The following is a 56,394-nucleotide window of genomic DNA, read 5'->3' as shown; positions in this document are numbered from 1 at the left end:
TCTCAGTGATTTTCACCGTCCCGATAGACTGACCCACACCCTGAGAGGTGACGAGATTCATTTCCACTTCGTCGCTGGCTGCCTGCGCTCCTGCGCAAACAACCAGCGTGACCAATGCCAGAGCAAAACGCTTCATATGACCTCCGCGGGTTATTTTTTGCCCCTTAAGTGTATACCAGAGGCAAAGATTTCACCGGAAAGTCAGATTATGGCGGTTTAAGGCACGTCGTAACCCAGCGCGGCTTTGCGGATCCGGAACCACTGCTGACGTGTCATTTCCAGCTCTTCCGCGGCCAGTGCGGAACGAACGCGTTCGATTTTTCCGGAGCCAATAATCGGCAGCGGTTTTGACGGCAGACGCAGGATCCACGCATACACCACCTGTTCAATGCTCTCCGCGTTCAGCTCACGGGCGATGGTTTCCAGTTCATTGCGCAGCGGCTGGAACGCCTCATCATTAAACAGGCGACCGCCTCCCAGGCAGGACCAGGCCATCGGGCGAATGCGCAGCTGTTGCAGTTGGTCGAGCGTACCGTCCAGCAGCAGCGGCTGATGGACAGGGGAAATTTCCACCTGGTTAGTGGCCAGGGTAAACGGCAGGCGAGACTGAAGCAGTGCAAACTGTGCCGGGGTAAAGTTTGAGACGCCGAAGTGACGCACTTTCCCACTCTGATGCAGATGCAGGAACGCTTCCGCCACCTCATCGGCGTCCATCAGCGGGTCTGGGCGGTGAATCAGCAGCAGGTCGATGCGATCCGTCGCCAGATTGACCAGCGACTGCTCAGCGCTCTTGATGATATGCGCGCTGTCGGTGATGTAATGGCCGAGGGCGTGCTCAGGTTTTGCCGTGGTGGCAATCCCACACTTCGTGACGATCTCCATGCGGTCGCGGAGTGCCGGAACAAGCTTGAGCGCCTCGCCGAATGCAGCTTCACACAGGTAGCCACCGTAAATATCCGCATGATCGACGGTCGTGACCCCTAAATCGATATGCTCTTCAATAAAGCTCGCCAGCTGGAGGGGGGACATATTCCAGTCCATCAGGCGCCAGTAGCCCATCACAAAACGGGAGAATTCTGGCCCCTGGGGGGCAAGGGTAATTCGCTGAACCATAACATTTTCCTCAAGGACGTGATGTCATGAGTATACGCAATTACCGTGTTAAAACAGTGAAGGTTGCTGAGGTTCTTCGGTCTCAGCGGCTTTGTTTGCGCGGATTTTGCGCAGAAGTCGCTGCCGGCATAGCCGGAGCACCTCCTGTTTTTGCGTGTCGCTGAAGTTTTGCCAGTTAAAGCGCTCGTCACGGGTGCGCATGCACCCGCGGCAATATCCGCGTTCATCTACCTGACAAATACCCCGGCACGGGCTCTGGATGGGGAAAAACTCCAGTTGCTCTGCCACACTGACCTCCGCATGACCACTCTCACCTACAGTGAAGACGCTAAACGCGTCAGGTGCAAGGGCTTTACCACAGTTTTGTGGCATTAAGGTTTCACTAATCTTCCCTCTCTATACTCAGCCCATCATCATAAGAACAGGTTTTTCGATCGATGCAGTTAATCAAAAAGTTACAATGTAACGATATTAAATTTACTCTGGGCTGTGCACTCTTTTTTACTCTGCTGAACGGGCTGTTTATCCAGCGCAGCTGGGCCATTATTGCCCCTTCTCATCTGCACGACATTCTCTTTGCCGCGTCCGTGCCGGTGGTGCTGTTTTGTGGCTGGGTAATTGTTTTTAGCCTGCTCAATATCCCGTACATCCGTAAGCCGCTGCTGATCGTTTTAACTGTCGGTTGCGCTGCGGCAACCTATTTTATGTATACCTACGGCGCGGTCATCGATCAGAACATGATCGTCAACGTGTTCGAAACCAACTCTCAGGAAGCCACCGCCCTGGTGACCCCGCAGATGATTCTGTGGATTGTTGTTGCTGGCCTCGTGCCCTCCGTGGTGCTGGCTCTCACCCGAATTCGTACCGGAAAATGGTGGTACGCGCTGCTGACGCGCGTAGCCGCGATGCTGGGCGCTCTGCTGGTGATCATCCTGATTGCCGCACTGTTTTATAAAGATTACGCGTCGCTGTTCCGCAATAACAAAAGCATCGTCAAAATGGTTACCCCGGCGAACTATGTCAGCGCCGTGGTGAAGTACAGCAAAATGCGCTGGTTTGCCGGCGATCAAACGCTGGTGCGCATTGGCGAAGATGCGCATAAAGGCTCGCTGATTGCGGGTCAGCAAAAGAAAACCGTTCTGGTGCTTGTCGTCGGCGAAGCCTCTCGCGCGGCAAACTACTCCCTGAACGGTTACGGGCGCGAAACCAACCCCGAGCTGAAAAAGCAAGACATGATTAACTTCCCGCAGGCCTCTTCATGTGGCACCGAAACCGCGGTTTCCGTTCCCTGCATGTTCTCCGGCATGACGCGCAGCAAATACGATGCCGACCTGGCTCGGCATCAGGAAGGGCTGCTTGACGTGCTCAGGCACGCGGGCGTCAACCTGCTGTGGCGCGATAACGACGGCGGCTGTAAAGGCGCCTGCGATCGCGTGCCTCATACCGACATGACGCAGTGGAATCTGGATCAGTTCTGCAAAGACAAATCCTGTATTGACGATGTGAACTTCTACCGTCTGGACAACGTGCTGGATGGCGTGAAGCAAGATACGGTGCTGGTTATCCACCTGATGGGCAGCCACGGTCCGGCGTACTATCGCCGTTACCCGGACAATTTCCGTAAATTCACCCCAACCTGCGACACGAACGAAATTCAGGATTGCGATCATCAGGCGCTGATGAACACCTATGACAACACCATCCTGTATACCGACAGCATGGTCAGCAAAACCATTGACGCACTGAAAGCCCGTCAGGCGAACATGAACACCGCCCTGATTTATTTGTCAGACCACGGTGAATCGCTGGGTGAAAGCGGTATTTACCTGCACGGTACGCCATACATGCTGGCACCCGAGCAACAAACGCACATCCCGTTTATGTTCTGGCTATCGCCGGATTATGCAAAAAACTTTGGCATCAACGCGCAGTGCTTACGCGACTATGCGGCAAAAAATGCGGTTTCGCAGGACAATTTATTCTCAACGGTGCTGGGTATGATGGACATTAAATCAAAGGTTTATCAACAGCAGCTGGATATTCTGAATGGTTGTCGGCAGTAAACAGGCTTGCATTAGACCGAACGGTCTATTAGAGTGAGGCCATGAGCAGAAATACTGAACACGATACCCGCGAACATCTACTGGCGACTGGCGAGCGGCTTTGCATGCATCGCGGTTTCACCGGCATGGGGTTAAGCGAGCTATTAAAAACCGCTGAGGTACCGAAGGGGTCGTTTTATCACTACTTCCGGTCCAAAGAGGTGTTTGGCGTGGCGATGCTGGAGCGGCACTATGCGGGCTACCATCAGCGTCTCGCGACCCACTTCGCCACGGGTGAAGGTAACTATCGGGATCGTGTTCTTAACTACTATCAGGAAACGCTGAATCAGTTCTGTCAGCAGGGCATTATCAGCGGATGCCTGACGGTAAAACTGTCTGCCGAAGTGTGCGATCTCTCCGAAGATATGCGCGCGGCGATGGATAAAGGTGCCAGCGGTGTTATCGCCCTGCTGGCCCAGGCGCTGGAAAAAGGCCGCAATGAAAAAACGCTGGCCTTTTCGGGTGAGCCTCTGACTCAGGCGCAGGTGTTATACGCGCTATGGTTAGGCGCTAACCTGCAGGCCAAGATTTCGCGCAGTGCCGTGCCGCTGGAAAGCGCGCTGGCACATGTGAAAAACACAATTACTGCGCCTGGCATTTAACAGGCGTTTTTATTTATCTTATTACTAGTCGACTGGTCTACTCAGGAGTCTTTATGTCAGCTGAAAAATTATTTACCCCCTTAAAAGTGGGTGCCGTTACCGCGCCAAACCGCGTGTTCATGGCTCCGCTTACCCGTCTGCGCAGCATTGAGCCGGGTGACATCCCCACCCCACTGATGGGTGAATACTATCGTCAGCGCGCCAGTTCCGGCCTGATCATCACCGAAGCTACGCAGATTTCTGCTCAGGCTAAAGGTTATGCGGGTGCGCCGGGGCTGCACAGCCCGGAACAGATCGCCGCATGGCAGAAAATTACAGCGGGCGTGCATGCTGAAGAGGGACGCATTGCCGTCCAGCTGTGGCACACCGGGCGTATCTCCCACAGCAGCATTCAGCCTGGCGGCCAGGCACCGGTTTCAGCCTCTGCCCTGAATGCTAACACCCGCACCTCGCTGCGTGATGAAAACGGTAACGCGATCCGCGTCGATACCTCAACGCCGCGCGCCCTGGAGCTGGATGAGATCCCGGGTATCGTGAACGATTTCCGTCAGGCCGTGGCCAACGCCCGTGAAGCAGGTTTTGATTTGATTGAGCTGCACTCCGCGCACGGTTACCTGCTGCACCAGTTCCTGTCACCGTCATCTAACCAGCGTACCGACCAGTATGGCGGCAGCGTCGAGAACCGCGCCCGTCTGGTGCTGGAAGTGGTTGATGCCGTATGCCAGGAGTGGAGCCCGGATCGTATCGGCATTCGCGTCTCCCCGATCGGTTCTTTCCAGAACGTCGACAACGGCCCGAACGAAGAAGCGGATGCGCTCTATCTGATTGAAGAGCTGGCAAAACGCGGTATCGCCTATCTGCACATGTCTGAGCCAGACTGGGCCGGCGGTAAACCTTATACGGAAGCCTTCCGTCAGAAAGTGCGTGAGCGCTTCCACGGGGTGATCATCGGTGCGGGTGCCTACACGCCAGAGAAAGCGGAAGACCTGATCGGCAAAGGGCTGATCGATGCCGTTGCGTTTGGCCGCGACTATATCGCCAACCCGGACCTGGTCGCCCGCCTGCAACAGAAAGCCGCTCTGAACCCGCAGCGTCCTGAAAGCTTCTACGGCGGCGGCGCTGAAGGTTACACCGACTACCCTTCTCTCTAATCTCACCATTGTTCATTGATAGCGGCGACACTTCGCCGCTATACTAAAACATCGTTTCTGTTCAAAAAAATATTCAAATCCATTGGTTAATGAGGAAATTATGCGCCTACTTCACACCATGCTGCGCGTTGGCGATCTGCAACGTTCTATTGATTTCTACACTAACGTACTGGGCATGAAACTGCTGCGCACCAGCGAAAACCCGGAATACAAATACTCGCTGGCGTTCGTGGGTTACGGCCCGGAAACGGATGAAGCGGTGATTGAGCTGACCTATAACTGGGGCGTGGACAGCTATGACCTGGGCAACGCCTACGGCCATATCGCGCTGGAAGTGGACAACGCAGCCGAAGCGTGCGAACGCATCCGCCGCAACGGCGGTAACGTCACCCGTGAAGCGGGTCCGGTTAAAGGCGGCACCACTGTGATTGCATTTGTGGAAGATCCGGACGGTTACAAAATCGAGCTGATTGAAGCCAAAGATGCCGGTCGTGGTCTGGGCAACTGATCCCTCAGGGCGCAATATGCGCCCGTAGTTTTACTGCATCACCCCGCAAAATTTGCCATAATGCGCTCTGCTTTTTCCCCTTGTAAGAGACCCTGATGTCCGATAACGCTCAATTTAGCGGTCTGTGCGACCGTTTTCGTGGTTTTTATCCCGTTGTCATTGATGTAGAAACAGCCGGATTTAACGCTAAAACCGATGCGCTGCTCGAAATTGCCGCCATCACGCTGAAGATGGATGAACAGGGCTGGCTTACACCAGACACCACGCTGCATTTCCACGTTGAACCTTTCGAAGGGGCAAACTTACAGCCGGAAGCACTGGCCTTCAACGGTATCGATCCGCATAACCCACTGCGCGGTGCGGTAAGCGAATATGATGCGCTGCACGCCATTTTTAAAATGGTGCGTAAAGGCATGAAAGAGAGTAACTGCAGCCGCGCCATCATGGTGGCGCATAACGCCACCTTCGATCACACCTTTACCATGGCCGCAGCGGAGCGCGCCTCGCTCAAACGCAACCCTTTCCACCCGTTTGTGACCTTCGACACGGCAGCACTGAGCGGTCTGGCGCTGGGGCAAACGGTGTTATCAAAAGCCTGTATTACGGCGGGTATTGAATTTGACGGCACGCAGGCGCACTCGGCTCTGTATGACACGGAGCGCACCGCAGAGCTGTTCTGTGAGATCGTCAACCGCTGGAAGCGTCTGGGCGGCTGGCCACTGCCGACAGGTGACAGCGAAGAATAAAAAAAGCGACCTTAACAGGTCGCTTTTTTATTTGCGCAGCAAACTTACTCTGCGTCCGGCTCTTCGGTTTTGTACTTCGCCGCGGTTTCTTTGATCAGCTGCTGCAGTTCACCGCGCTGATACATTTCAATCAGGATATCGCAGCCGCCTACCAGCTCACCGTCTACCCACAGCTGCGGGAAGGTTGGCCAGTTAGCGTATTTTGGCAGCTCAGCACGGATGTCCGGGTTCTGCAGGATATCAACGTAAGCAAAACGCTCACCACAGGCTGAGAGCGCCTGAACCGCTTGCGCGGAGAAGCCGCAGCTTGGCAGCTTCGGAGAACCTTTCATATACAGCAGAATCGGGTTTTCAGCGATCTGGCGCTGGATTTTTTCAATAGTGGTGCTCATGTCTTGCTTCCTTTAACTTCTGTTACGGCAATAGTCTGACATTGTAGCGGGTCAGGCTGGCATCGGAAAATAACATTTTCGTCACGTTTATACATTTTACCGCGACTCTACAAAAGTTGCATTGCAAATGGTGTTTAACCCTGCGGCAGTCAGGGTTTTGCTTAGGGAGTGAACAATTGTGCGACAGAACGATGAATTTTTTTGCACTTGCTAACGAAACAGGTTTTTAGATTGAAAAATGCTATTAACTTCTCGGGTTTTTATGGATTAGAATCGACGGGCTTTGTAAATCACTCGCGGGTATTATTGATGACCTGCATTTATCAGGGGACTGCCCAGTGGCGCGGATAACAAAAATCTCGATCACGCTCTGTGCTTTACTGTTTACATCACTCACTCTCACGCCAGTGGCAAACGCCTCTCAGCAGGCGCGGCATTCTGCTGTACAAAAAAGCCATCTGGTAAAAGCCACAGAACGTAAGAAAAAAACCACCACAAAGAACGAAAAGAAAAAGACGACCACCAAGACGACACAAACCGCTTCCAGCAAGACCAAAACAAAATCTTCCCGCACTGCCCACACCACCAAAAGTAAAACTTCGCTGACCGCTGCTAACCTCGTCACTGAAAAATGCATTACGCGTAAAGGCCACAAAGCGAAATGCACCAAAGTCACGAAAATCGCGGAAGTACATAAAGTCCGTGTACAGAAAGCGCAAAAAACCGCGATGAATAAACTGATGGGGCAAATTGGCAAACCTTATCGCTGGGGTGGCAGTTCGCCACGAACCGGCTTCGACTGTAGCGGCCTGGTCTATTACGCCTATAAAGATCTGGTTAAGTTCCGCATTCCGCGTACCGCTAATGAGATGTACCACCTGCGCGACGCCTCTCCGGTGAGCCGTGGTGAGCTGGAAAACGGCGATCTGGTCTTCTTCCGCACGCAAGGCCGCGGCACGGCTGACCATGTGGGTGTCTATGTCGGCAACGGGAAATTTATCCAGTCACCGCGCAGCGGCCAGGATATTCAGATCACCTCCCTGAGTGAAGACTACTGGGTACGTCACTACGTCGGCGCACGTCGCGTGATGACGCCGAAAACTATTCGCTAACCCCTGCCCTGCCGCATCCGTGGCAGGGTAAGTTCCTCTTTTGCATACCCTTTCAATTTGCTATCCTGTCCTTGTTGTCTGTGTGGTTATTGGCAACGCTAAATACAATAAGGAGAGAAGCAATGTCGTTCGAATTACCTGCACTACCGTATGCAAAAGACGCCCTGGCACCGCACATTTCTGCGGAAACCCTGGAATACCATTACGGCAAACATCACCAGACGTATGTCACCAACCTGAACAATCTGATCAAAGGCACCGATTTCGAAGGCAAAACGCTGGAAGAGATCGTCCGTAGCTCAGAGGGTGGCGTATTTAACAACGCGGCTCAGGTGTGGAACCACACCTTCTACTGGCACTGCCTGGCACCCAATGCCGGTGGTGAACCTGCCGGTGAACTGGCTTCCGCGATTAACGCCGCCTTTGGCAGCTTCGCCGATTTCAAAGCGAAGTTTACGGATGCCGCCATCAAGAACTTCGGCTCTGGCTGGACGTGGCTGGTAAAAGAAGCGGATGGCAAACTGGCAATCGTGTCCACCTCTAATGCAGGCACCCCGCTGACCACCAGCGCTACGCCGCTGATGACCGTGGACGTGTGGGAGCACGCTTACTACATTGATTACCGTAACGCGCGCCCGAACTACCTGGAGCACTTCTGGGCACTGGTCAACTGGGACTTCGTCGCGAAGAACTTCGCCGCGTAAGAGAGACGCAGAAGGGGTCCCCCTTCTGCGTTATTTTTATTATTCCGCCGTGCAAACGGCTTCTGGCTGTTTTCGGCCGGACATCATCACCAGCAGCAGGCCGAGAGCGGCAATAATCGCCCCCATCACCGGCACAAAGCTGTATCCCAGACCGCCAGAAATGACGGCGCCGCCCGCCGCAGCACCCAGGGCGTTCCCCAGGTTAAACGCACCGATATTCACCGAAGAAGAGAGTCCCGGCGCCTCGTGGGCGACACGCATCACGCGCATCTGCAGCGGCGGCACCACGGCGAAGGTGGCTGCGCCCCAGACAACCATCGCGATGGCCGCGCCAAACTCGTTACGCGCCAGCCACGGAATCGCGATCATGATGGCAATCAGCAAGGTTAAAAAGCCTTTCAACGTTCCGGTCACTGAACGGTCAGCAAATTTCCCGCCAAGGTAGTTACCCATTGAGAACCCTACGCCAATCAATACCAGCATCGCGGTAATAAAGATCGGGGTTGCATGGGTGATATCGTGCAGCACCGGTGAAATGTAGGTATAGAGCGTAAACATCGCCCCGGCCCCCAGCACGGTGGTCAGCAGTGCAGAAAGCACCTGCGGGCGCACCAGTACCGACAGCTCTTTGCGCACGTCCGGACGTTCACCCGCGCTGCCTTTCGGCAGGGAGAAGAACAAGGCCACCATCGCCACCACGCCCAGCCCGGCGGTTGCCAGGAATGACATACGCCAGCCGATCGCTTCACCCAGCCAGGTCGCAGCCGGTACGCCGCCAATGTTGGCAATCGTCAGCCCCATAAACATGGTCGCCACGGCGCTTGCCTGCTTATGTTTCGGCACCACGCTTGCGGCCACGACCGAGCCCAACCCAAAGAACGCGCCATGGTTCAGGCTGGTCAAAATGCGCGACAGCATCAGGGTGGTGTAGTCAGGTGAAATGGCAGAGAGCACGTTGCCCAGGGTGAAAATCGCCATCAGGAAAATCAGCGCATTACGGCGCGCGCGGTGTGAAAGCAGTAGCGTCATCAGCGGCGCCCCCACCATCACGCCGATGGCATAAGCGCTGATTAACATCCCGGCCGCAGGGATCGAGACATCCACGCCCCGGGCGATAACAGGCAGTAACCCCATCGGGGAGAATTCGGTGGTGCCAATCCCAAAAGCGCCAATCGCCAGGGCAAGCAGGGGAAAATTGATTTTCATGCGTCAACTCCGGATGCCGTGTCATGTCGTGACACAGAACAAAGAAGCGGAAAGCATGACATCAATCACAAAAAATGAGAAGTTAACAAAATGGCAAAAGATTTTTGCCTGAGAAGTAACAATCCGGTAAACCGGGAGGGAGAAGATTCTCCCTCCGCGTAAATCAGTGCAGCGCAGCCGTCAGGCCAGCCGCCACAATCAGCGCCAGCACAATGATGGTGGTGAACAGCGAAAACTTCAGATCGGAACTCATCAATTTTTCTCCTTTTAATCCCCCCACGAAAAGTGAGCTTGCTCATTTTTGCACAGTTTACGTCAAAAATCTTCCCGGATTTAAGCTGATAACCACTTTACCTCTTCCCCTTTTCATCAAGATAGGACAAAATTCCACGCTAAATTTATTAGCGTACCGGCCATTGACCCCCTCCTGACGTCCCGTGTCGTTTTCCTGGCGTACCGCAATCTAAAATTGCGTGATAAGGGTGAGAGAAGGCAAACGTTTACCTTCAAGTATTTCAGGAGTTTAGGATATGGTCTGGAGTGACATTTAATGGCAACAATTAAAGACGTAGCAAAACGCGCAAACGTTTCCACTACAACCGTATCACATGTAATTAACAAAACCCGCTTTGTGGCGGAAGAGACGCGCAACGCCGTCTGGGCAGCGATCAAAGAGCTGCACTACTCGCCAAGTGCGGTTGCGCGCAGCCTCAAGGTGAATCACACCAAATCGATTGGTCTGCTGGCGACCAGCAGCGAAGCGGCCTATTTTGCTGAGATCATTGAAGCGGTAGAGAAAAACTGCTTCCAGAAAGGCTATACCCTGATTCTGGGCAACGCGTGGAACAGCATTGAAAAACAGCGAGCCTATCTCTCCATGATGGCGCAGAAGCGCGTGGATGGCCTGCTGGTGATGTGTTCCGAGTACCCGGAATCCGTACTGTCGATGCTTGAAGAGTATCGGCATATCCCGATGGTGGTGATGGACTGGGGTGAAGCCCGTGCGGATTTCACGGATTCCGTTATCGACAACGCTTTTGAAGGCGGCTATATGGCGGGCCGTTATTTGATCGAACGCGGTCATCGTGAGATTGGCGTGATCCCGGGTCCGCTTGAGCGTAACACCGGCGCAGGTCGTCTGGCTGGCTTTATGAAAGCGATGGAAGAAGCGCTGATCACCGTGCCAGAAAACTGGATCGTACAGGGTGACTTTGAGCCGGAATCAGGCTACCGCGCGATGCAGCAGATTGTCTCCCAGCAACATCGTCCTACCGCCGTTTTCTGCGGGGGCGACATCATGGCGATGGGCGCGCTCTGTGCGGCCGATGAGCTGGGTCTGCGCGTCCCGCAGGACATTTCCGTGATCGGCTATGACAACGTGCGCAACGCGCGCTTCTTTACCCCTGCGCTGACCACCATTCACCAGCCGAAAGATTCGCTGGGTGAAACGGCCTTCAACATGCTGCTCGACAGGATCGTCAACAAACGTGAAGAGTCGCAGTCCATTGAAGTCCACCCGCGCCTCATCGAACGCCGTTCCGTTGCGGATGGTCCGTTCCGCGACTACCGTCGTTAATCGCTTTACGGAGCCAGTCACACTGGCTCCCGTAACCATTCCCGGTTAAGCGTTTCGCTGTCCCCCAGATAATCCAGCAGCCAGGCCATAGCAGGTGAAACATCATTTTGTTGCCAGGTCAGACAGCAAGCCGCATCCGGGAACGGATTCTCCAGCGTCAGTTCAACCCACTCGCCGGTGTCGATTCGCGGGCGCGCAAAATGAACGGGCACCATCGCGACGCACAGCCCTGCACTGAGGCAGGTCGCCGACGATTCCCAGTCCGGGGCGACCACGCGACGCTGGTTATCCAGCAGCCAGGTGATACGCTTGGGCAGCGAGCGGGAGGTGTCCTCCAGCACCAGCGACGGCCAGTTACGCAGGGTATCGTCGCTTAACGGCCCCTCCATGGCCGCCAGGGGATGATCGCGTGCCACTACGCATTTCCAGCTCAGCATCCCCATATCGCGAAAGGCATAGCGTCCCCCAACCGGAATCGCCTGCGTCGCCCCAATCGCCATTTCTACCCTGCCGTCCGACAGCGCGTCCCACACGCCGTTGAACACTTCCTGCGAAACACGCAACTCAACGTCAGAAAAATGACGATAGAAATCGACGATCATTTGCCGGGTGCGTTCCGGCTTCACGATATTATCGACCGCGATGGAAAGATGCCCCCGCCAGCCGTTAGCGATCTGCTGACACTGTTCGCGGGTGATCTGCATTTTTTTGATAACAGAACGCCCTTCTTTCAAAAACCACGCCCCGGCAGGCGTTAATTCCACATCACGATGTCGCCGTTCGAACAGCGGAACGGCCAGCCACTCTTCTAGCTGACGCACCGTATAGCTGATTGCCGACGGGACGCGGTGCAGTTCCTGCGCTGCTCCGCTAAAGCTGCCGTTACGCGCGACAGCATCGACCACTTCAAGAGAATAATCTGACCACATTTTCTGCCTGCAAAAAATTTGAATGCACCCGCCAAATATTAGCGTTTCACAAGCCGCTTTGCACTCCCTACACTCTGCGCCAATGTACACCTGCCTCCTCAGGAGAAGAAAATAATGCAACCCAGGAAAGGTTTTTTAGTCTGGCTCGGCGGCTTAAGCGTGCTGGGCTTTTTAGCCACCGATATGTACCTGCCGGCTTTCGCCGCCATGCAGGAAGATCTGCAAACCCCTGCCGCCGCGATCAGCGCCAGCCTGAGTTTGTTCCTCGCCGGTTTTGCCTTCGCGCAGCTGCTCTGGGGACCGCTCTCGGATCGCTTTGGCCGCAAGCCGGTACTGTTGCTGGGTCTGGCCATTTTTGCCGTGGGCTGTCTGGGGATGCTATGGGTTCGCGACGCCACCTGGCTGCTGGTACTGCGGTTTATTCAGGCAGTCGGCGTCTGCGCCGCAGCCGTCACCTGGCAGGCGCTGGTCACCGACTACTATCCGGCGAACCGTACAAACCGAATTTTCGCGACCATTATGCCGCTGGTGGGGCTTTCCCCTGCCCTCGCCCCGCTGCTGGGTAGCTGGATCCTCGCGCATTTCGACTGGCAGGCCATCTTTGCCACGCTGTTTGCCATCACGCTGGTACTGATGCTGCCGGCGTTTGCCCTTAAGCCCGCGCATAAAAAAGAGGCGCATGCCGACGCCAGCCCAATTACCTTTGCCTCCCTGCTGAGCGCCAAAGCGTATCGCGGTAATGTGCTGATTTATGCTGCCTGCTCGGCGAGCTTCTTCGCATGGCTGACCGGTTCACCCTTTATTCTGCACGATATGGGCTACAGCCCGGCGGCCATCGGTCTGAGCTATGTTCCGCAGACCATCGCGTTCCTGGTTGGCGGGTACGGCTGTCGCGCGGCGCTGCAAAAATGGGAAGGCCAGCAGATGCTGCCGTGGTTGCTGGTGCTGTATGCGTTGAGCGTTATCGGGACCTGGGCCGTCGGCTTTATTCCCGGCGTCGGTCTGGCTGAAATTTTGATTCCATTCTGCGTAATGGCCATCGCGAACGGCGCGATATACCCTATCGTTGTGGCGCAGGCGCTTCGTCCCTTCCCGCAGGCGACAGGCCGTGCGGCCGCACTTCAGAATACGCTGCAACTGGGGCTGTGCTTCCTGGCCAGTCTGGTGGTCTCGGCGCTGATTGCCACACCGCTCCTGACCACCACCAGCGTGATGCTGGTTACCGTTGCGCTGGCCGGCATGGGCTATCGTATGCAGGCAGCCGCGCAGCGTGCGCAGGATAACCGCGCGCAGGCAGAAACGTCACATGCGTAATTACTGCAAAAATTATGTAACTTTTCGGTGATTAGGTTGCTAACAATTTTCTATTGAATCACCAAATTTTGCGGCCTATACTAAATTTGGTTCGATTAAATACGATAAATATTAAGTGTTAACGGGAGCCGGAGTGCTCCCGTTTTACCATGGAAGGCATTTCGGCAAGGGTTATCTCCCTTCCTCTGTTCTACGTCGGATACTAGCCTCGCGGTATATACCGTGAGATTTCTCACAAACCAAAAAAAGCGTCTACGCTGTTTGAAGGTTCTGATCACAGTAGGGTGATGGAGAAGCTATGAGTTCATCGTGTATAGAAGAAGTCAGCGTTCCGGACGATAACTGGTCCCGGATCGTCAGTGAACTGTTAGGTCGAGCAGGCATCACGATTAATGGATCATCGCCATCCGATCCTCAGGTTAAACATCCCGACTTTTTTAAACGCGTGTTACGAGAGGGATCGTTAGGCCTGGGAGAAAGTTATATGGATGGCTGGTGGGAATGCGAACGGCTGGATATATTTTTCACCCGCGTTTTGCGTGCTGGTCTGGAAAATCAACTCCCTCGCCATCTGAAAGACACCCTGCGCGTCGCCTCAGCCCGCCTGTTTAACCTGCAAAGTAAAAAACGCGCCTGGATCGTCGGCAAAGAGCACTACGACCTTGGCAACGACCTGTTCAGCCGTATGCTGGACCCCTTCATGCAATATTCCTGCGCCTACTGGAAAGAGGCATCGACGCTTGAAGAGGCGCAACAGGCCAAGCTGCGTCTGATTAGCGAGAAACTGCAGCTTGAGCCCGGAATGCGTGTGCTGGATATCGGCTGCGGCTGGGGTGGGCTGGCGTATTTTATGGCGAAGCACTATGGCGTCAGCGTCGTCGGCGTCACGATTTCAGCAGAACAGCAAAAGCTGGCGCGAGAACGCTGCCAGGGTCTTGATGTTGACATCCGGCTGCAGGATTACCGTGACCTGAACGAACAGTTTGATCGTATTGTCTCCGTGGGTATGTTCGAACATGTTGGCCCGAAAAACTACGACACCTATTTTGACGTCGTGGATCGCAATTTGAAACCAGACGGCATTTTCCTGCTGCACACCATCGGGTCTAAGCGCACCGACAACAACGTCGACCCGTGGATCAACAAATACATCTTCCCGAATGGCTGTTTACCGTCCGTGCGCCAGATTGCCAACGCCAGCGAGTCCCATTTCGTGATGGAAGACTGGCATAACTTTGGCGCGGATTACGACACCACATTGATGGCATGGCATGCACGTTTTCAGGAAGCCTGGCCGGAGATTGCGGACAACTACTCTGAACGATTCAAGCGGATGTTTAGCTATTATCTGAATGCCTGCGCGGGGGCGTTTCGCGCGCGAGATATTCAGCTCTGGCAGGTTGTTTTCAGCCGAGGGATTGAGCACGGCTTGCGGGTCGCCCGCTAAAAAAATAACCCCGGTTACCCGGGGTTATTTTTTATTCGTCTTCTGTGCTCGTTATTATTGCCGCTTCTTTTGCCGCCAGCACGCGCTCAACCGTATCCACTACCGCCTGGGTTTGCGGATCGATTTCGATATTCACGCGATGCCCGAGTTTTTTCGAACCCAGCGTGGTGCGTTGCAGCGTTTCAGGAATTAAATGCACGCAAAAACGCGTTGCCGTCACTTCTCCAACCGTCAGGCTAATCCCATCAATGCCAATAAATCCTTTATAGAGGATGTATTTCATTAATGACGGATCCTGCATTTTGAACCAGATTTGACGGTTATTTTCCGATGTCACGATTTTCGCCACTTCAGCCGTGGTCATGATGTGCCCCGACATCAGATGGCCGCCAATCTCATCACTGAACTTCGCCGCACGCTCAACGTTGACGGTATCACCTACAGCCAGCTCGCCCAGATTAGTAATACGCAGGGTCTCTTTCATTAAATCAAAGCTGATCTTGTTGCCATTAATTTCGGTGACGGTCAGACAGCAGCCGTTATGAGCAATCGAGGCGCCGGTTTCGATGCCATCAAGCATATATTCCGGCAGCTCTACAACATGCGTACGAAAATTAGGTTTTTCATCAATGGACACCACTTTGGCAGTGCCCTGCACAATACCAGTAAACATGCTTACAACTCCTGTTTTCTCCGGACGGTGGTTACACCGTTTAATCCCACCACAATAACAGTTGGAAAAAGAGGTTGCCAGCGGAGCGCATTTTCTGGCGATTTTTTCACTAGATAAATAGCTAAAGCCCGCTACAATAGCTGGCACCCCCCGCATTTTCTTCTTGCTGCCCGTTACGGCGGCTTTTTTAGTCTCTCTTATAACTACAAAATAAAGGTGTTCACGTGCAGAAGTACATGAATGAAGCGCGGCAGTTATTGGCACTGGCGATACCAGTGATCATCGCGCAAGTGGCCCAGACCGCAATGGGATTTGTGGATACCGTCATGGCAGGTGGCTATAGCGCCACTGATATGGCGGCCGTCGCCATCGGTACATCAATCTGGCTTCCGGCCATCCTGTTCGGCCATGGTCTGCTGCTCGCGCTGACGCCGGTTATTGCTCAACTTAATGGTTCGGGACGTCGCGAACGCATTGCCCATCAGGTCCGCCAGGGGTTCTGGCTGGCCGGATTTGTCTCCGTGCTGATTATGGTCGTGCTCTGGAACGCCGGTCATATCATTCGCGCGATGGATAACATTGACCCGGCACTGGCTGACAAAGCCGTGGGCTATCTGCGTGCCCTGCTCTGGGGGGCACCGGGCTACCTCTTCTTCCAGGTGGCGCGTAACCAGTGCGAAGGCCTGGCGAAAACCAAGCCCGGGATGGTGATGGGCTTTATCGGCCTGCTGGTGAATATTCCGGTGAACTATATCTTTATTTACGGTCATTTCGGGATGCCAGAGCTGGGCGGCGTCGGCTGCGGCGTGGCAACCGCCGCGGTTTATTGGGTGATGTTCTTCTGTATGCTTACCTTTGTGAAACACGCCCGCTCTATGCGCGATATTCGTAATGAGAAAACATTCAGTACGCCGGACTGGAGCATCATGACGCGCCTGATGCAGTTAGGCTTGCCGATTGCGCTGGCCCTGTTTTTTGAAGTGACGCTCTTTGCCGTCGTCGCCCTGCTGGTCTCCCCACTGGGGATCGTTAACGTGGCCGGGCACCAGATTGCGCTCAACTTCAGCTCCCTGATGTTCGTTCTGCCGATGTCGCTGGCGGCGGCGGTGACGATTCGCGTCGGCTTCCGCCTGGGCCAGGGCTCGACGCTGGATGCGCAAACGGCCGCACGGACCGGGCTGGGCGTCGGTGTCTGCATGGCGGTCTGTACGGCGCTCTTTACCGTTGCATTACGCGAGCAAATTGCCCTGCTCTATAACGACAACCCGGAAGTGGTGGCACTGGCCTCGCACCTGATGCTGCTCGCCGCGGTGTACCAGATTTCAGACTCTATCCAGGTGATTGGCAGCGGCGTGCTTCGCGGATACAAAGATACGCGCTCCATCTTCTTTATCACCTTCATCGCCTACTGGGTACTGGGACTGCCGTGCGGCTACATCCTGGCCCTGACCGATCTGGTGGTTGACCGCATGGGACCCGCCGGGTTCTGGATGGGCTTTATCATTGGTCTGACGTCAGCCGCGATCATGATGATGATGCGCATGCGCTTCCTGCAGCGCCAGCCATCAACCGTGATTTTGCAACGCGCTGCGCGTTAAATACGCAGTAGCCGTCTGCTGGCGGCTACTTTCTCTTCACTTTGCGCGGTAATGAAGCAATCGCGTGAAATCAGAGAGAAAAATGCATTTTCCCTCTTGCCACCTTGATGCTGTGCCGCTAATATTCGTCCCCGTTGTCACCGACAACACGTTGCGTTCATAGCTCAGTTGGTTAGAGCACCACCTTGACATGGTGGGGGTCGTTGGTTCGAGTCCAATTGAACGCACCATTCTGCGTCCGTAGCTCAGTTGGTTAGAGCACCACCTTGACATGGTGGGGGTCGGTGGTTCGAGTCCACTCGGACGCACCATTTCAGTCCTGAAATGGTGCAAATCCTCTTCAGATATCCTGATTTTTCTTAATCCCTTATTTTCATCATTATTCTCCTGCTACGCTTTTCTTATGGAAAAAATACAGGAAGCGCGTTGATGAAGAGTATCGCCATTATCGGCTCCGGCCCCACAGGGATTTACACCTTTTATCATCTGCTTAAAAACAGCACCCCGCTCTCAGTTTCCGTCTTTGAACAGGCCGATGACGCTGGCGTGGGCATGCCTTATAACGACGACGATAATTCTCGCCTGATGCTGGCGAACATTGCGAGCATTGAAATCCCGCCCATTTTTATGACCTACCTCGACTGGCTGAAGGGACAGAGTGAAGCGCACCTGGCGCGTTTTAAGGTAGATAAAACCACGCTCCACGATCGGCAGTTCCTGCCCCGGATCCTGCTGGGTGAATATTTTCGCGACAGCTTTCGAACCATCGTCAAAGAAGCTAAAAAGCAGGGGTTCGAGGTTAACATCCATGAATCCGCCGCAGTTACCGACGTCATTCCCTCCTCAACCGGCGTCACGCTTTCCGTCAATGGCAACGTCTTTCCTGAACGCTTTGACCTTGCGGTTATCGCCACCGGTCACGTCTGGCCAGACGAGGACGAAGCCACGCGCACATTCTTCCCAAGCCCGTGGTCCGGTCTGATGGACGCCCGCATTCCCCCTTGCCGCGTTGGCATTATGGGAACATCGTTAAGCGGTCTGGATGCGGCGATGGCGGTGGTGATGCAGCACGGTGAGTTCCGTGACGGTAAATTCATCCTGGACGAAGGCAGTGGAGCGTTAAACATTACGCTGATGTCGCGGACAGGCATTCTGCCGGAAGCCGATTTTTACTGCCCTATCCCTTACGAACCGCTGTCCGTTTTAACCGCATCCGTGGTTGAAGGCGAGATAGCCAAAGGATCGGATGGCCTGCTTGACCGCATTTTTGCCCTGATGGTGAAAGAGCTTCAACGTGCCGACCCGGCATGGTGCGAGAAAATTTCTCTGCAACGCCACAACGCCGACAGCCTGCGTGACGCCTGGTTTGAGGATCGTCAACAGCACGGTCCGTTTAGCTGGGCGGAAGAGAACCTCAATGAAGTTGAACGGAACAAACGCGAACGGCGCACCGTCGCCTGGCGCTATACCGTCCTTCGGCTGCATGAGGTCGTTCAGGAGATTGTTCCCCATCTTAGCGATCAGGACAGAGAGCGCTTCAAAAACGGGCTGGCCCGCGTGTTTATCGACAACTATGCGGCGATCCCTCCGCAGTCTATCCGCAGACTGCTTGCGCTTCGCGAGGCTGGCATCATCAGCGTGGCGGCCCTGGGCGACGACTATACGCTGGATGTTGGCAGCGACCGCACGGTGGTGTCCACAAAAGAGACCGTTTACCGCTTTGACGTTTTCATCGATGCACGCGGGCAAAAGCCGCTCAAAACCAAAGATCTGCCTTTCCCCTCACTGCGCAGAGCGCTGGAAACGACCGGCGATGAGATACCCGATGTCGGTGAAGATTACACGCTAAATGCGCCTGAAACGGTTCGCGGGCGCATCGCGTTTGGCGCGATACCGTGGCTGATGCACGATCATCCCTTTGTTCAGGGGCTGGCGGAGTGTGCAGAGATTGCAGAGGCGATGGCCAGGGCGGCTGAAAAACCGGCCACAGGTTTACGGCGTCGATTACCGTACGTAGAGAACTGACAGGGCTTCCATGCCCTGCAACGCGATATTACTCGAAGAAGACGTCCGGGTTTTCAGACAGCGAGACAAAGGTTTTCGTCGCTTTATCCAGGGCACGAATTTCGCCGCTTTCAATGTCATAGACCCAGCCGTGCAGGCGAAGGGAGTTGTTACGCAGCCCGACCGCAACGGACGGGTGAGTCTTAATGTTGCTCAGTTGCGCAAACACGTTCTCCTGCACCATCGCATTCACTTTATCGAGCGGCTTATCCCAGGTTTTCTTCTCAACCACGGCTTTGGCCGCATCGGAATAGCGCAGCCAGTGTGAAACAGCAGGCATCGGCTCCAGGTTCGCGTTATCGGCAATCGCCTTCATCGCGCCACAGTTGGAGTGGCCGCAGATGACGATATCCGTCACGCCCAGCGCCACAACCGCGTATTCGATAGTGGCGGAGACACCGCCAGGCTCAGGCCCGAACGGCGGCACAATATTACCAGCATTACGAATGACAAAGAGTTGTCCCGGCTCTTGCTGAGTAACCAGTTCCGGGACCAGACGGCTGTCGGAGCATGAGATGAACAGCGCTTTGGGATTCTGGCTGGACGCTAAACTGCGAAAGAGCTCTTTACGTTGCGGGAAAATCTCTTTTTGAAAGCTGAGAAAACCTTCAATGATATGTTGCATAGCAATTTCTCTTTTATCTGTTTTAGTTTAGGTATGATCGCGATCACACTCGTAAAGTTTACCCATCGCGCTTCACTTCAGACAAGCAATATATTTCTGGCCCGACCGCTGTACGATAGCGTCGGCATTCGCCGGAATGTTCTGCCCTTCGAACGCGCCGTGAAGACGGGCGAAAGATTTGCCCACCAGGCGCCGGGTGACCTCCTCAACCTTGCGGGCAGGCAACGGAAGCATATTCGGGTAGCTCCACATAAACGACACCGCATCCTTCCCGGGGGTGACCTGCAGAATATCCCCCGCCAGCAAAACGCCCTCGCCTTCCTGCCAGTGCAGCACCGTGCCGCCTGCGAAATGACCGCCGAGACGCAGCAAAGTAACCGATGGCACGATCTCCAGCGCATCGCCCTCCCAGTAAACAATCGCCGGACTGGCGCGCATCACCCACTCGCGATCGCTGGCGTGCAGATAGACCGGCGCATCAAACGCCGCGGCCCACTCCTGCATGGTGGTGTAATAGTGCGGATGGGAAATCGCAATGGCGCGGAGGCCGCCGAGCGCGGTGATGATAGCGTGGGTGGCCGGGTCAAGGTTGGCGATGCAGTCCCACAAAATATTGCCGTGTGGGGTACGCAGCAGCAACGCGCGCTGGTTAATCGCAAAAGACGGTACCGTTTTGATGCTGTACAACTGCGGCTCCAGCTGCTGCCATTTATTCGCGTGCGTGGCCGTTACCGTCTCATACTCGATCCACGCCTGGCCGCTGGCCGGGACATACTGCCGTTCATCCTCGCAAATCGGGCATCTTTCCGGCTGTGCATCGTAGGAGGTACCGCAGGTTTTACAGAGTGTAATCATGAGCGCTCCTCAGTGATAAAGCACTGAGTATGGCAGGGATTATCCTTATGTGCTGCGTGGTACATTGCTGGCTTTTTTTGCCCTATACTGTGCCCGTATCAATAACTGAACATAGCAGGTGCAACATGGAAATTGATCTCGATAACCTGGTTTTTAACGGACTGGATGAAGCGGAAGAACGCAACGCGGAACGTCTGGATGACGCGGACAAAAAAGCACAGGCGATTGTCGCCGACGACGACTGCGGTGATGCCTGCAAGATCTGATAAAAAGCACCGGTCAGCCGGTGCTTTTTTTTGGCACTCAACGGAGAGCTACAGTTCAGGCGTCTTTTTAAACCCCGTCAGCATCAGTACAAGGCTTTGCGCCGAAGAAGCCGGTTCAAACTGGTAATGGTTCCCCTGGCGGTCGCCGCCGATATACCACGATATTTCGGTTTTCCCTTCCGCCAGCGCATTGCGCACGGCTTTGTCGACATCCACCATTCTGTACTCGCGCGAGTGGTTGAGATACAGCACCGCATCGGATCGATAGCTGCAGGCCGGGCGGTCAGCCCAGCTCACCGTCGCAGGATCCCAGTCGTTGCTGGCCGGATAGAAGAAGATCTGATCGGCGCCGTCAGTTTCTACCTTACCGCCGTATATGCGAACGCGATATTTAAACAGAGAAGGATCCTGTCCCGCTGGCAGCGGCGGGATCGTAAACTTCACCAGTGAGAGGGTTTCACTGTTTTGCGTTCGGCCTCCGTTCTGCCAGTTATCCTGCACCAGCAAAGCCTGCGGCTGAGGCTGGGAGAGCCCCGGCTCAAGGCTGCTTAGCCAGACGTTTGCCTGCGCTTTTGAATAGGCATATGGCACGGTCGTGCCACAGTCCAGCCCGCGATTCATACACAGCTCGGTCATAAAGCGCGCCCCCTCTTCCGTCCAGCCATTCATGAAATCAGCATGCGCGGTGTAGAGACTTCCCCAGCGTTCTTCGCGTTCGTCGCCGTGCATAATGGGGTCGAGAGAAAGCTGTGCTTTGCTGGTATCGAGAGATGAAATTGTCGGAAGCACATAAGCGATGTTCATGTTCACGGTGGGAATTTTCACCGGAAACGCGGTAGGGCATTGCCCTTTCGTATCGTATGTCGCATTAGCAACGCCGTGAGCGGGCTTGAGGTTCACGCCATCCCAGCAGTTGGGAAACTGGATACCGATATTAAACTGCACGGCGTCTCCCGCCTTGCGTAACCCGCACACTTCGCCTGTTTTTGTCGTGTAACCCTTGCCGTTTGCACACAAGAACGTGATATGCGGGTTAGGCGCAGATCCATGGTGATCCCCCGCCAGCAGTGATAGCCCCGCCGGGAAAGGCTGCAGCGGCCAGGTTTCCACATTCGAGGCCTGATAATAGGTTTTTTGATACGCGGGTTTTACGATAGTGCCATCAGGCAGCCGCAGCGAAGGTGCCCAGTATGCCGAGCTATCCGCTTTGTTATCGCAGGAGGTTTCTTCCAGCGTGCGCAGGGTTTCCCGGCTCGAGCTGGCATCGGTGTGCGTGTTGCCGAAGAAGTCATGCAGCATGGCCTCGTTGGGCCTGCCAAACATCATAATGGCATCATCGCCAAGGGTATGGGAGTAGCCGCAGACGACATGAGCCTGTGGCGCAGCATGTGCCGCATGCATGGCGAGAAGTAACGCAGGGGCTGAAAGAGCCGTGGTTAACGTGGTCCGTTTCATCATTATCTCCATTAATGAAAGGACCTATAGGTAACAAACAACGGGTTAATTAACCGAATGATTCACCGCGTACTTTTCTCCTCATTGCGGCTTTACAGACGTAACGCACAGCTCATTCCAGTACATTTCGCGCGTGCGGCGCAGTTCAGCGTGACGTTTTATCATGGAACCACTCCGGGTCTATGTTAGCAACGTCCACGCCGTACAGGCTGGCGGCAGGCAGTATTGACTCAAGAACACGTTGCGCGCTGTTCTCCGCATTCACAGGTCGGGTGGCAAAAAACCGCCGTAACGTGCTGATCCATTTTTTCATCGTCTTGCCCCTCTTGCTTCACCTGCGTTCAGTAAAACACCCATTAACAATGGAGGGGAAATAACAATAACGACTGTTGATATGCGGGATCTGAGAAACGCGCGAAACGCGGGCGCATCACCCGGCCAGCGCTTTAACCACTGTCTCCATCGCTTCGGTTGTCAATTCGCTGCGCTTGATGCGCTGGTTCGCCAGCGCCGTGCGCAGCACACCCGCAATGACAATATGCTTCGGCTCCTGCCCTAAATCACGCATCTCAAGCACCACCTTACCGACCACCCGGCACATCTCCTGGTACAGCGCTTCATCTTTGGTCACGTTACCCATCGTCATCACTCCGTTGCCTTTTAAACGTTGAGCTTAAATGATTCTCCTGCCGGATACAAAAAAGAAGCCCGGCGAGGATCTCGCCGGGCTTCATCTGTAAAATCAGCTAATTAGTTATTAACCGGAATCACAGCACCTTTGTATTTGGTGCGGATCCAGTCCTGAATCTCTTTGGAGTGCAGCACGTTCACCAGTGCGACGATGTCCTTCTTCTTCTCGTCACCGCGATGCACGGTAATGATGTTGGCGTACGGGTTATTTTCACCGCTCTCTACCGCAATCGGGTCGTGCACCGGGTCCAGACCGGCGTCAATCGCATAGTTGGCGTTAATCACGACCGCAGCGCCTTCATCGTTGTTGTACATCTGCGGCAGCAGAGAGGCTTCGACGTTAGGCGTGAACTGCAGCTTCTTCGGGTTCTCAACGATGTCGCTGATACGCGCCGTCACTTTGTCGATGCCAGGCTTCAGCTTGATCACGCCCTCTTTTTCAAAGATGGAGAGAATACGGCCTTCTTCGGAAACGGCATCACGCATAATGATCTTACCGCCTTCCGGCAGGTCCTTCAGCGACTTGTACTTTTTGGAGTAGATACCGATTGGCTCAATGTGGATAGCACCCGCACTGACAAAATCGTAATCCTTATCGCCCGCGTGATCTTTCAGCACGCTGTTCAGGTAAGGAATATGCTGGAAATAGTTGGCGTCAATGTCATGACCCGCCAGCGCGGTGTTGGGCAGAATGTAGTCCTGGAACGGTTTAATCTCCAGGTCAATCCCCTGCTTCGCCAGAATCGGCTTGGCCTGCTCCAGAATTTCGGCGTGCGGCGTGTTGGATGCGCCCACAGTCAGCGTATCCGCCCAGGAGGCGAAGCTCAGGGCGCTCAGGGTGGCTGCGGCGATCAGTGTCAGCGTTTTTTTCATGATGTGGTTCCTGTGTGTATTTATTAGCGTTTATCTAACAGAGAAGTCATAGCGTCGCCGCAGAACTGGATAATGAAAACGATGATCAGAATGGTCACCGTTGCCACCAGCGTGACGTCACCATGGTTGCGCTGGAATCCTTCCAGATAAGCCAGATTTCCCAAACCGCCGGCGCCAATCACCCCCGCCATGGCGCTGTAACTCACCAGCGCAATCAGCGTTACCGTTATCCCTGATACCAGTGCAGGTGATGATTCCGGCAGTAAAACCCGAAACACGAGCGTGCTCAGTCGTGCGCCCATAGAGCGCGTTGCTTCGATTACCCCTTTGTCCACTTCGCGCAGGGCAATCTCCACCAGGCGTGCGTAGAACGGCGCGGCCCCCACAATCAGGGCCGGCAGCGCCGCGTTGGCACCAAGAATGGTACCGACGATGGTCTTGGTGAACGGGATCAACAGGACAATCAGAATGATGAACGGTATTGAGCGAAACACGTTTACCACAATCGAAATCACGCTGTAGACCGTGCGGTTTTGAAACAGCCCGCCGCGCGCGGTTAAGAACAGCGCCAGGCCCAGCACGATCCCCAGCACAAAGGTCGCCACCCCGGAAAGCGCGGTCATGTACAGCGTCTCCTGCGTCGCCGCCCAGAGCTGATCCCATTTGAGGTGCGGGAAGAGATTCTCAGCCATGTTTAATGACCTCGCCTTCAATATCGCTGTGCTTCAGGTCGGCGAGGATATTGTTCAGTTGTTCATCAGATGCCACGACGTGGACCCAGAGCTGGCCGAAAACGCCGTGGGCGGTTTGCGTCATTTTCCCGTGCAGGATATTAAACGGCAGACCGTAGCGCAGGGTCAGCTCACCCACGACCGGCTTGTGCGTGCTGTGGCCGGTAAAGGTCAGACGGATGACCGTGCCTTCCAGATCGTTTGCCAGTTCGGTATTGAAGGTTTCTTCCTCGGCGTACTGACTTACCTGGCGGACAAACTGCTGCGTAATCGGCTGCTGCGGATGGGTGAATACACTCAGCACATCCCCCTCTTCCACTACCTTACCGTTTTCCATCACCGCCACGCGGTCGCAGATCTTGCGCACCACATGCATTTCGTGGGTGATCATCACGATGGTCAGCTTGAAACGACGGTTGATATCCAGCAGCAGATCGAGGATCTGATCGGTGGTCTGCGGGTCGAGTGCGGACGTGGCTTCATCACACAGCAAAACGTCCGGGTTATTGGCCAGCGCGCGCGCAATCCCCACGCGCTGTTTTTGTCCGCCGCTCAGCTGTGACGGGTAGGCATTCTCACGCCCTTTCAGCCCAACCAGCGCCACCAGTTCCGCCACGCGAGCCTTGATTCTGGCTTTTGGCACACCGGCGATCTGCATGGAGAACGCGATATTCTCACTTACCGTGCGCGACCACAGCAGGTTGAAGTGCTGGAACACCATACTGATTTTCAGGCGTGCCTGACGCAGGGCTTCACCTTTTGCGGCGGAGATGTCCTGCCCGTTAATCGTGACGCTGCCAGCGCTGGGTTTCTCCAGACCATTCAGCAGACGAATCAGCGTGCTTTTCCCGGCGCCGCTGTAGCCGATAATGCCGTAAACCTGTCCCTGCTCAATCGTCAAATTGACGTTATCAACGGCTGTGAGCGCCGCCTTACCGTTGTCAAAAACCTTCGAAATATTTCTGAGTACAATCATTCTAATTCATTATCCGATCCGCCAATGGCGGTTTAGAAGTATGGATGTCCAAACGATAGTAAACAGGCGTTATCAGTTTTTAAATGAACAAAAAAGCATGTGTTATAACTTTCAGTAATAAACAACGACGCTACACGGCGGGAAGTATTTAGATTGATTTCAGCAATGATTATCTGCCAGACGCATAACGCTTAACTGATATGCGAAAAAAACGGTCATTATTGCAGCATTTTATGCCGAGATAGCCATCCTCACTTCCAGACAACTTTACGTCTTGCTGTCCTGACATCCAAAAACAGCACTGATATTCCCGTCTGTTATAAAAAGCAGTGAAGTGTTCTTTATTGCGAAAATTTCACCGCCCTATCATCCCGTCATGACACCCAGAAAGGAAAACCTCATGACGATTTACCACTCCGTCACCGAACTGATTGGCCGGACACCGCTGATCCAGCTGCACAAGCTTGATACCGGTCCCTGCTCGCTGTTTCTGAAGCTGGAGAACCAAAACCCCGGCGGCTCCATTAAAGATCGCGTGGCGTTATCGATGATTAACGACGCGGAGCGTACCGGCCAGCTACGGCCGGGTGGCACGATTATTGAAGCAACGGCGGGGAATACCGGCCTCGGGCTGGCGCTGATCGCCGCCCAGAAAGGCTATACGCTTATCCTGGTGGTGCCGGACAAAATGAGCCGCGAGAAGATTTTCCACCTGCGCGCGCTGGGTGCCCAGGTGATACTGACCCGTTCCGACGTCAATAAGGGGCATCCGGCCTATTACCAGGATTACGCCCAGCGCCTGGCCGATGAACTGCCGGGCGCGTTTTATATCGACCAGTTCAATAACGACGCTAACCCGCTGGCACATCGCACTACCACGGCACCGGAACTGTATGAGCAGCTTGACGGCAGAATTGACACCATCGTGGTCGGCGTCGGCTCAGGCGGCACGCTGGGCGGCCTGCAGGCGTGGTTTGCCGAGCATTCTCCGCATACGGAGTTTGTGCTGGCCGACCCGGCCGGGTCTGTGCTCGCCGATCAGGTCGAGACCGGTCGCTACCACGATGCGGGCGCCTGGCTGGTTGAGGGCATTGGCGAGGACTTTATTCCGCCGCTGGCCCACATTGAAAGCGTAAACCGCGCCTGGCGCATTACCGACCGCGAAGCGTTTGCCACCGCGCGTGAACTGCTGAAAACGGAAGGCATTCTGGCGGGCTCTTCCAGCGGCACCCTGCTGGCGGCGGCGCTGAAATATTGCCAGGCGCAAGCCACGCCGAAACGCGTGGTGACCTTCGCCTGCGACAGCGGCAATAAATATCTCTCGAAGATGTTCAACGACGACTGGATGCGCCAGCAGGGGCTCATCACGCGCCCTCAGGCAGGCGATCTCTCTGACTACATTGCCCTGCGCCACGATGAAGGCGCTACCGTCACCGCCGCCCCGGATGACACGCTCTCCACCGTTCTGGCGCGCATGCGCCTGTACGACATCTCCCAGCTGCCGGTACTGGAAAACGGTCAGGTCGTCGGCATTATCGACGAGTGGGATCTGTTGCGGCATATCGGCGGTGAAGCTGACCGCTTCGCCCTTCCCGTGACAGAGGCCATGACGCGTCAGGTGGAATTTCTCGATAAACGCGCCCCGGAAAGCGCCCTGCACGCCATCTTCGACCGCGGTCTGGTGGCCGTCATTAATGACAACGACCGTTTTCTCGGTTTGATTACGCGCAGCGACGTGCTGACCGCGTGGCGCAACCGTCTTCAGCCATAAGGAACAGATGATGAAAAACCTGGCAACCCTGAGCGTCCACAGCGGCGCGTTCAATGATCAGCATGGCGCCGTTATGCCGCCGATTTACGCCACCTCGACGTTTGCGCAACCCTCTCCCGGGGAGCATACCGGCTATGAGTATTCCCGCAGCGGCAATCCGACGCGCCATGCGCTCGAAACCGCCATCGCCGAACTGGAAGGCGGAACGCGCGGCTACGCCTTTGCATCCGGTCTTGCCGCCATCTCCACCGTGCTTGAACTGCTGGATAAAGACAGCCATATTGTCGCCATTGATGACGTCTACGGCGGCACATATCGCCTGATTGAAAATGTCCGCAAACGCAGCACCGGTCTGCAGGTCAGCTGGGTTAAGCCGGACGATTTAGCCGGGCTTGAGGCGGCTATTCGCCCGGACACCCGCATGATCTGGGTTGAAACACCTACCAACCCTCTGCTGAAGCTGGCGGATTTAGCGGCTATCGCTGACATCGCCCGTCGTCATAACGTTATCAGCGTGGCGGATAACACCTTCGCATCGCCGGTCATTCACCGTCCGCTGGCGTCGGGTTTCGACATCGTGGTGCACTCAGCAACCAAATACCTTAACGGCCACTCTGACGTGGTGGCCGGGCTGGCGGTGGTGGGCGATAATCCGGCGCTGGCGGACAGGCTTGGCTACCTGCAGAACGCGGTCGGCGGCGTACTGGACCCGTTTAGCAGCTTCCTGACCCTGCGCGGTATTCGTACCCTTTCGCTGCGCATAGAGAGACACAGCAGCAACGCGCTGGCGATTGCGCAATGGCTGGAACAGCATCCGCTGGTTGAACGGGTCTTTTATCCCGGACTGGAGTCGCACCCGCAATATCAGGTTGCCCGCACGCAGATGGCGCTGCCCGGCGGGATGATTTCTGTCGTGGTGAAAGGTGATGCGCAACGCGCCACAGAGGTGATTCACAACCTGACGTTGTTCACCCTTGCGGAAAGCCTGGGCGGCGTGGAGAGTCTTGTGAGCCAGCCTTACAGCATGACGCACGCCTCGATTCCGCTGGCGCAACGGCTGGCAAACGGTATTGTGCCACAGCTGATTCGCCTGTCGGTGGGGATTGAAGATCCTAAAGACCTCATCGCCGACCTCAGTCAGGCGCTGCAAAAATAAGCAAAATGCGGCAGGTCAATCACCTGCCGCGATAAGTTGTCATCATGGCTTAACGCGTTGATAACAATATTATGTAAAACGGCATTGATTATTTCTGAAACACCGTTTCCATTTTCCTTTTATCTTAAAATCAGCGTATAATGCGCGCCAAATCCTTGGTGAATGGTTTCAGCGCTTGGAATACAAAAAACAACGTACAACTTCTCCTCTCCTTCGTTGGGCTGTCACTCAGGCACACTTTCTTCTGCACGCTCATTTGATGTCTCCTATCCTTAGTGCGTGTCATATACTCTTTTGCAACACAGGTTTGACTCTGCGGCGGTGCGCCCCCGGAGCGAGATTTCCATATCCTTCCCAACTTAAAGACTAAGACTGTCATGAAAAAGACGAAAATTGTTTGTACTATCGGCCCGAAAACCGAATCCGAAGAGATGCTGAGCAAAATGCTGGACGCCGGCATGAACGTGATGCGTCTGAACTTCTCTCACGGTGACTATGCAGAACACGGTCAGCGTATCCAGAACTTGCGCAACGTGATGAGCAAAACCGGTAAAAAAGCTGCTATCCTGCTCGACACCAAAGGTCCGGAAATCCGTACCATCAAACTGGAAGGCGGCAACGACGTCTCTCTGAAAGCAGGCCAGACGTTCACCTTCACCACGGACAAATCCGTTGTGGGGAACAGCGAAATCGTTGCGGTCACCTATGAAGGCTTCACCAGCGATCTGTCCGTCGGTAACACCGTCCTGGTCGACGATGGTCTGATCGGTATGGAAGTGACCGCGATTGAAGGTAACAAGGTTATCTGTAAAGTGCTGAACAACGGCGACCTGGGCGAAAACAAAGGCGTTAACCTGCCGGGCGTTTCTATCGCGCTGCCAGCACTGGCTGAAAAAGACAAGCAAGACCTGATCTTCGGCTGCGAACAAGGCGTTGACTTCGTTGCAGCGTCCTTCATCCGTAAGCGTTCTGACGTGGTCGAAATTCGCGAGCACCTGAAAGCGCACGGCGGCGAGAAGATCCAGATCATCTCCAAAATCGAAAACCAGGAAGGCCTGAACAACTTCGACGAAATCCTCGAAGCGTCTGACGGCATCATGGTTGCACGTGGCGACCTGGGCGTTGAAATCCCGGTTGAAGAAGTGATCTTCGCGCAGAAGATGATGATCGAAAAATGTGTTCGCGCGCGTAAAGTGGTTATTACCGCTACGCAGATGCTGGACTCTATGATCAAAAACCCACGCCCAACCCGCGCTGAAGCAGGCGACGTGGCTAACGCCATCCTCGACGGTACCGATGCTGTTATGCTGTCCGGCGAATCCGCAAAAGGGAAATATCCTCTGGAAGCGGTTGGCATTATGGCCACCATCTGTGAACGTACTGACCGCGTGATGACCAGCCGTCTGGACTTCAATAACGACAGCCGCAAGCTGCGCATCACCGAAGCCGTTTGCCGCGGTGCGGTAGAAACTGCTGAGAAACTGGAAGCGCCACTGATTGTGGTTGCGACCCAGGGCGGTAAATCTGCGCGTGCAGTGCGTAAATACTTCCCGGATGCCACTATCCTGGCCCTGACCACCAACGAAACCACCGCGCGTCAGCTGGTGCTGAGCAAAGGCGTCGTTGCACACCTGGTTAAAGAGATTGCCTCTACTGACGATTTCTACATTCAGGGTAAAGCCATGGCTCTGGAAAGCGGTCTGGCACAGAAAGGCGACGTTGTGGTTATGGTTTCTGGTGCGCTGGTACCAAGCGGAACGACCAATACTGCATCCGTTCACGTGCTGTAATAATTCACGAACGAATTAATTTTGATAAAAAGCGCCCAATGGGCGCTTTTTTTATTCCAGTCATTAGCCAAACTCATTCAAAAAGCAAATCGGGTTTTTCTATTTAATTGCGAATTATCTAAGATGAATCCGATGAAAAATGCCTTTTTTTACATAGCTTTTTACTCAAAAAGGGCCGATTCGATGCTTCTTTGAGCGAACGATCAAAAATAGGCGTATTCCCATCAAAAAAATATTCTCAACCCAAAAAACTTTGTGTAATACTTGTAACGCTACATGGAGATTAACTCAATCTAGAGGGTATTAATAATGAATCGTACTAAACTGGTACTGGGCGCGGTAATCCTGGGTTCTACTCTGCTGGCTGGTTGCTCCAGCAACGCTAAAATCGATCAGCTGTCTTCTGACGTTCAGACTCTGAACGCTAAAGTTGACCAGCTGAGCAACGACGTGAACGCAATGCGTTCCGACGTTCAGGCTGCTAAAGACGACGCAGCTCGCGCTAACCAGCGTCTGGACAACCAGGCTACTAAATACCGTAAGTAATAGTACCTGTTAATAAAATGGCGCACATTGTGCGCCATTTTTTTTGCCTGCGTCAAACGGCTCTACTGCGTCATCTTCTCCCCTGCCTCTTCCGCTACCGCCGCGGACACACGACTGTTCTGCACTGACAATACGCTGTTACTGGCCGACGGGCCGCTTCCCGCAGAAACCATAACCGGGATCCCCGCACGGCGCGCCAGGGCTTTATCGATCAGCGCCTTATCGCTTCCGGACTGTGAAACAAAGGTCGCAAAGTCGGCGGAGTGCGTAATGGGCGAAATCTGTGGGTTTTCACCTTCCACCTGCGCCAGCGGACGATGGACCTCAATATAGCGTTTACCATCCGGCTCGACCGCGAATTTCACTGGCTCATTGATGATTTGTACCCGGGTACCAACCCGTACCTGTTCGAAAAGGGCTTTAATATCCGGGGCGTTCATTCGCATACAGCCGGAACTGACGCGCAAGCCAACGCTGTCTGGCGCACTGGTTCCGTGGATAAGATATTCCCCATTACCAATACCCAAACGCAGGGCATAGCGTCCCAGCGGGTTATTTGGCCCTGCGGGAACCACAGGAGGCAGTTTAATTCCCTGCGCCAGCGAACGGGCTCTGATACCGGCCGTCGGCGTCCAGGTTGGGTTCGGGATTTTTTGACTGACGCGGGTCGTGCTCACCGGTGTTTCCAGCCCCAGTTGCCCGATGCCAAGTGGGAAAACTTGGACAATGTTCTCTCCCGGCGGGAAATAGTAAAGCCGCAGCTCAGCGAGGTTCACAACAATACCCTCGCGCGGCGTGTCGGGTAGCAGCATCTGCGACGGGATCGTGATAACGGTTCCCGGTGCAGGGTTTACCGGCGCAATCGTATTGTTCGTTTCGAGGATCACCTGCGCCGCGGTATTAAACCGGCGGGCGATGGTCTGCAGCTTATTATCCCCTTCCTGTATGGTGTAGGTTTGATTTTGCCCAATCAGTCGACTGCCTGCGGGCGGCAACGGATAGTCCATCGCGCGGGCCGAATTAAGTGTACCGAGCGAACTGAGGAGTAATAGAGTTATGAGAGACGCGCGCTTCATGCTGAGATTCCTTATTCACTGGCAGAATGCCAGAAAGCTGAAAAACCAGCGAGGCGGGAACCACCTCGCGAAACAGAATGAATGCTGTTCTGTAAGTCTAGCTAAGGATTGCCGCTTTGGCGCGAATGGCGCGAATCATCGCTTCCAGTCCCTGGGAACGAGACGGGGTGAGGTGTTGGGTGAGGGCCATTTTTTCAAACCACGGGCGGACATCGAAGGCGACAATATCCTGCGCTGACATCTGGTGATAAAGAATAAAGACCACCGCAATCAGCCCTTTTACTATTGCCGCATCGCTGTCACCCTGCAGGGTTATCGTGCCATCGTCAGACTGCGCCATCACAATCCACACCTGGCTTTGACAGCCCTGAATACTGTTCTCCGGGGTATGCGCCTCTTCACTAAGCGGCGGCAGACGCTGCCCCAGCTCAATGATGTAGAGGTATTTCTCTTCCCAGTTTGCGCAACGCCCAAAGTTGCGCAGCAATTTCTCTTTATCCGGCAGTTCTGCCATCGTTCGCCTCTTTGTCAGCCCAGCAACTGGTGAATGCGTTTTAGCCCCGCCACCAGCCTGTCGACCTCTTCCATTGTGTTATACATCACCAGCGATGCGCGGCACATTGCCGGAACCTGGTAAAAGGCCATGAGCGGCATGGCGCAGTGGTGCCCGGTGCGCACGGCCACGCCGTAATTGTCGAGGAAGCTGCCCACGTCATAGGCGTGGTGTTGTCCCAGATTAAAGGCAATCACACCCTGTCGGTCAGCCGGCCCGTACAAGGTCAGGTCCGGCACGCTGGCCAGCTCCTGCAGCGCGTAATGCATCAGCAGCTGTTCGTACTCGTGAATGGCATCAAGGCCAATTCCGGAAACGTAAGACACCGCCGCCCCCAGCCCGATGATCCCGCCGGTGTTGGGCGTGCCCGCCTCAAAACGCCACGGCGCACGGGCGTAGGTGGTCCCTTCCGAGAGGCTAACGGTAGCGATCATTGACCCGCCCCCCTCCCACGGCGGCATCGCCTGCAGGATGTCCTCTTTCACATACAGCACGCCGATACCGGTTGGGCCATAAAGCTTGTGTCCAGAGAACACGTAGAAGTCGCAGTCCAGCGCCTGGACATCCACCGCGTGGTGCATTACCGCCTGTGCACCGTCAATCAGCACTTTCGCCCCGGCCTGATGGGCCTTATCGACAATCTCCGCAACCGGGTTTTCAGTACCCAGAACGTTAGAGACCTGGGTGACCGCCACGAGCCGCGTTTTATCGTCCAGCAAGGCGTCAAGCTGCTCAAGCTGTAACGTTCCGTCGAGGTTCAACGGGATGACGCGTAATTGCGCGCCAACGCGCTCACACAGCATTTGCCACGGTACGATGTTGGCATGGTGCTCCATCTGGGTAATGATGATGTTATCCCCGGCATGGACCTGAGCGTTACCCCAACTGTTAGCGACGAGGTTAATCCCCTCGGTGGTGCCGCGCACAAACACCAGCTCTTCCGGCGATCGCGCATTGAGGAAGGCAGCCACCTGCGTGCGCACGTTCTCCATGCGCTGGGTGGCTTCCGCGCTCAGGGTATGGATCCCCCGATGTACTGCTGCATAACCGTGGCGGTAGAACTCGGCTTCCGCATCCACCACCTGATTCGGTTTCTGCGCGCTGGCCGCGCTGTCGAGATAAGCCAGCGGCAGACCGTTCACTTCACGGGTCAGAACCGGGAAATCTGCCCGTACTTTCTCTACGGGAAAACTCATGCTTCGCCTCCGGGCAGACGCTGACCAATACGGGCCAACACCTGCTGCTTCAGTACGCCATCATGCAGCGCTTCCGTAAGCTCCGCCGCAAAGGCATAGATAATCATTTTCTGCGCCGCCTGCTGGTCGATACCGCGGGAACGCAGGTAGAACATCTGTTCGTCGTCGATCCGCCCGACCGTGGCGCCGTGGCTGCATTTTACGTCGTCGGCGTAAATCTCCAGCTGCGGCTTAGTGTCGACCTCCGCCAGGCGTCCCAGCAGGAGATTGTTGTTGGTCATCTGCCCGTCAGTCTTGATGGCGTGTTGCGCGACGTTAATCAGACCATTAAATACCGCGCGTCCTTTATCGCTGACGATGGTTTTGTGCAGCTGGCGGCTGTTGCAGTAACCTTTGTTGTGCTCAAGCCACGTGCGCGTATCGCACACTTCTGATTTGACCGGCATCGCCAGGCTGTTGATACGCAGCGTGGTATTTTCACCGTTAAGCTGGGTACTGGTGTTATGGCGCAGCACCGCACCGCCGAGCAGGAAGCTGTGGCTGTACGCCGCGGCATCCGGTCCCAGCAGGATATCGTTATGCGCGAAGTGGTGGCTCTGGGGGTTCTCAAACGCCAGCTTAATGTGGTGGAGCTGCGCATTGGCGGCAACGCTCATCGTCAGACGTGACCCGGTAAAGTGGCGGGTGTCATTGAGACTCACGTAATGCTCAATCACCGTCGCGTCGGCCCCTTCGGCCAGTTCAAGATGGTGGCGATAGTGGGCGGTGTTGATTTCATCGCCCTCTACGCCCTGGGTGATATGCATCAGAAGCAACGGCCTGGCCGGACGCTGGTTACGCTTAACCTGGATATGCGTCACGCTGCGGGCGAGGCTCTCGGTCAAATGCAGGAAAACCTCCGGCTGAACCGGGGCGCCCAGACTCTGGCGTTCGTCGTTAATCACAATCCCGTAACCGCTCTCCCGGGTGTCATCGCTCAGTTCAGGGTGATAAACGCCGTCGACAAAGACCAGCCGTACCGCATCCACGGTCAGCGCCAGGGCATCTCGTCGCTCCGGACCGATCGCCGCCGGACGCGCCACAAACTCGCCGCTCAGCAGGCCATCGAGCGGGGTATATTTCCAGTTTTCATGTTTACGCGTCGGCAGGCCGAGGCGCAGCATCTGCTGCAGGTGCTGCTGCGCCAGCTCAGAGCGATTCCCCTGCGCCTCGAACAGCCGGTGCCACTGCTGGAGTGCATTACTGCTGTTCGGTAAGCCAGCCATAACCCTGCTCCTCCAGTTGTTTAACCAGCGTGAAATCACCGGATTTCACAATGCGTCCCTGGTAAAGCACGTGGACGTAATCCGGCTTGATGTAGTCGAGAATACGCTGGTAGTGAGTGACGATAATGAACGAACGCTTGCCGTCACGCAGGGCGTTCACCCCGTCAGCGACAATCTTCAGGGCGTCGATATCCAGACCAGAGTCGGTCTCATCCAGAATGCACAGCTGTGGCTCCAGCACCGCCATCTGCAGAATATCGTTACGCTTTTTCTCGCCACCGGAAAAACCAACGTTGACCGAACGGGTCAGCAGGTCTTCCGGCATTTTCAGCAGTTTGATCTTCTCTTCCATCAGATCCTGGAAGTCGAAGCGATCCAGGGCCTCCAGTCCGCGGTACTTGCGCACCGCATTCAGCGCCGTCTGAAGGAAGAACTGGTTGCTGACGCCCGGAATTTCGACCGGATACTGGAAGGCCATGAAGATACCTTCACCCGCGCGATCTTCCGGCGACATCTCCAGCAGATCTTTGCCGTTAAATTCGACCGAGCCGTGCGTCACTTCGTAATCTTCACGTCCCGCAAGCGTCGCTGAAAGCGTACTTTTCCCGGAGCCGTTAGGCCCCATGATGGCGTGAACTTCACCCGGCTTGACGTCAAAATTGAGGCCACGCAGGATCGCTTTATCTTCCACGCTAACCTGTAAATCTTTAATACGTAACATGTGCTTTCCCTTAACCGACGCTGTGTTCAAGACTGATGGCGAGGAGTTTTTGTGCTTCAACGGCGAATTCCAGCGGCAGTTCAGAGAACACGTCCTTACAGAAGCCGTTCACAATCATCGAAATGGCATCTTCTTCACTGATTCCGCGCTGCAGGCAGTAGAAGAGCTGATCTTCCCCAATACGCGACGTCGTCGCCTCATGTTCCAGCTGTGCTGAATTATTACGGCACTCGACGTACGGGAAGGTATGCGCTCCGCAGTCGGCCCCGATAAGCATCGAGTCACACTGGGTGAAGTTACGGGCGTTGGTCGCCGTTGGCATGATTTTCACCAGCCCGCGATAGCTGTTCTGGCTGTGCCCGGCGGAGATCCCTTTCGAGATGATGGTTGATTTGGTGTTTTTACCGATGTGGATCATCTTGGTGCCGGTATCGGCCTGCTGATGACCGCTGGTCAGCGCCACAGAATAAAACTCACCGATGGAGTTATCCCCGCGCAGAATACAGCTCGGGTACTTCCAGGTAATGGCTGAGCCGGTTTCCGACTGCGTCCAGGACATTTTGCTGTTTTCACCTTCACACAGCGCACGCTTGGTGACGAAGTTCAGGATCCCACCGGTATTGCCGTCGCCGGGGAACCAGTTCTGCACCGTTGAGTATTTGACCTCAGCGTCTTTGTGAATAATGACTTCAACGACCGCCGCGTGCAGCTGATAGCTGTCGCGCACCGGGGCGGAGCACCCTTCGATATAGCTGACGTAGCTGCCTTCATCCGCCACCAGAATAGTGCGTTCGAACTGGCCGGTTTTTTCGGCGTTAATGCGGAAATAGGTGGAGAGCTCCATCGGACAGCGCACGCCTTTCGGCACGTAGATAAAGGTCCCGTCCGACGCCACCGCCGCGTTGAGCGCGGCGAAGAAATTATCGTTACTCGGTACCACGGTGCCGATGTACTTTTTCACCAGCTCGGGATGATCATGAATCGCTTCGCCAAAGGAGCAGAAAATAATCCCCTGCTCCGCCAGCTTTTCACGATAGGTGGTCGCCACCGAAACGGAGTCAAAAATAGCGTCTACGGCGACCTCTTTCCCCTCGCGCACGGGGACGCCGAGCTGATTGAACGCCTCTTCCACCTCTTTACTGAGGAAGCTGTTCTCCGCACCGGTCTGCTGTACTGCACCGGGCTGCGAAGCACACGTATCATCGCAGCTGCCGCAGGATGGCGCAGAGTAGTAGCTGTAATCCTGATAATTCAGCTTGTCATAATGGGCTTTCAGCCAGTGCGGTTCTTCCATCTCCAGCCAGGCACGGTAAGCGCTCAGGCGGAATTCCAGCATCCACTCGGGTTCGTTGCGTTTGGCCGAGATGGCGCGCACGACATCTTCGTTGATGCCTTTCGCCAGCTCATCGGTCTGCAGCTGCGTGAAGAACCCTTCTTTATAATTAAGGTGCCCGCCGCTCCAGGTATTTACATCACTCGTTGCTTCAGTATTACGAGACATAGTACCGCCTATACCCCAAAGCTTTCGCCGCAGCCGCATTCGTTCTGGGCTTTCGGGTTATGAAATTTGAATAACTGGTTTAAACCTTCCCGTACATAATCCACTTCCGTGCCGTCGATAAACGGCATGGCCTGCAGCGCGACGTACAGCTTCGCACCGTCGGTTTCAAAGACCAGATCATCTTTTTCGGGTTCGGTGACAGTATCCAGCACGTAGCCAAAGCCCGCGCAGCCGGTCTGCTTAACGCCTAAACGTACGCCGAGGATCTCGGGCTTTTTCGCCACCAGCTCGTGGATATGCGCTGCCGCCGCAGGCGTGAGCGTCAAACCACGCCAGGCAAAATCGGCAGGATTGAAGGTTTCTGAATGCAGTTCCATAGGTCCACCTCATCTGATTAGCCATCAGGGCATAACACCATGTTAGTGATAACGATTATCACTTCAACCCTCTGTCAGCAGGGGCATTCGGCTAAACCGCCCTTTTTGTCTACTTTTATTAAGCATAGACCCTGTCTGAAGATGCGGGCGGGATGGATGTAATTGTTCAATACTTTGAAAAATAATGGCTTATTTAATCAGCGAGAAAGCGCAAAACGAGGACGTAAAATATGCATCGGAAATGCCTATTTTTAAGATAGCTTTTGCTCTGGAAAGGAGAAAAAACAAAAAAAAAGGCCGCAAGGCCTCAGATAATCAGTGGTGAAATGAAACGCTAAATCCCTGCTCACGCCAGTGATCGAGCTGTTCCTGTTGACGGGGCGTTGGCGATGTTCCCGTCCAGACGAAGATTTTTTGCCCGGGGAACAGTTCAGGACGCGGCGAATCAATGGGTTCCGCCAGCACGTCAATATGCCAGCCTTTCTGGGCTAAACGCGCGGCTTCAAGCCAAAGATGTGTACGGTCATCGCATTCCCAGCCAATCAGCAGTGCGTCTTTACCCGCTTTCTTGCGCGATTCCGCGAGGCTTGCAATCGCAAATTCAATCAGGACACCGTCAAACAGACTCGCCATATGGCGTACGGTGTTTTGATCCTGATTCATTCGCTGACGGACGGGTGAAATGATGTTATCGATCAGCGCATCCATCGCGTGATCGCGGCGGAATTCACCGATTTTGGCGCGCAGCTTTGCCGGGCTGGCGTAACGCAGAACGGTCATCATCTCTTCCTGGAAAGAAGCCCAGTTACCCTGAGTCATCACTTCCTTATTTTCCAGCAAGGATTTTACTTTTCCGACCGAAACGCCGCTTTTCATCAGGCGCTTGATCTCTTCGATACGCAGGATATCTTCGTCGTCAAACTGACGATGACCCCCTTCGCTGCGCTGCGGCTTCAACAATCCATAACGGCGCTGCCAGGCACGCAGCGTAACGGGGTTGATACCGCATCGTTCGGCCACTTCGCCGATACTGTAATAGGCCATTAACTCCCTCACGCTCAGAACTTCCATACCTAACTACACCAACCTTATCAGATTGTACAACCCATTTGTAGAATTCAGACCTCATTTTGCACGGGTGAATGGCCTGCAAGGCCATCCAGCTGTTAATACATTGTTGTACAAATCTTGCCTGCCGTACAGTCAAGTCTGCAGGTTTTTGTACAGCTTCGTCAGAAATCGTATTTTTTCTCTGGCCATGCGATAGCCGGGATACCGCCGTGTCGGGGGCTGGCAAAAAGATGCCCCTGGAACTGAGAAATGCCCGCAGACTCCAGCCACATCCACTCTTCCGCCTTCTCCACGCCCACCGCGCAAAATTGTATTTCCAGTGAGGCACAGCATTTGATTATCGCCTGAATAATGGCCTGGCGTGGGCCACTTTTATGCACGTTCGCGACCAGATCGCGATTAATCTTAATTCTGTCCGGCTGGAATTGCGCCAGGAGCTGCAACCCGGCAAAACCGGCACCGAAGTGATCGATGGTTACGCTGATACCCGCACTTTTTAGCTGTCTGACCGAATGCGTAAACTCATCGAAACGGGAAATGGCTTCACTTTCGGTAAACTCCACCACAATTTGCTCCGGCACAAAGCCATTTGCATCAATAGCGGTGAGCAGAAAGTCCACGGCATTGGGCACGTTGACCAGCGTCATAGGCAGCAGGTTGATGGATAAAGTCTGATCCTGTAACCCCAGCGCGCTGGCCATGGAGAGAGCCACCTGTTTGCTTTGCAAATCAGAAGCATGCACTTCTTCACGCGTGCGATTGGCGAAATACGCTCCCGGTGAGTCACCGGATGGAGTGCGCAGAAGCGCTTCCCAGGAGACAACCTGCTGCATGAAAGGATCGACGATAGGCTGAAACGCAAAGCTACAGTCCGCCCCTTTTGCCACGACTTCAGGCTGCGCAGATAAGCGCGTTTCTTCCGGGACGAAATCCCAGGAATCCGCAGGCGGCAGCTCAAAATAGTTGGCTTTCTCTGTGGCCTCGACAAAGGTGCGGAAAAACTGCAGCGCACGGTCGTTGTAGGTCAGCTGGTAGCGGGTTGTGCCTTTATCAAGCACCTGCTGGAGCACCTCTTCCCTGTCGTACTGGCGCAAATCAAAGAGTTCCATACCCGCTTTACCGAAACGCCGTGAAGGCCCGTGATCGCGCATCAGCTCGACCACATTATGGTGGCGCGTGTCAGAGCAGATCTGTTCGTAGATGGACGTTACGTTTTCCGCAGGCCCTTCAAGCAATTGAAAAAAATGTGTGCCGTTGAACAGCAAGATCCCCGTGACGCTGGATTGCCGGTTTTTACTATTTGCAGCAGCGACCATATTTTCCAGCGCTTTCACTGGCACGTCCTCGCAGATGTGACTGCGGTAAATGATGGTTGTAAGCATGCGAGTCCTGGGGGGTTAGGGTTTGACCACAAAAACATGTGGGGAGACTTCTTTTTATAGCACATTAATTGCCTGACAAATAATTTACATCTCAATCATTTACGACCGTTAATGGTGCATTTATGGGGCGCTGTACAACTTAACAGTGGCTCGTCAATTTGTACAATATATTCTGTAACGCTACCGTTTCATGAACAACACACAACAAATTGAAAAATAAAGAATTTATAAAATATATCCTGATTTCATTAAAAATCTGTACATTTTTTATGTACAGATTTGGAAATTGTGTATACCTTAAATGTAACGTTACTGATTACAAAATTTTACAGGAGCGAAACATGCAGCAGAAAGGTTACGTCGCAGATTCCGCAGCAGCGATCGCACAGTACTTCGAAAAAGCCGCGCTTCCCACTCAACAGGAAACGCTGGGACAAGTTGTGGTTGAAATCCTGAGCGACGGGCGAAACCTTAATCGCAAATCGCTCTGTACCAAGCTGTTAAGCCGCCTCGAAAAAGCCGATGGCCCTGAAGAGGAAGAGCACTATCACATGCTGCTTGGTCTGCTCTTCGAACGGTAAGGTTATGAATAGCAGTGACGCAGATAAGCTGACTGACCAGTTGATTGGGGAAGCCGTTCTTTCTCTGTTGAAAGAGCACGGTCCGATCACCACTGAGGCTCTTGTACAGCGTCTGCGGGATATGAAAGTACATGAAAAGGATCCCCGGCGGCGGGAGACACTGGCGAAGGTGATTGCCGAAATTGGCTCAAACAGCTTCCCATTAAAACGTCGCAGAACCGCGCAAGGACGAATAACAAGAGAGGGACCTCTCAATGATAACCGAGACAATGTAGTGCCGTTATTTGGAAATGGAAAACCGTCCGATCCCAAAAAAATACATTGACTGCAATTTAACAGCTACGGTGAGAACAAATGAGACAAAATATTCAGCTTCAACCCGAATACCATTCTGCTTTTTTAGAAAGCGCGCTGTCGGAGTATTTCCGTCACGCAGGCGATCGTTTTGCTGAAGAGTCCGCTGTTTTTTCTACTGCAGTACGCTGTGTTCTGGCTTCCGAAGGCCATCTGTCAAATAAAGCCATCATTCTGTGGCTCATCCAGACGCTGGAAGCCACCCATGATGTTGTTCAGGCGGATGTTATTCGTAAGACGCTTGAAATCGTCGTGGGTTACACCATGGACGACCTTTAATTCCCAGCCGCTGCTCTCGTGTCATCGTCAAAACTGACGAACATTTGACGATGACACGCCCCCGCCCTCATAACACCCTGTAAAACAAGCACTTTAAAGATGGCATGGTTTCTGCTTAATCCCTTTTACGGGACTGGGCTTACCAGTCATTTTGCTTCATTTATTAACAGGTCTGTTATTGATGAAAAAAATCGCCAGCGTCTGCCCTTACTGTGGTGCAGGCTGCAAATTAAACCTTGTTGTTGAAAATAACCGTATCCTCCGCGCCGAAGCGGCAGAGGGGGTCACAAACCAGGGGACCTTGTGCCTGAAAGGATTTTACGGCTGGGACTTCCTCAACGACACCCGTCTGCTCACTCCCCGCCTGACCCAACCGATGATCCGTTATCGTAAGGGAGAGGCATTCACCCCCGTGACATGGGAAGAGGCTATCCGCTACACCGCCCACAAGCTCAGCAGTATCAAAGCGCAATTCGGTCCGCGCGCGATCATGACCACCGGTTCATCACGCGGCACCGGTAATGAAACCAACTACGTGATGCAAAAATTTGCCCGTGCGGTGTTGAACACGAACAACGTAGACTGCTGCGCGCGCGTTTGTCACGGCCCTTCCGTGGCCGGTTTACAGGAGACACTTGGCAACGGCGCAATGAGTAATTCAATCAACGATATTGAAAACTCAAAATGTCTGCTGGTATTTGGCTACAACTGCGCAGACTCCCACCCTATCGTCGCCCGTCGCGTGCTGAAAGCCCGGGAAAACGGTGCAAAAATCATCGTCTGCGATCCGCGCCGCATCGAAACGGCACGCATTGCCGACCAGCATCTGCAGTTGAAAAACGGCAGTAACATGGCGCTGGTCAACGCTTTTGGCTATGTGCTGCTGGAAGAGGAGCTGTACGACAAAAACTACGTCGCACGCTTTACTGAAGGGCTTGAAGCCTATCGGCAGACGGTCAAAGAGTATGCCCCAGAGCGGGTTGAACACCTCACCGGCATTCCCGCCAGTGACGTTCGTCAGGCAATGCGTACGTTCGCGGCGGCCCCTTCCGCCACCGTGATGTGGGGAATGGGCGTGACCCAGTTTGGTCAGGCTGTGGATGTGGTTAAAGGACTTTCCAGCCTGGCGTTGCTGACCGGCAACCTCGGCCGTCCTGCCGTCGGCGTCGGTCCCGTGCGTGGACAAAACAATGTTCAGGGTGCCTGTGACATGGGCGTGCTGCCGAATATGTTCCCCGGCTATCAGGATGTGACCGATCCCGCCGTCAGACAGAAGTTCGCCGATGCCTGGGGAATTGACGTCAACAAGATGGACGATCGCGTCGGGACGCGCATTACCGAAGTGCCTCACCTGGCGCTGGAAGGCAAGGTCAAAGCCTATTACATCATGGGGGAAGATCCGCTCCAGACGGAAGCCGATCTCGGCCTGGTCCGCAGCGGTTTTGACGCTCTCGATTTTGTCGTGGTTCAGGACATCTTTATGACCAAAACGGCGGAAGTGGCTGACGTGCTGCTCCCTGCCACCTCCTGGGGGGAACACGGCGGCGTCTTTACCTGTGCCGACCGGGGGTTCCAGCGTTTTGGCCAGGCCATTCAGGCCAGCGGCAACGTTAAGCGTGACTGGGAGATCATCAGCCTGCTCGCCACCGAAATGGGCTATCCGATGCACTACGACGATAACCAGCAGATCTGGGACGAGATGCGCGCGTTGTGCCCTCTTTTCTATGGCGTGACCTATGAAAAAATGGGCGAAATGGGCCACGTGCAATGGCCGTGCCCGACGCTGGATCATCCGGGAACGCCATACCTGTACAAAGACAATCAGTTCGACACCCCAACCGGCAAGGGGCAGCTCTTTGCTGCACCGTGGCGCGCACCGGCAGAAACCCCTGATGATGACTACCCTCTTGTGCTCTGCACGGTGCGTGAAGTGGGACATTATTCGTGCCGATCAATGACCGGGAACTGCGCCGCGCTGCAAAGCCTGGCCGACGAACCTGGCCGGGTACAGATGCATCCAGCCGATGCGGATAAGCTGGGCATCCGTGACGGCCAGCTGGTGTGGGTTCGTTCACGCAGGGGCAAGGTCATCACCCGCGCCAGCATCAGTGAGCGTATCAACGCCGGTGCGGTCTATATGACCTACCAGTGGTGGATTGGCGCCTGCAACGAGTTAACGCAGGACAACCTTGACCCTGTCTCTAAAACGCCGGAAACCAAGTACTGCGCGGTAACGCTGGAAGCCATTGAGGACCAGCGCTGGGCGGAGGATTTTGCGGCATCGTCTTACCAGACGATGAAAACGCGGTTGATCAATGCCGTGAACGTGTAAGGAAAAGAGGCTTAACGGTTTTGTAATTCGCAGAAACAGGGGCGCGATAATGAATGACACTATTGCGCCCCTGGTATGATATTGGGAATACTGGTTAACCATGATGGTGAGTCAGATAGTCTCGCAACCGGTTTCCAGGGGTATTCTTCTCCACCATCCTGTGAATCAAGGCCACCAGCTCAAAATCACTGCGCAGGTTGAATTTTTGCATCAGCAAATATTTATGGGTAAAAATAGTTTTATCACTTGTTTTAAGCTTATTCGCGATCTGCCCTACCGATAATCCTCTATAAAAATTCACCATAACGCGAATTTGCTGTGGCGATAATATTTTATGCTGGCATTCGCTGCAGCTTCTCTTCCTCCAGTGAAAGCTTGAGAGCTGTGTGCGGTACCATGCGATAAACAGCGCCTCGGTGATCCTGTCCAGCGAAGCGCGGCGGGAGATAAAAATCATATCCTGAAAACAGGACGGATATGTAGAGAAACGGTGTTCATCATCCACCAGCCCAACCACAATTCCTTTTTTCCGCGCCTGTAATTCGGGATAACAGGTCAGGGTTTCCCCCTGACATAAAGAGAGAAAAATAATATCGGCGGCACTGACATTTTCATGAGAAAGTTCGCCGTCAAAGTGAAGCAGATGTTTGAAATTATGAAAGAAGAAATCCTCAAGAAAACACTGCAATCCCGCTCTGAAAAATGCGTCGGTCTCTTTAATCACAATATTCAGCATATCAGTTGTACTGCATCGTCATGACCACGACGGCACTGATGCTCCCCGGCGTCGCACCGCCGGTGAAGGATCTGACCGATGCCAGCATGGCTATCGTTGCCGTTCTGTCTGCTGAAACAGGTTGAGTGAGGCTTGCACCCGTTCCTTTCAGCACGCCTGTCGCGGCCTCACTCATCGCAATCGCAACGTGCGTGGCCGAACCGCTGTTCATGTAATAATCCTCTCCCGCATCCGGATCGGGAGTGCCGGTAAAGGAGACCGCCACGCTGCGCGTCCCCGTCGGGCACTGGGTAAATAACAGGTTAAAGGGCATAGGATCGGATGAAGATCCCGGCGTAGCCATATTTGATGCCTGTATATTGCCAAGATTAATATTCAGACTGGCATTCCCTCCATTAAATATACACGGAGCTGCAATAATATTGCCGGTAACGCTGACATTAACGCTGTCCGCCGCAAAGATATTGCTGCTTATTACTGTGGCGGCGAGCGCGGCCGTGCGCAAAATATTCATCGCTTTATCCATCACTGATACGTCAAATTTAAGGTCGCAGAGGCATTGGCCGTGCCGGGCTCAACCGTCGTTTTTGTCTGGTAATAACGCGCCGTTAACGGAAATGTCTGCTGACCGCCCGCGGCAACGGTTAACGGCAGGCGCGTATTTAACGCCAGCGGCGTGCCGTTATAGAGCAACTGAACGCCAACCCCTTTCGCCGTGCCGGTATTCCCTTGCCCCGTAAGTGCCAGCACGCTCGTCGTCGCAACGTCCGGGTTCTGAATACCGCTGATCGAAACATTCACGTTGGCGCCAGGATCGCAGTTAAGTCCAAGATTTTGCGTATTCCGGGCGCCCGCCGGTGTGGTGCCCACCGTCGAGCCAAACGTCGCCGCAGAAATATCGCCGATAGGGAACGTCAGCTGCGGGGTGGTGATGCTGCAGGCCAGCACGTTAACCGTTCCCCCCAGCAGCGTGGTCGTCAGAGCATCACGGTAAATGCCATCGCTCCCCTGCAGCATCACCACGCCCAGTACTCCCGGCGTGAGTGAACCTGACGCGACCGGTCCGGTCACGATAAGTTCTATTTTACCGCCCCACCATTCGACATAGCTGGCCTGCGCGGTATAGGAAAAGGTATTGGTCGGATTTTCAAAATATCCCCCAGATGAAAAACGAATACCAATTCCACTTACGTTTGTGTCATAGACGTGATTTCCGAAAGCGCTCTGGGTTGCATTCAGATATCGCATGCTAAATCCCAGCATTACCGGACTCGTGCATCCCGTTAAATAGGCGCTGGTGATTGACGCATTACGCGAAAATAAAACGGTACCAACGGCCACATCGCGCTGCACCGTAATGGTGCCGATGGACAACGTAGATTCCTGGGGCGTAATCGTCGTGCAGGTGCCTGCATGGGCACTGCTCCAGCCTGCTGCGATACACAGCAGACATATCATCGTAATTAAGCGCATTTTAAAAAACCCTAAAGACAATTGACGTTGAGTTCGGTAATTCCGCCTGCCGATGATGGCGGAGGGAGGACGAACGGTGCGCGGCATTGCCGGTCGCTTTCCGTCCCCCAGGTCACAACGACCGTTCCCCGTGCATCCAGACCGGTGAGATAGACCTGTCCTTTATCGCCAACAATAACGCTGCTGTTATCCACACCGTTCAGGCTCGCCATTGCCCCGAAGGGAACAAATTGGCCGTTATGCGTTAAATTAAACAACACACGGCGCCCCACCTTCGCCTGATAATCAGCCACCACGATCGCGCCACGCGTCGGGGTCACTGTGCGGGTATTAATCTCCAGCTCAACATCATCCGGCATACTTTCCGGAGCAAGGGCGATCTCATTTTTACGGTAAACGGAGAGATTACTGACCACCGTATAGCCCCGGTAATCCGTTTTGACCCCCGCCTGATTACGGATATCAACATCGTGCGCACCCGGGGCGCTAACCAGCACATTGGTCTCACCGAGAGGCTGTGAGAAGGTGATCCCTTCCCGGTGAGCGAGAACGCCTCCCTGCAGGCCATAGTTAAGGCGCTCGCTGTTTTTGTCATAGCTGTAGCCCGCCGTCAGTTCAGCGTAGGTTCCTTTATAATCACCATTCAGGTTGCCCGTGTAGCCCACGCCATCCGACCCGTACCCCTGCTGCACGTTCCAGTTCAGCGCATGGTTTTCCAGCGCCACCCCGTTCAGACCGATGTTGTGTGTGGTGCCGTTATGCTGACTGGCGCTCACGCCATAGTTAGCCCAGGTTTGCGGCAAAAATTTCTCAAGGGGAATACTGACGTTGAAAGCCAGGAGCCGATCGCTGTCGTATCGTTTATTACCATCATAAGAACCCGCACTGCCGTTTTTACTGTAAGTCCAGGTCAGTCCGTAACTGATGTTGTGCCAGTAGTTGTTGTAACCCAGGCTGTGTGACGCCATCGTTTTACCCGAATTCCAGTAGTCTTCACGGGCCGCGCTCAGGGTCAGCGAACCCAGATTGTTGCCCAACGTCTGGCTCATCGTCAGTTCGGCCCGGTTGCGACGCCGGTCCTGAAGCGCAGTGCTGTCACCCCAGGAATCGAGGATCTCCTGCATGCCGTAGTAACCGCGGGTCGAGTAGCGGTAGCCTGCAATCGAAAACTGGGTCCCGGTCCCCACAAAGTTCTTGCTGTAACGCGCGCGCCAGGATTGCCCGTTGGATTTTTTGCCGTCCTGCGGGGTGGACCAGGCCTGGGTCACGTCCGCAGAAATCGCACCCAAATCGCCCATGTTTTTCCCGAGCCCGGCTGCGACAGACTGGTATTTGCTCGACGCCTGCAACCCACCGTAGAGCGTGACGCCCCGCGAAAGACCATAGATCCCGGTGATTTGCCCAAACGGCGTCTTATCAACGTTATGGTTATAAGAGCGGTACTGGCCCCCGGTCAGCGCATATTTCAGGCGCCCCTCGCGTTGTAATACCGGCAAAGAGGCATACGGTAGAGTGAAATGTTGCTCACTGCCGTCAGCTTCCTTAATGGTGACATCCAGATCGCCCGCGCCGCCCGTGGGGTACATATCCGTAATTTCAAATGCACCAGGCGCAACATAGGTCTGATAAATCTGATAGCCATTTTGCCGCACCACCACCTGGGCATTGGTCCGCGCGATACCGCGAACTACGGGTGCATAGCCTTTCAGCGAATCCGGCAGCATGTCGTCGTCGGAAGCCAGTTGTCCGCCGCGAAACGGCATACTGTCGAACACGTCTGCGGGCGCGGCGCTATCGCCCAGGGTGAGCTGTGCGTTGAGCGGGATAATGGCCCGCTGTGCGTAGGTGTAGACGGTATCCCACGTGTCCTGGCCCGTCTCATCCCGCGACCAGGTGGTGTAGTTGCGCAGCCGCCACGGCCCAACGTTAATGCCCGGGCGTAAGTTGGCATATTGACTGTTACTGTTCTTAATGCCGGCCTGTTTTGCCCGGCTGTTCGCCCCGCTCAGGCTGTAGTTGAGCATCGCGGCGGTGATCCCTTCATCCCATTGTTCCGGGGAAACATACCCTCGTGCAGGCAGATCGATCGCGGCCTGAGGAATACTGATGACCAGCCGCTGCGCGCCGAACTGAAAATCGGTACTGGCATGCGGGATTGCCTGCAGGTTGACACAGGATGTCGTTTCGCTCGTCAGGCCGGGGAACAGTGCGGTTTTGACGCCCCAGCTTTTTAGCTGTGCAATACTCAGACAAGGCAGCAGGCTGTCATTTCCCTTCTCATCGTTTACTGCAATAAAATCAATATCGCCCGTCTCAATAAGCTGGTCGTCAAGAATGATATCAACATGGTATTTCCCTGGTGCCTGCGAACCGGATTCAAACGCAGATAAATCGGCTTTTGCCATCCCGGGATTATCCAGCTCCACCAGCTCGGCGTTAAAGGTTTCCCGGGCATGCGCCACAGATACAGCATGCGTCAGCGCGAAGGTGATATAAACAGCCAGACGCGCGGGTTGCATTTTTATATTTTTCGTTGCCATCATCATAAACCTGACCCACTAATGAGAGCGCCCGTTTTTCAACTATTAAAAACTGGCCTGGTGTCTTATTCCCGGGCTGCCATAATCGTTAATCACGCTGAACTGGATCTGATTGCCAGAAATGCCGGGCGGTAAGCTAAATGCAGCCACTGCGCCCGGCGCCACCCATGAGGCCTCCTCCAGTTTTTTACCCCCGACGTTTATGTCATTAAAGTTAATGACATAGGGTGTAGGATTAGAGACCTGGATTTTATTTCCGCTGCGGGACCAGGTTAATTTATTTACCTGTTCCTCCGGCGTTGACGCCTTCAGCTTTTCCGGACGATAAATAAGCTTGATGCGTGTCTTCACGGCAATCTGCAATGAATTAACCTGTTTCGTGGCTGACGGTATCGCTTTAATGTTCAGCCAGAACAGACTTTCCTTATCTTGCGGCAACGAGCCGGTAATCAAAATACGTTCAATATTCTGCTGACCACCGTTAAGCCTGTAGAGCGGTGGGGTGATGATAAAAGGCGCTTTATTAGCATTACCTTCTGGCATCTCAATCCAGGACTGGATTAAGTAAGGGGCTTCATCCGCATTATTGATGCTGATGGAGGCCTCTTTTTTTCCACCATCAAAAATAACGCGGGTACCGCCAATAATAACCCCGGCAGAAGCCTGTGACAGCGACGCCATAATAACAGCCGCGCTCAGCAGGGCTTTGCTAATAACATTCATTTTGAACCTCTTGATACAAGGGGGCAATGACTGCCCCCAGACAACACCTTGCGGAGCGGACTTTTTGCTGCTGAGTAATTAGTTATAAACAACAGAGAAGTTAGCGACGGAGTTTGCAGGACCGGATGTTACCGCTGCCGCCGTTGAAATATACTGCGCATAGAAATCCAACGTATTGTCAGCACTGCTGCTTAACGAATAGCTGTAGCTATTGCTGCTATGCAGCGGCAGGTCAGCTTTATCAGCAGTCATCAAATTGATGGCAACCCCGGTTGCGGCACCGGCGACGGACGTATCAATCGCCAGCAGATCCGTATTGGTCATATCGGGCGTGCCGTCAAAACGGACTTTGGCACTGGTCACGGTTACCGGACAATTCTTCAGAATAATATTGAATTTCGTTGCCGCCGTTCTTGAACCGGTGGTTGGAAATTCTGTTTTATAATAATCACCTAATACCACCACCTGGTTTTGAGAGGCCACCGCAACATCGCAGGCTGAATCCAGGATGTTGCCATTAAAGTTTACGGTGCCCGCAGCCGCAAAGGCATTGCCCATCATTAAGGCGGAACCTGCCGCTACCATTGCTAAAATAATATTCTTTTTCATAATCATCATGTTCCTGTTTACTGGATAACTTTATTTATTATTGAAATTCACGTAGCAGAAAGCCGATAAAAGAACCAGTTAACATTCTTTTATTTCCCAATCGATGGCATAAGGTCTTTCTGACTGACTGGATAAAATTTATATAATCATTTTCCTGAAAACAACTTTTTGATGGTCTAGCTGTAGACTGTGATTTAACGAAAAAACAACATTTATCACCGCAGAAAATTATCGAATAGTGAGCGAGTCTAATTGTAGACCCGACACACTTTCTCCTGTGATTCAGAACGTTAGACTCCTGAGATCCCCCGGTCTACTTTTAGACCTGCGGGGAATATTCCCTGAGTTCTTCATTTTTAAGATAATTCCCTTCGCAGATCAAAAATTGATCATACAAAGCGTCGCTGTGAGGTATCTTATGAATACGCGTTTAACCACCCAACTGAATAATCACCAGTCCTCAGTTCTGGATTTAAAACCGTTCGCCCATATAGACACGCTGATTAAACATGTTTTGCCTGTGGCCAACAGAATGATCATCGGCCGTGGCGAAACGGTACATTATTATAAAGATGATATTCGGCAATGCTTTCTGCTTCTCCAGGGGAGCGTGGCGCTTCATCGGCGCGGCGACGGCATTGTTTTAAACTCTGAATCTACCCCTTTTATTCTCGGTGTCAGCAGTCAGTTTTCCTCTGAGCACCTGTATGTCCGGGCGCTGGAGACCGCAGAGATCGCCCGCGTGCCGCTGGAGAGCTTCAATCAAATTGTGTCGCAACATAATTTATGGGAGCACTTTTCTAAGCTGCTTATTTATACCGCCTCGCGGGTCTACGAACATTGCGCGCAAATATCGCAAATGTCGGCCTACGATATTATCCGCTTCCAGCTTGTAGAACTGATGCAGGAACCCGACGCAATCCGGTTAAATACGACGGCGGCAGCCTACATCAAAAGCCGGACCTATCTTTCGCGCAGCGGAATTATGCGTATCCTCTCGGAACTGCGCACCGGGAAGTACATCACCATGGAGCGTGGCGTGTTGCTCGACATTCATCATCTGCCACGAAAATATTGACCGCCACCGTGCCGCCAGAGACGATAGACGCTATACTTAGCCAGGTTTATTTAAAGGTTAGCAGCGACCATGTCCCTTCCAGAAACGCCTCAACGTGGCTCCCCCTACGCGCAAGAGCTTATTTCTCACTTACTGCCTGATTGTACGACACGACAAACCGCTCGCGGCGAACGGCTTGACCTTCAGATCGATGGTCAGGGAATGTGCTATTTAATTCTTGAGGGGACGGTCGCTATCTACAGAAGAAGCGACGATATGATGCTCTCCACGGCCCGCAGCCCCGCCCTCTTCGGCCTCGCTAATCTGACCGACATTTATTTTAATGACTACCTCAAGACCGTAAGCCCTTGCCTGATAGGCACGCTCACCGCCGAGCGGGTTAATGACATCATCAAAGAAAAGTCCTTGTGGGGGCTGCTTTCAAAACAGCTCATGTTTGTTTATAGCCGTCTTTATAACAACGTGATGCCTCAGGGGGCACCGACGGCGTATGAGATGATTCGCCAGCAGCTCATAAAGCTGATGGAGGAAGATGAGAGCTATCGCGGCAGCGTGACGGCGGAAAGGTATATCAGGGAGAAAACCCAGCTCTCCCGAAGCGGGGTCATGCGCATTCTGGCCGATTTAAAAACCGGCGGGTTTATCGAAATGGAAGAAGGCCGTCTCCTTAAAATCAACAAACTTCCTGCCAGATACTGAATGTCAGGCACAAAAAAGGCCGCAATTGCGGCCTTTTCAACAACACTCACTCAATGGACGTGAACGCCCAACCGCCAGGCAAAGTAGATCTCTTCTTTCAGTTCATTCGAAGAGAGCGCCAGCAAATCTGTAAATTCCAGCTCAAGCTGTTTCAGCTTTTTCAGGTACTGCGCCGGAGACAGGTTGCTCTTATCGCGACGTAAATATTCAATTGCCAGCTGTGTTGGGGTTATTTCAGTATCCATGATGTCCTCGCTTATGTACAAATCCTGACCAGTATATCACAACCTGCTGGCTAGTTTTTGACCAAAGGCAATTCATCTGAAAACTTTACACGACCGCCGTCGTCAGACGCGACGAGCAGCAGAGGCGATCCTGCTCATCGAGGATATCAATCTGCCACACCTGGTGACGGCTGCCGGCATGGAGCGCGCGGCAAATACCCCGTACGCGTCCGCTGCGCACTGAGCGAATGTGGTTGGCATTCACCTCAAGCCCGACCACCTTTTGCTCACCTTCGGTGCAGAGATACCCTGCAACCGAGCCCAGCGTTTCGGCCAGCACGACGGACGCACCGCCGTGCAATAAACCAAACGGCTGATGAGTCCGATGATCGACAGGCATTGTGGCCTCAATATCATCGTCGCCAATGCGGGTAAACTGGATATCCAGCAGCCCCACCATATTCCCCTCGCCCATGGCATTCAGCGCCTGCAGCGTGACGGCACGTTTCCAGATCATCCAATTATCTCCAGTAAAGCCTGTAATGGGTGGCGTACGCCGTTACCTTCTACCCGTTTCACCTGGCTGCGGCAGGAGTAGCCCGTCGCCAGACAGCGGTTTCGCGGCAAACGCTGCATGGCCTGGTGCCAGGACAGCTCATAGATGCCGAGCGAGTTGGCGTGGTTTTTCACTTCATGACCGTAAGTACCGGCCATCCCACAGCAGCCCACGTTAACGCTCTCCAGCTTCGCCCCGAACCGGGCAAAAATGGATGCCCACTGCGCCGGGGCGCCGGGCAGCGCCGTCACTTCCGTGCAGTGGCCGAACAGATACCACGGTTCACCGCTGACATCCTGAACCGCGCGCGCTTCCAGGGCTGACGGCAGCCACTCATGCACCAGCATGACGTGGAATTCGCCGCGCTTATCACCCAGCGTCTGTTTATATTCATCGCGATAGCAAAGCACCAGCGCCGGATCGACGCCGACCATGGGTATACCCAGTTGCGCCACACGGTTTAAGAAGTCAGCGGTTTTCCGCGCGGTCTTCGCAAAACGCGTCAGGAAGCCTTTAATGTGCTGCGCCTTGCCGTTGGGCGAGAACGGCAGAACCACGGGCTGATACCCCAGTTTTTCGGTCAGGCGGATGAAGTCCGCGACCACCTGGGCGTCGTAGTAGCTGGTGAACGGATCCTGCACCACCAGCACGACATTCGCTTTTTGCTCGGGGGTGAGCGCCTCAAGCTGTTCCAGGGTCATGTTTGCCGAGCGATGCCCGACAAGCTGGCGCTGCAGAGATGGCACCGACAGCAGCGGCAGATCGACCATACCGATATGCTTTTCGGAGAGCTTGCGCACCAGCGGCTGGTTGATAAAGAAGTTAAAGGTCTTAGGCGCGCGCGCCATCAGCGGTGCGTAACTTTCCACGGTTGCCACCAGATGGTCTCGCACCGGGCGCAGATAGCGCGTGTGGTAGAGCTGCAGGAAGCGCGAGCGGAACTCGGGCACATCGATCTTAATCGGGCATTGCGTCGAGCAGGCTTTACAGGCCAGACAGCCGGACATCGCCTCTTTCACCTCATGGGAGAAATCATACTCGCCCTTACTGGCATGCCAGCTATTGCGGGTGCGCTCAATCAGCGAGCGCAGGCTGGTCCGTTTTTCCGGTATCTGCTGCTCCAGCCTGAGCGGATCAACGCCGCGATCGGCCAGCAGGCGCAGCCATTCGCGCACCAGGGTCGCCCGCCCTTTCGGAGAATGGATACGGTTGCTGGTGATTTTCATCGACGGACACATCGGGCTTTTCACATCGAAGTTAAAGCACAGGCCATTGCCGTTGCACTCCAACGCGCCGCGCCAGGAGGCTCGTACCGCAATTGGGATCTGCCTGTCGTAAGTCCCGCGCTTGACGGCATCAACCTGGCGCATTGGCGCATCCACGCCTTCAGGCGGGCAGATCTTTCCGGGATTGAGGCGGTTATGCGGGTCGAAGGCCGCTTTGACTTTGCGTAATTCCGCATAGAGCTGTTCGCCGAAGAAGGCCGGGCTGTATTCCGCGCGGAACCCTTTCCCGTGCTCCCCCCACAGCAGACCGCCATATTTGGCGGTCAAGGCCACCACATCGTCAGAGATCTGCTTCATCAGGATCTCCTGCTGCGGGTCGCACATGTCCAGCGCCGGGCGCACGTGCAGCACCCCGGCATCGACGTGGCCGAACATGCCGTAGCTCAGGCCGTGGCTGTCCAGCAACGCGCGAAACTCAACGATATAATCCGCCAGATGCTCAGGCGGCACGCAGGTGTCTTCGGCAAACGGAATCGGCTTCGCTGCGCCTTTTGCATTACCGAGCAGGCCCACGGCTTTTTTGCGCATCGCATAGATACGCTCAATACCGGCCAGATCGTTACAGAGCTGCCAGCCAATCACGCCGCCTTCACCCTGCGCAATTAGATCATCCAGACGCTGGCAGAGCGTCGTCACCTGGCTCTCAATCAATTCCGCGTCATCGCCAGCAAACTCCACGATATTGAGACCCAGCATCTCTTTATCCGGCACGTCGGTAATCAGCTCCCGCACGGAGTGCCAGACAATGTCCTCCCGCGCCAGATTCAGCACTTTAGAGTCGACGGTTTCTACCGACAGCGCCTGCGCCTCAACCATAAACGGTGCATTACGCAGCGCGGAGTCGAAGGAGTCATATTTGACGTTCACCAGGCGACGCACCTTCGGTAAACGGGTGATATCCAGCCGTGCCTCAGTGATAAACGCCAGCGTGCCTTCAGAGCCGGTCAACACCCGGGTTAAATCGAACTGCGTCAGATCGTCGTTAAAGACGTGACGCAAGTCGTAGCCCGTTAAGAAGCGGTTCAGTTTGGGGAATTTATCGAGGATCAGCTGGCGGTTGTCACGACAGCGCTCCAGCACCGTGCGATAAACACGCCCGATGGTGGTGTTGTCTTTACCCAGCGTTTCCGCCAGTTCGACCGGCATCGGCTGGGTATCAAGAATATCGCCACCCAGCAGAACCGCACGCACGCCCAGCACGTGATCGGAGGTTTTTCCGTAGACCAGCGACCCCTGACCGGACGCATCGGTATTGATCATGCCCCCAAGGGTCGCACGGTTACTGGTGGAGAGTTCCGGCGCGAAGAAGTAACCGTAAGGCTTGAGATACTGATTTAGCTGATCTTTGATGACGCCCGCTTCAACCCGCACCCATCCCTCTTCAGGATTGATCTCAATGATGCGGTTCATATAGCGCGACATGTCAATAATAATGCCCTGGTTCAGCGCCTGACCATTGGTCCCGGTGCCGCCGCCACGCGGCGTAAAGACCAGAGAGGCGAACCGCTCTTGCGTGGCCAGCCGGGCAATCAGCGCTACGTCGGCGGTTGAACGAGGGAAAACGACGGCATCGGGAAGAAGCTGGTAGATACTGTTATCGGTGGCCATCGTCAGCCTGTCGGCATAGTTCGTGGCGGTATCACCTGTAAAACCCTGTTGCTCCAGTGCCTGCAAAAAATTAAGCACCAGTTGAACGACGCCAGGTGCCTGAGAAATCTGTGGGATCATTACTGTCGACCCTAATTAGAGTAATGTGAAATCGTTTGCGTTGTGTCTGGAAAGTTTTATCACATTTTTTTCTTATGTGCTTCGTAGAATTACGGGCAAAATCCGCCTGTCAAAAACCGCTGAGATCATTAATGATTAGAGAGACGCGGTTTTCCGTTCCCGCCAGCCATACTGGCGTTCTTTTAAGGAAAGTTTTATTTATGGTCAATGTTCGCCAGCCCAGGGATGTTGCGCAAATTTTGCTGTCGGTGCTGTTCCTGGCCCTCATGATTATTGCCTGCTTGTGGATCGTTCAACCCTTTATTCTCGGCTTCGCCTGGGCCGGAACCGTTGTGGTGGCTACCTGGCCTTTGCTGCTGCGTTTGCAGAAACTGCTGTTCGGCCGTCGCGGTCTCGCCGTACTGGTGATGACGCTACTGTTGTTCCTGCTGTTTATTATTCCGATTGCCTTGCTGGTTAATAGCCTGGTGGACTCCAGTGGTCCGGTGATTCGTGCCGTTACCAGTGGCGATTTGACGCTGCCGGATCTCGCCTGGCTGAACAGCATCCCTGTTGTGGGTGCCAAACTCTATAGCGGCTGGCACAGCCTGCTGGAGATGGGCGGCAGCGCGCTGATGGCGAAAGTGCGTCCGTATATTGGCACCACCACCACCTGGTTTGTGGGTCAGGCGGCCCATATTGGTCGCTTTATGATGCACTGTACTCTGATGCTGCTGTTCAGCGCCCTGCTCTACTGGCGCGGTGAGCAGGTGGCGTTAGGCGTACGTCACTTTGCCACCCGACTGGCGGGCAAACGCGGCGATGCCGCCGTGCTGCTGGCGGCACAGGCCGTGCGCGCCGTGGCGCTTGGCGTGGTGGTAACGGCCCTGGTGCAGGCGGTGCTGGGCGGTATCGGCCTGGCGATTTCCGGCGTCCCGTACGCGACCGTCTTTACCGTTGTCATGCTGATGACCTGTCTTGCGCAACTGGGCCCCTTACTGGTGCTGGTTCCCAGCATTATCTGGCTTTACTGGACAGGTGACACCACGTGGGGAACGGTTCTGCTGGTGTGGAGTTGCGTGGTCGGCACCATGGATAACGTGA

58 protein-coding genes and 2 tRNA genes (2 of these 60 running past the window's edge) are annotated in these 56,394 nt (G+C 54.4%); 26 read left to right on the top strand and 34 right to left on the bottom strand.

Going from position 1 to position 56,394, the window contains the following annotated elements:
* The 3 genes from sodC to ACMGGM_RS00590 all read right to left on the bottom strand — a co-directional run.
* Positions 1–136 carry the 5' end (the start) of a superoxide dismutase [Cu-Zn] SodC gene (gene sodC / locus ACMGGM_RS00600; protein ID WP_045282018.1) on the bottom strand. The gene continues 383 nt to the left of window position 1, outside the view, so the window shows 136 of its 519 coding nt (coding positions 1–136); the start codon lies at positions 134–136; its stop codon lies beyond the left edge, outside the window.
* 80 nt (positions 137–216) lie between these two features.
* Positions 217–1,113, bottom strand: coding sequence for an aldo/keto reductase (locus tag ACMGGM_RS00595; protein ID WP_014883563.1), 897 nt, complete (start codon positions 1,111–1,113; stop codon positions 217–219).
* A 48-nt stretch (positions 1,114–1,161) separates the two neighbouring features.
* Positions 1,162–1,401, bottom strand: a complete 240-nt coding sequence (locus tag ACMGGM_RS00590; RefSeq protein WP_014883562.1) for a DUF1289 domain-containing protein — start codon at positions 1,399–1,401, stop codon at positions 1,162–1,164.
* A gap of 149 nt (positions 1,402–1,550) precedes the next feature.
* Here ACMGGM_RS00590 and eptA point away from each other — a divergent pair, with 149 nt between their 5' ends.
* From eptA to rnt, 5 genes are all read left to right on the top strand, one after another.
* Positions 1,551–3,176, top strand: coding sequence for a phosphoethanolamine transferase EptA (eptA, locus tag ACMGGM_RS00585; protein ID WP_047625788.1), 1,626 nt, complete (start codon positions 1,551–1,553; stop codon positions 3,174–3,176).
* 41 nt (positions 3,177–3,217) lie between these two features.
* Complete coding sequence (locus ACMGGM_RS00580) at positions 3,218–3,817, top strand: TetR/AcrR family transcriptional regulator (RefSeq protein WP_045135093.1); 600 nt, start codon at positions 3,218–3,220, stop codon at positions 3,815–3,817.
* 53 nt (positions 3,818–3,870) lie between these two features.
* Positions 3,871–4,968, top strand: coding sequence for an alkene reductase (locus ACMGGM_RS00575; protein ID WP_014883559.1), 1,098 nt, complete (start codon positions 3,871–3,873; stop codon positions 4,966–4,968).
* Positions 4,969–5,068: 100 nt separating this feature from the next.
* Positions 5,069–5,476 (top strand): lactoylglutathione lyase, encoded by a 408-nt coding sequence (gloA, locus tag ACMGGM_RS00570; protein WP_032636813.1) that lies wholly within the window; start codon positions 5,069–5,071, stop codon positions 5,474–5,476.
* 95 nt (positions 5,477–5,571) lie between these two features.
* Positions 5,572–6,222 carry a ribonuclease T gene (gene rnt, locus ACMGGM_RS00565; RefSeq protein ID WP_023332811.1) on the top strand — a complete coding sequence of 217 codons (651 nt, stop codon included), beginning with the start codon at positions 5,572–5,574 and terminating at the stop codon, positions 6,220–6,222.
* Between the two features lie 44 nt (positions 6,223–6,266).
* Here rnt and grxD read toward each other — a convergent pair whose 3' ends face one another.
* Positions 6,267–6,614 (bottom strand): monothiol glutaredoxin 4, encoded by a 348-nt coding sequence (gene grxD / locus ACMGGM_RS00560; protein WP_003832760.1) that lies wholly within the window; start codon positions 6,612–6,614, stop codon positions 6,267–6,269.
* Positions 6,615–6,952: 338 nt separating this feature from the next.
* Between grxD and ACMGGM_RS00555 the strand changes: the two genes are divergently transcribed.
* Positions 6,953–7,726: a C40 family peptidase gene (locus tag ACMGGM_RS00555; protein ID WP_014883556.1), complete on the top strand. Its 774-nt coding sequence runs from the start codon at positions 6,953–6,955 to the stop codon at positions 7,724–7,726.
* 122 nt (positions 7,727–7,848) lie between these two features.
* A complete protein-coding gene (gene sodB, locus ACMGGM_RS00550) occupies positions 7,849–8,430 on the top strand; it encodes a superoxide dismutase [Fe] (protein WP_032636815.1) in 582 nt (193 codons plus the stop codon).
* Positions 8,431–8,469: 39 nt separating this feature from the next.
* Here sodB and ACMGGM_RS00545 read toward each other — a convergent pair whose 3' ends face one another.
* Both ACMGGM_RS00545 and ACMGGM_RS00540 read right to left on the bottom strand, forming a co-directional pair.
* A complete protein-coding gene (locus tag ACMGGM_RS00545; protein ID WP_014883554.1) occupies positions 8,470–9,636 on the bottom strand; it encodes an MFS transporter in 1,167 nt (388 codons plus the stop codon).
* Positions 9,637–9,799: 163 nt separating this feature from the next.
* Positions 9,800–9,889, bottom strand: a complete 90-nt coding sequence (locus ACMGGM_RS00540) for a YnhF family membrane protein (protein ID WP_014831618.1) — start codon at positions 9,887–9,889, stop codon at positions 9,800–9,802.
* Between the two features lie 297 nt (positions 9,890–10,186).
* On the opposite strand from ACMGGM_RS00540, the gene purR reads away from it, so the two are divergent.
* Complete coding sequence (purR, locus tag ACMGGM_RS00535) at positions 10,187–11,212, top strand: HTH-type transcriptional repressor PurR (RefSeq protein WP_014883552.1); 1,026 nt, start codon at positions 10,187–10,189, stop codon at positions 11,210–11,212.
* A 17-nt stretch (positions 11,213–11,229) separates the two neighbouring features.
* Here the strand turns inward: purR and punR are convergent, their stop codons facing one another.
* A complete protein-coding gene (gene punR / locus ACMGGM_RS00530; protein WP_014883551.1) occupies positions 11,230–12,141 on the bottom strand; it encodes a DNA-binding transcriptional activator PunR in 912 nt (303 codons plus the stop codon).
* Positions 12,142–12,255: 114 nt separating this feature from the next.
* On the opposite strand from punR, the gene punC reads away from it, so the two are divergent.
* Both punC and cfa read left to right on the top strand, forming a co-directional pair.
* Entirely contained in the window at positions 12,256–13,455 is a 1,200-nt protein-coding gene (gene punC, locus ACMGGM_RS00525) for a purine nucleoside transporter PunC (RefSeq protein WP_045135091.1), read from the top strand.
* Positions 13,456–13,753: 298 nt separating this feature from the next.
* Entirely contained in the window at positions 13,754–14,902 is a 1,149-nt protein-coding gene (cfa, locus tag ACMGGM_RS00520; RefSeq protein WP_014883549.1) for a cyclopropane fatty acyl phospholipid synthase, read from the top strand.
* A 31-nt stretch (positions 14,903–14,933) separates the two neighbouring features.
* Here the strand turns inward: cfa and ACMGGM_RS00515 are convergent, their stop codons facing one another.
* Positions 14,934–15,575 (bottom strand): riboflavin synthase, encoded by a 642-nt coding sequence (locus ACMGGM_RS00515; protein ID WP_014883548.1) that lies wholly within the window; start codon positions 15,573–15,575, stop codon positions 14,934–14,936.
* A 224-nt stretch (positions 15,576–15,799) separates the two neighbouring features.
* On the opposite strand from ACMGGM_RS00515, the gene mdtK reads away from it, so the two are divergent.
* The 4 genes from mdtK (at position 15,800) to ACMGGM_RS00495 (ending at position 19,198) form a co-directional block, all read left to right on the top strand.
* A complete protein-coding gene (gene mdtK, locus ACMGGM_RS00510) occupies positions 15,800–17,173 on the top strand; it encodes an MdtK family multidrug efflux MATE transporter (protein WP_032628875.1) in 1,374 nt (457 codons plus the stop codon).
* Between the two features lie 153 nt (positions 17,174–17,326).
* Positions 17,327–17,403 (top strand) — tRNA-Val (locus ACMGGM_RS00505).
* A 4-nt stretch (positions 17,404–17,407) separates the two neighbouring features.
* Positions 17,408–17,484 (top strand) — tRNA-Val (locus ACMGGM_RS00500).
* A 118-nt stretch (positions 17,485–17,602) separates the two neighbouring features.
* On the top strand, positions 17,603–19,198 hold the full coding sequence (locus ACMGGM_RS00495; protein WP_063943050.1) for an FAD-NAD(P)-binding protein: 1,596 nt from the start codon (positions 17,603–17,605) through the stop codon (positions 19,196–19,198).
* 28 nt (positions 19,199–19,226) lie between these two features.
* Here ACMGGM_RS00495 and ACMGGM_RS00490 read toward each other — a convergent pair whose 3' ends face one another.
* Positions 19,227–19,862: a carbonic anhydrase gene (locus ACMGGM_RS00490; protein WP_014883545.1), complete on the bottom strand. Its 636-nt coding sequence runs from the start codon at positions 19,860–19,862 to the stop codon at positions 19,227–19,229.
* Positions 19,863–19,934: 72 nt separating this feature from the next.
* Positions 19,935–20,717: a hypothetical protein gene (locus ACMGGM_RS00485; protein ID WP_063943048.1), complete on the bottom strand. Its 783-nt coding sequence runs from the start codon at positions 20,715–20,717 to the stop codon at positions 19,935–19,937.
* 125 nt (positions 20,718–20,842) lie between these two features.
* Between ACMGGM_RS00485 and ACMGGM_RS00480 the strand changes: the two genes are divergently transcribed.
* Complete coding sequence (locus ACMGGM_RS00480) at positions 20,843–20,983, top strand: hypothetical protein (protein WP_003857665.1); 141 nt, start codon at positions 20,843–20,845, stop codon at positions 20,981–20,983.
* 48 nt (positions 20,984–21,031) lie between these two features.
* On the opposite strand, the gene ACMGGM_RS00475 is transcribed toward ACMGGM_RS00480, so the two are convergent.
* The 6 genes from ACMGGM_RS00475 to ACMGGM_RS00450 form a co-directional block, all read right to left on the bottom strand.
* Entirely contained in the window at positions 21,032–22,438 is a 1,407-nt protein-coding gene (locus tag ACMGGM_RS00475; protein WP_414149081.1) for a DUF1996 domain-containing protein, read from the bottom strand.
* Positions 22,439–22,583: 145 nt separating this feature from the next.
* Positions 22,584–22,751, bottom strand: coding sequence for a hypothetical protein (locus ACMGGM_RS00470; protein ID WP_014883542.1), 168 nt, complete (start codon positions 22,749–22,751; stop codon positions 22,584–22,586).
* A 117-nt stretch (positions 22,752–22,868) separates the two neighbouring features.
* Positions 22,869–23,078 carry a fumarate hydratase FumD gene (fumD, locus tag ACMGGM_RS00465; protein ID WP_014883541.1) on the bottom strand — a complete coding sequence of 70 codons (210 nt, stop codon included), beginning with the start codon at positions 23,076–23,078 and terminating at the stop codon, positions 22,869–22,871.
* A gap of 110 nt (positions 23,079–23,188) precedes the next feature.
* The gene (locus ACMGGM_RS00460) at positions 23,189–24,001 is read right to left on the bottom strand and encodes a MetQ/NlpA family ABC transporter substrate-binding protein (protein ID WP_003857677.1); all 813 of its coding nucleotides are present in this window, start codon (positions 23,999–24,001) and stop codon (positions 23,189–23,191) included.
* Positions 24,002–24,024: 23 nt separating this feature from the next.
* Positions 24,025–24,693 (bottom strand): methionine ABC transporter permease, encoded by a 669-nt coding sequence (locus ACMGGM_RS00455; protein ID WP_014883540.1) that lies wholly within the window; start codon positions 24,691–24,693, stop codon positions 24,025–24,027.
* On the bottom strand, positions 24,686–25,708 hold the full coding sequence (locus ACMGGM_RS00450) for a methionine ABC transporter ATP-binding protein (RefSeq protein ID WP_045135086.1): 1,023 nt from the start codon (positions 25,706–25,708) through the stop codon (positions 24,686–24,688). The genes ACMGGM_RS00455 and ACMGGM_RS00450 overlap by 8 nt, the downstream gene beginning before the upstream one ends.
* Before the next feature lie 400 nt (positions 25,709–26,108).
* Between ACMGGM_RS00450 and ACMGGM_RS00445 the strand changes: the two genes are divergently transcribed.
* The 4 genes from ACMGGM_RS00445 (at position 26,109) to lpp (ending at position 30,971) form a co-directional block, all read left to right on the top strand.
* Complete coding sequence (locus ACMGGM_RS00445) at positions 26,109–27,479, top strand: pyridoxal-phosphate dependent enzyme (protein WP_045135085.1); 1,371 nt, start codon at positions 26,109–26,111, stop codon at positions 27,477–27,479.
* 10 nt (positions 27,480–27,489) lie between these two features.
* A complete protein-coding gene (locus tag ACMGGM_RS00440; RefSeq protein WP_014883537.1) occupies positions 27,490–28,635 on the top strand; it encodes a trans-sulfuration enzyme family protein in 1,146 nt (381 codons plus the stop codon).
* 377 nt (positions 28,636–29,012) lie between these two features.
* Complete coding sequence (pykF, locus tag ACMGGM_RS00435) at positions 29,013–30,425, top strand: pyruvate kinase PykF (protein ID WP_014883536.1); 1,413 nt, start codon at positions 29,013–29,015, stop codon at positions 30,423–30,425.
* 309 nt (positions 30,426–30,734) lie between these two features.
* Positions 30,735–30,971 (top strand): murein lipoprotein Lpp, encoded by a 237-nt coding sequence (gene lpp / locus ACMGGM_RS00430; RefSeq protein WP_001082307.1) that lies wholly within the window; start codon positions 30,735–30,737, stop codon positions 30,969–30,971.
* A 62-nt stretch (positions 30,972–31,033) separates the two neighbouring features.
* On the opposite strand, the gene ldtE is transcribed toward lpp, so the two are convergent.
* The 9 genes from ldtE to ACMGGM_RS00385 all read right to left on the bottom strand — a co-directional run bounded on the left by ldtE (position 31,034) and on the right by ACMGGM_RS00385 (position 40,113).
* Complete coding sequence (ldtE, locus tag ACMGGM_RS00425) at positions 31,034–32,047, bottom strand: L,D-transpeptidase LdtE (RefSeq protein ID WP_045135084.1); 1,014 nt, start codon at positions 32,045–32,047, stop codon at positions 31,034–31,036.
* A gap of 97 nt (positions 32,048–32,144) precedes the next feature.
* Positions 32,145–32,561, bottom strand: a complete 417-nt coding sequence (gene sufE / locus ACMGGM_RS00420; protein WP_014883534.1) for a cysteine desulfuration protein SufE — start codon at positions 32,559–32,561, stop codon at positions 32,145–32,147.
* Positions 32,562–32,575: 14 nt separating this feature from the next.
* A complete protein-coding gene (gene sufS, locus ACMGGM_RS00415) occupies positions 32,576–33,796 on the bottom strand; it encodes a cysteine desulfurase SufS (RefSeq protein ID WP_045135082.1) in 1,221 nt (406 codons plus the stop codon).
* On the bottom strand, positions 33,793–35,061 hold the full coding sequence (gene sufD / locus ACMGGM_RS00410; RefSeq protein ID WP_045135081.1) for a Fe-S cluster assembly protein SufD: 1,269 nt from the start codon (positions 35,059–35,061) through the stop codon (positions 33,793–33,795). Before sufD ends, sufS begins: the two co-directional genes overlap by 4 nt.
* Positions 35,036–35,782: a Fe-S cluster assembly ATPase SufC gene (gene sufC, locus ACMGGM_RS00405; protein ID WP_032636843.1), complete on the bottom strand. Its 747-nt coding sequence runs from the start codon at positions 35,780–35,782 to the stop codon at positions 35,036–35,038. Before sufC ends, sufD begins: the two co-directional genes overlap by 26 nt.
* Positions 35,783–35,792: 10 nt before the next feature.
* Positions 35,793–37,283, bottom strand: coding sequence for a Fe-S cluster assembly protein SufB (sufB, locus tag ACMGGM_RS00400; RefSeq protein ID WP_014883530.1), 1,491 nt, complete (start codon positions 37,281–37,283; stop codon positions 35,793–35,795).
* Between the two features lie 8 nt (positions 37,284–37,291).
* On the bottom strand, positions 37,292–37,660 hold the full coding sequence (gene sufA / locus ACMGGM_RS00395) for a Fe-S cluster assembly scaffold SufA (protein WP_008500631.1): 369 nt from the start codon (positions 37,658–37,660) through the stop codon (positions 37,292–37,294).
* A gap of 315 nt (positions 37,661–37,975) precedes the next feature.
* Complete coding sequence (locus ACMGGM_RS00390; RefSeq protein WP_014883529.1) at positions 37,976–38,704, bottom strand: MerR family transcriptional regulator; 729 nt, start codon at positions 38,702–38,704, stop codon at positions 37,976–37,978.
* Positions 38,705–38,892: 188 nt separating this feature from the next.
* Positions 38,893–40,113, bottom strand: a complete 1,221-nt coding sequence (locus ACMGGM_RS00385; RefSeq protein ID WP_014883528.1) for a diguanylate phosphodiesterase — start codon at positions 40,111–40,113, stop codon at positions 38,893–38,895.
* 341 nt (positions 40,114–40,454) lie between these two features.
* Here ACMGGM_RS00385 and ycgZ point away from each other — a divergent pair, with 341 nt between their 5' ends.
* The 4 genes from ycgZ to fdhF all read left to right on the top strand — a co-directional run bounded on the left by ycgZ (position 40,455) and on the right by fdhF (position 43,659).
* On the top strand, positions 40,455–40,694 hold the full coding sequence (ycgZ, locus tag ACMGGM_RS00380; RefSeq protein ID WP_008500634.1) for a regulatory protein YcgZ: 240 nt from the start codon (positions 40,455–40,457) through the stop codon (positions 40,692–40,694).
* A gap of 4 nt (positions 40,695–40,698) precedes the next feature.
* On the top strand, positions 40,699–41,019 hold the full coding sequence (locus ACMGGM_RS00375; protein WP_032628871.1) for a hypothetical protein: 321 nt from the start codon (positions 40,699–40,701) through the stop codon (positions 41,017–41,019).
* Positions 41,020–41,048: 29 nt separating this feature from the next.
* Positions 41,049–41,327: a biofilm/acid-resistance regulator YmgB/AriR gene (locus tag ACMGGM_RS00370; RefSeq protein ID WP_014883526.1), complete on the top strand. Its 279-nt coding sequence runs from the start codon at positions 41,049–41,051 to the stop codon at positions 41,325–41,327.
* Between the two features lie 181 nt (positions 41,328–41,508).
* The gene (gene fdhF / locus ACMGGM_RS00365) at positions 41,509–43,659 is read left to right on the top strand and encodes a formate dehydrogenase subunit alpha (protein ID WP_032636849.1); all 2,151 of its coding nucleotides are present in this window, start codon (positions 41,509–41,511) and stop codon (positions 43,657–43,659) included.
* A gap of 94 nt (positions 43,660–43,753) precedes the next feature.
* On the opposite strand, the gene ACMGGM_RS00360 is transcribed toward fdhF, so the two are convergent.
* The 6 genes from ACMGGM_RS00360 to ACMGGM_RS00335 all read right to left on the bottom strand — a co-directional run bounded on the left by ACMGGM_RS00360 (position 43,754) and on the right by ACMGGM_RS00335 (position 49,740).
* The gene (locus tag ACMGGM_RS00360; RefSeq protein ID WP_047027218.1) at positions 43,754–44,395 is read right to left on the bottom strand and encodes a helix-turn-helix transcriptional regulator; all 642 of its coding nucleotides are present in this window, start codon (positions 44,393–44,395) and stop codon (positions 43,754–43,756) included.
* A gap of 1 nt (position 44,396) precedes the next feature.
* Positions 44,397–44,909 (bottom strand): fimbrial protein, encoded by a 513-nt coding sequence (locus ACMGGM_RS00355; protein ID WP_063614089.1) that lies wholly within the window; start codon positions 44,907–44,909, stop codon positions 44,397–44,399.
* 11 nt (positions 44,910–44,920) lie between these two features.
* On the bottom strand, positions 44,921–45,868 hold the full coding sequence (locus tag ACMGGM_RS00350; RefSeq protein ID WP_023332795.1) for a fimbrial protein: 948 nt from the start codon (positions 45,866–45,868) through the stop codon (positions 44,921–44,923).
* Between the two features lie 11 nt (positions 45,869–45,879).
* A complete protein-coding gene (locus ACMGGM_RS00345) occupies positions 45,880–48,408 on the bottom strand; it encodes a fimbria/pilus outer membrane usher protein (protein WP_063613968.1) in 2,529 nt (842 codons plus the stop codon).
* Positions 48,409–48,453: 45 nt separating this feature from the next.
* On the bottom strand, positions 48,454–49,131 hold the full coding sequence (locus tag ACMGGM_RS00340) for a molecular chaperone (RefSeq protein WP_050861847.1): 678 nt from the start codon (positions 49,129–49,131) through the stop codon (positions 48,454–48,456).
* Positions 49,132–49,209: 78 nt separating this feature from the next.
* Positions 49,210–49,740 (bottom strand): fimbrial protein, encoded by a 531-nt coding sequence (locus tag ACMGGM_RS00335; protein WP_032629202.1) that lies wholly within the window; start codon positions 49,738–49,740, stop codon positions 49,210–49,212.
* 418 nt (positions 49,741–50,158) lie between these two features.
* Here ACMGGM_RS00335 and ACMGGM_RS00330 point away from each other — a divergent pair, with 418 nt between their 5' ends.
* Both ACMGGM_RS00330 and ACMGGM_RS00325 read left to right on the top strand, forming a co-directional pair.
* Positions 50,159–50,818, top strand: coding sequence for a helix-turn-helix domain-containing protein (locus tag ACMGGM_RS00330; RefSeq protein WP_014883518.1), 660 nt, complete (start codon positions 50,159–50,161; stop codon positions 50,816–50,818).
* Positions 50,819–50,887: 69 nt separating this feature from the next.
* Positions 50,888–51,517 carry a helix-turn-helix domain-containing protein gene (locus ACMGGM_RS00325; protein WP_023332791.1) on the top strand — a complete coding sequence of 210 codons (630 nt, stop codon included), beginning with the start codon at positions 50,888–50,890 and terminating at the stop codon, positions 51,515–51,517.
* 50 nt (positions 51,518–51,567) lie between these two features.
* On the opposite strand, the gene ACMGGM_RS00320 is transcribed toward ACMGGM_RS00325, so the two are convergent.
* The 3 genes from ACMGGM_RS00320 to ACMGGM_RS00310 form a co-directional block, all read right to left on the bottom strand.
* Complete coding sequence (locus tag ACMGGM_RS00320) at positions 51,568–51,762, bottom strand: YdiH family protein (RefSeq protein ID WP_003857766.1); 195 nt, start codon at positions 51,760–51,762, stop codon at positions 51,568–51,570.
* An 85-nt stretch (positions 51,763–51,847) separates the two neighbouring features.
* Complete coding sequence (gene menI, locus ACMGGM_RS00315) at positions 51,848–52,258, bottom strand: 1,4-dihydroxy-2-naphthoyl-CoA hydrolase (protein WP_014883516.1); 411 nt, start codon at positions 52,256–52,258, stop codon at positions 51,848–51,850.
* Positions 52,255–55,311 carry an FAD-binding and (Fe-S)-binding domain-containing protein gene (locus tag ACMGGM_RS00310; protein WP_045135076.1) on the bottom strand — a complete coding sequence of 1,019 codons (3,057 nt, stop codon included), beginning with the start codon at positions 55,309–55,311 and terminating at the stop codon, positions 52,255–52,257. The genes menI and ACMGGM_RS00310 overlap by 4 nt, the downstream gene beginning before the upstream one ends.
* A gap of 200 nt (positions 55,312–55,511) precedes the next feature.
* On the opposite strand from ACMGGM_RS00310, the gene ydiK reads away from it, so the two are divergent.
* On the top strand, positions 55,512–56,394 hold the 5' portion of the coding sequence (gene ydiK / locus ACMGGM_RS00305) for an AI-2E family transporter YdiK (protein ID WP_014883514.1). Its footprint extends 233 nt past the window's final position; the window shows 883 of its 1,116 coding nt (coding positions 1–883); its start codon is at positions 55,512–55,514; the stop codon falls past the right edge of the window.

The organism is Enterobacter sp. BNK-14 (assembly GCF_047456095.1).
Taxonomy (GTDB): domain Bacteria; phylum Pseudomonadota; class Gammaproteobacteria; order Enterobacterales; family Enterobacteriaceae; genus Enterobacter; species Enterobacter kobei.
Note: the sequence above shows the minus strand (reverse complement) of the source record. Positions and strands in the feature narration are given on the sequence as shown.

Bases quoted from the DNA above. Each gene is read 5' to 3' on its own strand.
- ACMGGM_RS00595 (WP_014883563.1), bottom strand. From the start codon at position 1,113: ATGGTTCAGCGAATTACCCTTGCCCCCCAGGGGCCAGAATTCTCCCGT.
- eptA (WP_047625788.1), top strand. From the start codon at position 1,551: ATGCAGTTAATCAAAAAGTTACAATGTAACGATATTAAATTTACTCTG.
- ACMGGM_RS00580 (WP_045135093.1), top strand. From the start codon at position 3,218: ATGAGCAGAAATACTGAACACGATACCCGCGAACATCTACTGGCGACT.
- ACMGGM_RS00575 (WP_014883559.1), top strand. From the start codon at position 3,871: ATGTCAGCTGAAAAATTATTTACCCCCTTAAAAGTGGGTGCCGTTACC.
- gloA (WP_032636813.1), top strand. From the start codon at position 5,069: ATGCGCCTACTTCACACCATGCTGCGCGTTGGCGATCTGCAACGTTCT.
- rnt (WP_023332811.1), top strand. From the start codon at position 5,572: ATGTCCGATAACGCTCAATTTAGCGGTCTGTGCGACCGTTTTCGTGGT.
- grxD (WP_003832760.1), bottom strand. From the start codon at position 6,614: ATGAGCACCACTATTGAAAAAATCCAGCGCCAGATCGCTGAAAACCCG.
- sodB (WP_032636815.1), top strand. From the start codon at position 7,849: ATGTCGTTCGAATTACCTGCACTACCGTATGCAAAAGACGCCCTGGCA.
- ACMGGM_RS00545 (WP_014883554.1), bottom strand. From the start codon at position 9,636: ATGAAAATCAATTTTCCCCTGCTTGCCCTGGCGATTGGCGCTTTTGGG.
- ACMGGM_RS00540 (WP_014831618.1), bottom strand. From the start codon at position 9,889: ATGAGTTCCGATCTGAAGTTTTCGCTGTTCACCACCATCATTGTGCTG.
- purR (WP_014883552.1), top strand. From the start codon at position 10,187: ATGGCAACAATTAAAGACGTAGCAAAACGCGCAAACGTTTCCACTACA.
- punR (WP_014883551.1), bottom strand. From the start codon at position 12,141: ATGTGGTCAGATTATTCTCTTGAAGTGGTCGATGCTGTCGCGCGTAAC.
- punC (WP_045135091.1), top strand. From the start codon at position 12,256: ATGCAACCCAGGAAAGGTTTTTTAGTCTGGCTCGGCGGCTTAAGCGTG.
- cfa (WP_014883549.1), top strand. From the start codon at position 13,754: ATGAGTTCATCGTGTATAGAAGAAGTCAGCGTTCCGGACGATAACTGG.
- ACMGGM_RS00515 (WP_014883548.1), bottom strand. From the start codon at position 15,575: ATGTTTACTGGTATTGTGCAGGGCACTGCCAAAGTGGTGTCCATTGAT.
- ACMGGM_RS00495 (WP_063943050.1), top strand. From the start codon at position 17,603: ATGAAGAGTATCGCCATTATCGGCTCCGGCCCCACAGGGATTTACACC.
- ACMGGM_RS00490 (WP_014883545.1), bottom strand. From the start codon at position 19,862: ATGCAACATATCATTGAAGGTTTTCTCAGCTTTCAAAAAGAGATTTTC.
- ACMGGM_RS00485 (WP_063943048.1), bottom strand. From the start codon at position 20,717: ATGATTACACTCTGTAAAACCTGCGGTACCTCCTACGATGCACAGCCG.
- ACMGGM_RS00480 (WP_003857665.1), top strand. From the start codon at position 20,843: ATGGAAATTGATCTCGATAACCTGGTTTTTAACGGACTGGATGAAGCG.
- ACMGGM_RS00475 (WP_414149081.1), bottom strand. From the start codon at position 22,438: ATGAAACGGACCACGTTAACCACGGCTCTTTCAGCCCCTGCGTTACTT.
- ACMGGM_RS00470 (WP_014883542.1), bottom strand. From the start codon at position 22,751: ATGAAAAAATGGATCAGCACGTTACGGCGGTTTTTTGCCACCCGACCT.
- fumD (WP_014883541.1), bottom strand. From the start codon at position 23,078: ATGGGTAACGTGACCAAAGATGAAGCGCTGTACCAGGAGATGTGCCGG.
- ACMGGM_RS00460 (WP_003857677.1), bottom strand. From the start codon at position 24,001: ATGAAAAAAACGCTGACACTGATCGCCGCAGCCACCCTGAGCGCCCTG.
- ACMGGM_RS00455 (WP_014883540.1), bottom strand. From the start codon at position 24,693: ATGGCTGAGAATCTCTTCCCGCACCTCAAATGGGATCAGCTCTGGGCG.
- ACMGGM_RS00450 (WP_045135086.1), bottom strand. From the start codon at position 25,708: ATGATTGTACTCAGAAATATTTCGAAGGTTTTTGACAACGGTAAGGCG.
- ACMGGM_RS00445 (WP_045135085.1), top strand. From the start codon at position 26,109: ATGACGATTTACCACTCCGTCACCGAACTGATTGGCCGGACACCGCTG.
- ACMGGM_RS00440 (WP_014883537.1), top strand. From the start codon at position 27,490: ATGAAAAACCTGGCAACCCTGAGCGTCCACAGCGGCGCGTTCAATGAT.
- pykF (WP_014883536.1), top strand. From the start codon at position 29,013: ATGAAAAAGACGAAAATTGTTTGTACTATCGGCCCGAAAACCGAATCC.
- lpp (WP_001082307.1), top strand. From the start codon at position 30,735: ATGAATCGTACTAAACTGGTACTGGGCGCGGTAATCCTGGGTTCTACT.
- ldtE (WP_045135084.1), bottom strand. From the start codon at position 32,047: ATGAAGCGCGCGTCTCTCATAACTCTATTACTCCTCAGTTCGCTCGGT.
- sufE (WP_014883534.1), bottom strand. From the start codon at position 32,561: ATGGCAGAACTGCCGGATAAAGAGAAATTGCTGCGCAACTTTGGGCGT.
- sufS (WP_045135082.1), bottom strand. From the start codon at position 33,796: ATGAGTTTTCCCGTAGAGAAAGTACGGGCAGATTTCCCGGTTCTGACC.
- sufD (WP_045135081.1), bottom strand. From the start codon at position 35,061: ATGGCTGGCTTACCGAACAGCAGTAATGCACTCCAGCAGTGGCACCGG.
- sufC (WP_032636843.1), bottom strand. From the start codon at position 35,782: ATGTTACGTATTAAAGATTTACAGGTTAGCGTGGAAGATAAAGCGATC.
- sufB (WP_014883530.1), bottom strand. From the start codon at position 37,283: ATGTCTCGTAATACTGAAGCAACGAGTGATGTAAATACCTGGAGCGGC.
- sufA (WP_008500631.1), bottom strand. From the start codon at position 37,660: ATGGAACTGCATTCAGAAACCTTCAATCCTGCCGATTTTGCCTGGCGT.
- ACMGGM_RS00390 (WP_014883529.1), bottom strand. From the start codon at position 38,704: ATGGCCTATTACAGTATCGGCGAAGTGGCCGAACGATGCGGTATCAAC.
- ACMGGM_RS00385 (WP_014883528.1), bottom strand. From the start codon at position 40,113: ATGCTTACAACCATCATTTACCGCAGTCACATCTGCGAGGACGTGCCA.
- ycgZ (WP_008500634.1), top strand. From the start codon at position 40,455: ATGCAGCAGAAAGGTTACGTCGCAGATTCCGCAGCAGCGATCGCACAG.
- ACMGGM_RS00375 (WP_032628871.1), top strand. From the start codon at position 40,699: ATGAATAGCAGTGACGCAGATAAGCTGACTGACCAGTTGATTGGGGAA.
- ACMGGM_RS00370 (WP_014883526.1), top strand. From the start codon at position 41,049: ATGAGACAAAATATTCAGCTTCAACCCGAATACCATTCTGCTTTTTTA.
- fdhF (WP_032636849.1), top strand. From the start codon at position 41,509: ATGAAAAAAATCGCCAGCGTCTGCCCTTACTGTGGTGCAGGCTGCAAA.
- ACMGGM_RS00360 (WP_047027218.1), bottom strand. From the start codon at position 44,395: ATGCTGAATATTGTGATTAAAGAGACCGACGCATTTTTCAGAGCGGGA.
- ACMGGM_RS00355 (WP_063614089.1), bottom strand. From the start codon at position 44,909: ATGAATATTTTGCGCACGGCCGCGCTCGCCGCCACAGTAATAAGCAGC.
- ACMGGM_RS00350 (WP_023332795.1), bottom strand. From the start codon at position 45,868: ATGCGCTTAATTACGATGATATGTCTGCTGTGTATCGCAGCAGGCTGG.
- ACMGGM_RS00345 (WP_063613968.1), bottom strand. From the start codon at position 48,408: ATGGCAACGAAAAATATAAAAATGCAACCCGCGCGTCTGGCTGTTTAT.
- ACMGGM_RS00340 (WP_050861847.1), bottom strand. From the start codon at position 49,131: ATGAATGTTATTAGCAAAGCCCTGCTGAGCGCGGCTGTTATTATGGCG.
- ACMGGM_RS00335 (WP_032629202.1), bottom strand. From the start codon at position 49,740: ATGAAAAAGAATATTATTTTAGCAATGGTAGCGGCAGGTTCCGCCTTA.
- ACMGGM_RS00330 (WP_014883518.1), top strand. From the start codon at position 50,159: ATGAATACGCGTTTAACCACCCAACTGAATAATCACCAGTCCTCAGTT.
- ACMGGM_RS00325 (WP_023332791.1), top strand. From the start codon at position 50,888: ATGTCCCTTCCAGAAACGCCTCAACGTGGCTCCCCCTACGCGCAAGAG.
- ACMGGM_RS00320 (WP_003857766.1), bottom strand. From the start codon at position 51,762: ATGGATACTGAAATAACCCCAACACAGCTGGCAATTGAATATTTACGT.
- menI (WP_014883516.1), bottom strand. From the start codon at position 52,258: ATGATCTGGAAACGTGCCGTCACGCTGCAGGCGCTGAATGCCATGGGC.
- ACMGGM_RS00310 (WP_045135076.1), bottom strand. From the start codon at position 55,311: ATGATCCCACAGATTTCTCAGGCACCTGGCGTCGTTCAACTGGTGCTT.